We start from the raw sequence: 57,412 nt of genomic DNA on the forward strand, positions 1-57,412 counted from the left end.
GCCGCGATCAGGCGCCAGAACAAGCCGACGATCCAGCCCAGGCCCACCACCGCACCGGTCAGCCCGATGGCCGCCAGTCGGGCATGCACATGGCTCCCCGTCACCCACAAGCCCCAGCTTGTCGCCAGCAGCACCAGCGGCGCGCGCAACTGCGGCGCCTCCAGGGCGCGCACGCCCAGCCATTTGGGGCCGGCCGTGAACAGAAAGCCCGTGAAAAACAGGGGAATGAATCCGAAGGTCATGACCGTCGCATGCACCAGCGAGGGCGATACCGCATAGGAGAGGTTCAGCAGCGCGCTGGCCCGGTCCACCTGCACCAGCGCCCACCAGCCGCCCGTGAACACCAGGACACCCATGGCCAGGAAAAACCCCAGCCGGTGCGGCGCCAACAACAGGTGTCGCCAGCGCCAGGCCGGATCAGGAGCCGGTGCGGCTTTTCCGGGCACTGCCCGCGTGGCAGGACGGATCGGGATCGGCGCCCGCGTGCTCACCCACAGGTCCCGAGGTGCCCGCACTGCGTGCAGTAATCGCAGCCGTCCTTGCGGATCACGGCATGGGCGCCGCATTCACTGCACTTCTTGCCCGCCATCACCGGGGGCGCCAGGCCGGCTGCCGCGCCGGCCGAAGGCTGGACGGCGGCAGCGCCCGCCGCCGCGTGGCTGGCGCGCCGCGCGATGATGTTCTGCACCGCGAAGGCGATGGCCGCGACCTCCGAGTCGTGCCACATCGGCACCCGCGTGCCATCGGCCTTTTCATACGTGCCCAGGCGCACGGGTCCGCGGTCCCACGCCACCTTGCGCATGTCGCCCAGCGCCCGCTCCAGGAAGCCGCCGCGCGCAGCCAGCGAAAGCATCCGCATGCTCGACGTGATCCATTGCTGAGACTCGCCGCTCTGGCCCACCGGCATGAAGAATTCGATCGCACGCTCGACGGTGCCCGAGCCTTCTGCCGCCGGAACCGGCAGGAAGGAGACGATCAGGTACAGCGTCTTGTGTCCCTCCTGCGTCCAGTACTCGACCTTCTCGGCCACCGCCGACAAGGCGCCCTTGGGCCGGCTTTCGATCACCGTGCGCATGGGATCCACCACAACGACCGGCGCCGAGGCCGCATCAGCCTTGGCGCTGCCGGTCTCCAGCACCGCGCCCAGAATGCTGTTGGGCCGGTAGGTGGCCAGTCCCTTGAGCCGCGCCCGCCAGGCTTGCGCGTACAGCCCCTTGAAATCATCGTAAGGGCAGTCCGCCGGCACATTCACCGTCTTGGAGATCGCGGTGTCGATGAAAGGCTGCACCGCCTCCATCATGGCAATGTGGCTGGCGGCGGACATGTCCAGCGCCGAGATGAAGTAGTCGGGCAGCTTGTCCACGTCGCCGCCGAATTCACGGTACAGCCGCCAGGCGTGGTCTTCCACCGCGTATTCGGTGGTGCTACCGTCGGACTCGCGCTTCTTGCGCCGGTACATCCACGAGAACGCGGGCTCGATGCCGTTGGAGGCGTTGTCGGCAAAGGCCAGGCTGACGGTGCCGGTCGGGGCGATCGACAGCAAGTGGCTGTTGCGGATGCCGTGCGCGCGAATCGCCTGCTGCAGGTCGCCGGGCAGGCGGCTGGCGAAGGTGCCGGCGGCCAGGTAGCCTTCGGCCTCGAATTTCGGAAACGCGCCCTTCTCGCGGGCCAGCGCCACCGAGGCGGCGTACGCCGCATCCCGCATGCGCGCCGCGATACGCGCGGCCATCTCCCGGCCGTCGGGCGCGTCGTAGCGCAGGCACAGCATGGCCAGCGCATTGCCCATGCCGGTGAAGCCCACGCCGATGCGTCGCTTTGCCGCGGACTCCTCGCGCTGCTGCTGCAACGGCCAGAACGTGACATCGAGCACGTTGTCGAGTGCGCGTACCTGCAGCGCGACGGAACGCTCGAAAGACTCGAAATCGAACGCCGGCACCCCATCGAAACCAAAGGGATGGCGCACAAAGCGCGTCAGGATGATCGGCCCGAGGTCGCAGCAGCCATAGGGCGGCAACGGTTGTTCGCCGCAGGGATTGGTCGCCGCAATGGCCTCGCAATAACGCAGGTTGTTGTCCAGGTTGATGTGGTCCAGAAACAGGATGCCTGGCTCGGCAAAGTCGTAGGCCGACTTCATCACCGTATCCCACAGTTCCCGCGCGGCCATTGTCTGGTAGACCCATAAGCCGTCCGCACGCTGGAACGCGCCCTGCGCGATCAGGCTGGCGCTGGGGCGCGCACGGTGCACCAATTCCCAGGGCTGGTCGTCCCCAAGCGCCTGCATGAACGTATCGGGCACCCCCACCGACACGTTGAAGTTGTTCCAGCGCCCCGGCGTGCGCTTGGCGGTGATGAAATCCATCACGTCCGGGTGGTCGATGCGCAGCACGCCCATCTGCGCGCCGCGCCGGGACCCGGCGCTCTCCACCGTGGAGCAGGACTGGTCGAACACGTTGATGTAGCTGCACGGCCCCGAAGCCACGGAGGCGGTGGCCTTGACCTCGGCGCCACGCGGGCGAATGCGCGAGAAATCGTAGCCCACGCCGCCCCCACGACGCATGGTTTCGGCCGCCTCGCGCAGGGCTTCGTAGATGCCGGGGTAACCGCCATCGTCCACGCCCTGGATGCAGTCGCCCACGGGCTGCACAAAGCAGTTGATCAGGGTAGCCTGGATATCGGTGCCGGCCGCGCTCATGATGCGGCCCGCGCCGATGGCGCCGGCATGCAGGTTGTCCAGGAACAAGGCCTCGTACTTCGCCCGATCGGCTTCGGACTCGACCGAAGCCAGCGCACGGGCGACGCGCCGATAAACGTCCTCAAAGCCGCTTTCACCGGCTTTGAGGTATTTTTCCTTCAGCACGTCGTGGCTGATGGGCTGGGTCGCGGTGGCGTCCTGGGGACGGCCAAAGCTGTCGCGTTTCATGAAAAGTGCTCCAAAAATGCAGGTGCCCGGCGCTGGCCACCCTGCCAGCGGGCACCGTCGAAATCCAGTGATTCGGTACCCGGGCCGCTTGCGCCAGGTGGTCGGCCCGAAAACCGACAGCATAGTCCTTTGGTGAAGCCCCCGGACATTTGCGACGCGATCTTCTCCATTCTTTGACCTGAGACAAATTTGTCGGCTCGGAGGCTGCCAGTCTTGCAAGACCGCGGCCGCCGACGCCCCGGTTCACAAATCCAGGATCTGCCCATCATGCTCGACATAGGCTTGGTAGGGACCGGTTCCACTGTTGGACGCCTGCGAGGCCGGCACGAAATCACCTCGCTGTGCGTCGAAGACATGAATTTCCCCTTCCTCGATCACGTAATGCCAGCCGTGCAAGGTGAGATGACCGCTTTCGACCTGGCGCCGCACCATCGGGTACTCCATCAGCCTTTCGAGTTGCAACACCACCGCGCGCTGCTCGCTGCGGTAGTGCGCCTCTGGGCTGGACTGCACGGGCAGGATGGCCTCGTCGGCCAGCTTCAGCCAGGCCTTCAGGTTGCGGGCTTCGTCGGGCACGCCTTCGTACGCCGCGCGGATGGCGCCGCAATGGGTGTGGCCACAGACGATGATGCGCTCAACCTTCAGGTTCAGCACCGCAAACTCGACCGCCGCCATGGTGCCGTGCAGGCCATGCGAGCCATCGTACGGGGGCACGAAGGCGCCCACGTTGCGCACGATGAACAACTCCCCCGGGCCAGTGCCGGTGAGCAGGTAGGGAACCAGACGGGAGTCGGAGCAGCCGATGAACAAGGTCTTGGGATGCTGCCCCTGGGCCACCAGATCCTGGAACCGCTGCTGGTGCAGCGGGAAATACTCAGAATGGAACGATCGCAGACGCAGCAGCAGATCGTCCTTTTCGCTGGCCTTGTCAGTCATGGCACCAGAACCGCAAAGACTCCTCCAGCAGCAGCGTATTCACGTCGATCCCCTGCACCCGCGCCTCCCCGATCAGCGAACGCAGCGAGTTCTCCCGCGCCATGGCTTGCCGCTGCACCGCCAGATCGCCCGCGATGGACGCGCGAGCCTGGAGGTAGGGGATCGGTCGGCCCTTGCGCCGACCCAACACCTCGATGATGTGAAAGCCGTGTCCGGTATGGATCAACCTGGGATGCACGCCCATGCCCCACCGCGAGTGGCGCTGGTCGAACAGTTCATTGGCCAGTTCCGGCTCGCAGTCATGCGGACCGATCCATCCCATATCCCCGCCGATCGCCCGCGTAGGACAGGCCGACAGCTCGGCCGCCAGCTCGACAAACCGCTGGGGCGCGACACCGGGGCGCGACAACTCGACCAGTGCACGCTCCGCCTGGACCAGCAAGGCGTGAACATTGACCTCCGGCGCCACCGCGAACAGGATATGCCGCACATGCAAAGCCTGCCCTTGCAGGTAAGCGTGGCTGTTGGCCGTGTAATAGGTCTGGCATTCTTCCTCGGTCGCGGGCGGGAGCGGCTCTGACGGGTCCAGCATCGCAAGCATCACGCGCCGCGCGGCGTCGTCAACCGGTGGCGCAACCGTTCCCGGTGCGTCGGGCAACAGGCCGGCGGCCACCGCCCGCTGACGCAGAATCTCGCCCACCACCCGAGTGGACAGACTAACCGGATCGGCGTAAAGATCCGCATCGGGCAGAAGCACATCATTGACGGTAACTGCGGGGAGTGAAACGGTTGCCGCCGCGCACTGGCAAGCGCCGCTACCACACCCCGTGACCACCGTCGACTGACGCTTCATTCGACCTTCCCCACGTCCTGCCTGTCACAACAACCGGAATTCAACTGAAACGCCCGCCGCCCGTGCGCCTGAGCACTCACTGGACCAGGGGCGTCTCGGCGGCCTCGATATCGACCCCTTCGATGCGGGCTTGTCCCGCCAGCACGCGAAGGTACTGGCGCAACGCGGTCACGTAGGCCGTCTGGCGCAACGCCATGGTCACGGCGCCCCGCACGGGCTCAAAAGGCTGCTCCACGCCGGGATCGCGTTCCAGAACCTCGACCACATGCAGGCCAAAGCGGCTGTGCACGAGCCTGGGCAGCACGCCCACCTCCGCATGGCCGAACAGCTCGCGTGCGAACTCCGGCGCGCACGCCTCGGACGTCAGCCAGCCCAGGTCTCCGCCCGCCGACCCGCTGGGGCAGTTGGACAGGCTGGCCGCCGCTTTGGCAAATGCGTCTTCGGCGGCCTTGGCGTCATGACAGCGCACGTCCAGCAAGGTGGCCTCGGCGCGCTGGCGCAGGGCGCTCACATCCACGCCCTGTGTGACCGCGAACAGGATGTGACGCGCCCGCACCCGCTCACCGGTGCTGTAGAGCGTCCGATGGGCGGCATGGTGCCGCCGACAGGCCTCTTCGGAAGGTTCCGGCACCACCACGCACTTTTCCAGCAGCGCCTCGATCGCCTCGCTGGCCGCTTCGCTCAGCACGCCGTCATCCGACGGCGCATCGGCGCCGTCAAGCAGGCCCTCGGCGATGGCAGCCTGTCGCAACAGCTCGGAGCAGGCGCGCTGGCGAAGCTCTTCGTCACTCAACATGCCATCGTTTGACTGCAAAGCCACGCCATTGACGCGAGCGAAGCCGGTCGGTGTGATCGTCGTATCGGCCATGTTCACTCCTCAGACGCCAGCGCCGGAGCGAGGCTGTGTTTGACCGGCCGGGACGTTCAGGCGCCGGGCACGAACCACCTGGTGCGGACGCACCAGATAGGCTGCTGTGCCAAAGCCGCTCCACACATGCACCAGCCGGGTGAACGGGAAGATCAGGAAGATGCTCATGCCCAGGAACATGTGGGCCTTGAAGATCCAGCCGGCTTCGGCCAGCAGTTCGGGCGCACCGGCGCGGAAGGTCACGATCCGCTGCGACCATTCGGCCAGCTTCATCATCATGCTGCCGTCCAGGTGCTGGGCCGACAGCGGCAGGGTCGCCAGACCCAGGGCCAGTTGCAGCCACAGCAGCACCAGCAGCACGATGTCGCTGGTGCGCGAGTTGATCCGGATGCGGGGGTCGCTCAATCGCCGATGCAGCAGCAGGCTGACGCCGATAAAGCCCAGCACACCGGCCACGCCACCTGCCACCATCGCCCCGAGCTGCTTGGTGCCGGCGCTGACGAAGTGCTCGTACACGAAATGGGGCGTCAACATGCCGACAAAGTGGCCAAAGAACAGAAACAGAACGCCGATGTGAAACAGGTTGCTGCCCCAGCGCAGCTGGCCGGCTCGCAGCAACTGCGAGGAGTCGCTCTTCCAGGTGTACTGGTCGCGATCGAACCGGATCAGGCTGCCCAACAGAAAGACCGTGAGGCAGATATAGGGGTAGTAGCCGAAAAGGAAATTGTCGAGTGCGTTCATGGTGATACTCCTTGCTGTACCGCGGACTTGCCCCCGGCAAGCGCCTTTTCTGTTTTCACGAAATGAATGGGTTGAGACTGACCCGGTTTGGTCTGTCCTTTCGACGAGCAGCCGTCAAAGGCCACCGGCTCCTCCCAGGCGATGTCCAGTTCCTCGTCCGGAACAGTCTTGACCGCCTGCGCGCGCTCGCCGCTGAGTTCCAGCAGCGCACCCAGCACGCTCGCATAGGGACTATGGCGTTGCTGCAGGGCGCTGAAGATCACGCTGAAGATGTGCGCCATCTCGCTGAGGAAGGCGCGTGCCTCTTTCGGTGGCTGCGTTGAAACGAACTCCAGCACCACCGGCAGGTAGTCGGGCATCTCGCCGGGGGCCAGGAAGAGGCCGGCCTTCTCGTAGGTCTGCGCCAGGTCGATCATCGCCGGCCCGCGGTCACGCGAGTCACCGTGGACATGCTCGAACAGGTGCAGCGATGTGGAGCGGCCGCGATCGAAGATCTGCACGTACTCCGCCTCGTTCTCGATCGCGTTGCCGCGCTCCAGCGTCGTCATCAGGACATCGAGTTCCGCCGCCCGGGTGGGCAGCACGGCACCTTCGGCGCGCAGGGCCTGACGCAGGTCCGGCACATGCGCGCGCAACTCGGCGTCCGGGTACGACAACAAGCGTGCCAGAACCCGCAGGCTCAGGGATGCATTGGGGTGTGCCATGGCTCAGACCTCCGCCTTGATCGGGATGGTGCGCCGTTTCGCCCCTCCGAACAGACTCGCCTCGCTGGCGCCGTCCGAACACCCGTTGCCGAAGGAGAAGCCACAGCCACCCCGCAGGTCGAAGGTGTTCTCGGCGTACTCGCGGTGCGTGCTGGGGATCACGAAACGGTCCTCGTAGTTGGCAATCGCCATCACATGGTACATCTCCTCCACATCCGCCTGCTTCATCTGGACCTGGTCCAGCGCAGCAGTGTTGATGCGGCCATCGACATGCTTTTCGCGCTGGTAGGCGCGCATCGCCAGCATGCGTTCCAGCGCGCGCTCCACCGGCTGGGTATCGCCGGCTGTCAGCAGGTTGGCCAGGTATTTCACGGGGATGCGCAGCGACTTGACGTCGGGAATCTCGCCGTTGATGCCCATCTGGCCGGCGTTGGCCGCGGCGCTGATCGGTGACAGCGGCGGCACGTACCAGACCATGGGCAGCGTGCGGTACTCGGGGTGCAACGGCAGCGCCACTTTCCAGTCCACCGCCATCTTGTACACCGGGCTCTTGCGCGCAGCCTCCATCCATTTGTCGGGAATGCCGTCGATGCGGGCCTGCTCGATGACCTTGGGGTCGTTCGGGTCGAGGAAGATGTCCAGCTGTGCCTGATAGAGGTCGCGGTCACGCTCGACGCTGGCGGCTTCCTGGATTCGATCGGCGTCGTAAAGCAGCACGCCGAGGTAGCGGATCCGGCCCACGCAGGTCTCGCTGCACACGGTCGGCTGGCCGGCTTCGATCCGCGGGTAGCAGAAGATGCACTTCTCGGCCTTGCCCGACTTCCAGTTGTAGTAGATCTTCTTGTACGGGCAACCCGACACGCACATGCGCCAGCCGCGGCACTTGTCCTGGTCGATCAGCACAATGCCGTCCTCCTCGCGCTTGTAGATCGAGCCCGACGGACACGACGCCACGCAGGCCGGATTCAGGCAGTGCTCGCACAGCCGTGGCAGGTACATCATGAAGGTGTTCTCGAACTGTCCGTAGATGTCCTTCTGGACATCGTCGAAGTTCTTGTCCTTGCTGCGCTTGGAAAATTCACCGCCCAGGATTTCTTCCCAGTTGGGGCCCCACTCGATCTTCTCCATGCGCTGGCCGGTGATCAGGCTGCGTGGGCGCGCGGTGGGCGCCGCCTTCATCTCGGGCGCCGACTGCAGGTGGTCGTAGTCGAAGGTGAACGGCTCGTAGTAGTCGTCGATCTGCGGCATGTTCGGGTTGGCGAAGATGCGCATGAGCAGCTTCCACTTGGCCCCCTGGCGCGGTTCGATCTTGCCGCTGGCCTTGCGGACCCATCCGCCATTCCACTTGTCCTGGTTCTCCCATTCCTTGGGATAACCGATGCCGGGCTTCGTCTCGACGTTGTTGAACCAGGCGTACTCCATGCCGGGACGACTGGTCCAGACGTTCTTGCAGGTCACCGAGCAGGTGTGGCAGCCGATGCATTTGTCCAGGTTCAGGACCATGCCGATTTGTGCGCGAATTTTCATGTTCTTCTCCTTAGGCGTGGGTGACTGCGGATGTTGCGGATGAACCTTCGTCATCCATCCAGTCGACCTTGGCCATCTTGCGCACCACGACGAACTCGTCGCGGTTGGTGCCGATGGTTCCGTAGTAGTTGAAGCCGTAGCTGAACTGCGCGTAGCCGCCGATCATGTGCGTGGGCTTGAGCACGATGCGTGTCACCGAGTTGTGAATGCCGCCGCGCACGCCCGTGATTTCCGAGCCGGGGGTGTTGATGATCTTCTCCTGCGAGTGGTACATCAGCGTCATGCCCGGGTTGACGCGCTGGCTGACCACCGCACGGGCCGCAATCGCCCCGTTGATGTTGAAGACTTCGATCCAGTCGTTGTCCACAATGCCGGCGGCTTTGGCGTCGGTCTCGCTGAGCCAGACCACGCTGCCGCCCCGGTTCAGGGTCAGCATCATCAGGTTGTCGCTGTAGGTGGAGTGAATGCCCCACTTCTGGTGCGGCGTGATGAAGTTCAGCGCGATTTCCTTGTGGCCGTTGGGCTTGATGCCCTGGATGCCCGCCGTGGTCTTCAGGTCCACCGGCGGACGGTAGCTGCTGAAGCCCTCGCCAAACGCCGTCATCCAGGGGTGGTCCATGTAGAACTGCTGGCGCCCGGTCAGGGTACGCCATGGAATCAGCTCATGCACATTGGTATAGCCGGCGTTGTAGGACACCGTCTCGGACTCGATGCCGCTCCAGGTCGGCGAGCTGATGATCTTGCGCGGCTGCGCCTGGATGTCGCGGAAACGGATCTTCTCGTCCTCGCGGTACAAGGCCAGATGGGTATGGTCGATGCCGGTCTGTTTGCCCAGCGCGCGCCAGGCTTTCACCGCCACGTGGCCGTTGGTCTCCGGCGCAAGCTGCAGCACCACTTCGCAGGCGTCGATGTCGGTGTCGATCTTCGGCATGCCGATGGTGGCGCCCTCGTCCGTCACGAGACCGTTGAGCTCGCCGAGCTGCTTGACCTCGATCTTGGTGTCCCAGGCGATGCCCTTGCCACCGTTGCCCACCTTGTTCATCAGTGGGCCCAGGGCGGTGAAGCGCTTGTAGACATTGGGGTAGTCGCGTTCCACAACGGCCATGTTGGGTGCGGTCTTTCCCGGGATCAGATCGATCTCGCCACGCTTCCAGTCCTGCACGCCGAAGGGCTGGGCCAGTTCGGCCGGTGAGTCGTGCATCAGCGGCGACAGCACCATCTCGCGCTCGACACCCAGATGGCCGACACAGACCTCGCTGAACTTTTTCGCGAAGCCCTTGTAGATGTCCCAGTCGCTGCGTGACTGCCAGGCGGGATCGACGGCCGTCGACAGCGGATGGATGAACGGATGCATATCGCTGGTGTTGAGGTCGTTCTTCTCGTACCAGGTGGCGGTGGGCAGCACGATGTCCGAGTACAGGCAGGTCGTGCTCATACGGAAGTCCAGCGTGACCAGCAGGTCCAGCTTGCCCTCGGGCGCCTTTTCGTGCCAGACGACCTCGGTCGGCTTGGCTTCGTCCTTGCCCATGTCCTTGCCCTGCACGCCGTTGCTGGTTCCCAGCAGATGCTTCAGGAAGTACTCGTGGCCCTTGCCGCTGGAGCCCAGAATGTTGGAGCGCCAGACAAACAGGTTGCGCGGCCAGTTGTCCGGGTGGTCCGGGTCCTCGCAGCTCATCTTGAGCGATCCGTCCTTCAGGCTCTTGACGGTATAGGCCTTCGGGTCCATGCCGGCCGCATCGGCATCACGCACCACCTGCAGCGGATTGGTCTTGAGCTGGGGCGCTGACGGCAGCCAGCCCATGCGCTCGGCGCGCACGTTGTAGTCGATCATGCTGCCGCCATAGGCGGCCTTGTCGGCCAGGGGCGAGAGCACCTCTTCCATGCCCAGCTTCTCGTAGCGCCACTGGTCGGTGTGCGCATAGAAGAAGCTGGTGCTGTTCTGCTGCCGGGGCGGGCGGATCCAGTCCAGCGCGAACGCCAGTGCGGTCCATCCGGTCTGGGGCCGCAGCTTTTCCTGGCCCACGTAGTGCGCCCAGCCGCCACCACTCTGGCCAATGCATCCGCACATCATCAGCATGTTGATGACGCCGCGGTAGTTCATGTCGGCGTGATACCAGTGGTTCATCGCTGCGCCAATGATCACCATGGACTTGCCGTGGGTCTTGTCGGCGTTGTCAGCAAACTGGCGCGCCACGGTGATCAGCTGCTCGCGCGGTGTGCCGGTGATCCGCTCCTGCCACGCGGGTGTGTAGGGGGTGTCGTCGTTGAAGTCCTTCGCGGCCATCTCGCCCGGCAGGCCGCGCGCCACGCCGTAATTGGCCACCTGCAGATCGAACACGGTGGCCACCAGCGCTTCGCGCTTCTCGCCCTCCTTGCCCAGCGAAATGCGCTGCACCGGCACCGTTCGCACCAGCACGTTGTTGCTGGCGTCGCCGGTGGCATTGTTCGGGAAGTGTTCGCTGACGATGCCGCCGAAATAGGGGAAGCCGACCTTGGCCGTTTCCGCGCTTGGGTCCTGCCCCTCCATCACAGAGAGCTTGAGCTTGACGGCGTTGCCGTGGCGGGCCTCCTTGGCTTCGAGATTCCATTGGCCTTCGTCGGCACGCCCGTCCGGACCCCAGCGGAATCCGATCGCGCCGTTGGGCAGGACCACCTTGCCGCTTTCATCCAGGGCCACCGTCTTCCATTCCGGATTGTTGGCAGCGCCCAGCTTGCCATTGAAGTCCGAGGCGCGAACGTAGCGGTCCGGCACCATCACCGTTTCGCCAGAGGGCAACTGCTGTTCTTTCAGCATCACCAGCATGGGCATGTCGGTATAGCGGCGAACGTAGTTGTCGAAGTACGAGCTGCGCGGCTTGCCGCCATCCGGGAAGTAGAACTCCTTCAGGATCACGTGGCCCATGGCCATCGCCACCGCCGCGTCGGTGCCCTGCTTGGGCTTCATCCAGATGTCGGACAGCTTCGCCACCTCGGAGTAGTCCGGCGTGACCGCCACCGTCTTGGCACCCTTGTAGCGGACTTCGGTGAAGAAGTGTGCATCCGGCGTGCGCGTCTGGGGCACGTTGGAGCCCCAGGCAATGATGTAGGTCGAGTTGTACCAGTCGGCCGACTCCGGCACATCGGTCTGCTCGCCCCAGATCTGCGGGCTGGCGGGTGGCAGGTCGCAGTACCAGTCGTAGAAGCTCATGCACACGCCACCGATCAGGCTCAGGTAGCGGCTGCCGGCGGCATAGGAAATCATGGACATCGCGGGGATCGGGGAGAAGCCGACGACGCGATCCGGACCGTATTTCTTGATCGTAAAGACGTTGGCCGCAGCAATCATTTCATTGACTTCGTCCCAGTTCGCGCGCACAAACCCCCCCAGGCCGCGCACGGTCTGGTATTCCTTGCGCTTCGCGTCGGACTGGGCAATCGAGGCCCAGGCCTCCACCGGGCCCATGGCAGCGCGCGCCGCCCGCCACAGCTTGAGCAAGCGACCGCGCACCAGCGGATATTTCACCCGGTTGGCGCTGTACAGGTACCAGCTGTAGCTGGCGCCGCGGGCACAACCGCGCGGCTCGTGGTTGGGCATGTCCCAGCGGGTGCGCGGGTAGTCGGTCTGCTGGGTTTCCCAGGTCACGATGCCGCCCTTGACGTAGATCTTCCACGAGCAGGAACCGGTGCAGTTCACGCCGTGGGTGGAACGCACGATCTTGTCGTGCGCCCAGCGGTTGCGGTAGGCATCCTCCCAGGTGCGGTCTTCACCGGTGGTGACGCCATGGTCGCCCGCGAAGGGCTCCCTGGGACTTGAGAAATAGTTCAGTCGGTCGAGGAAATGACTCATTTGAATCTCCAGAAAACAGCTTGAAAAGCAGTGGGGTGGCGGCCGTCGGGCGACGCGTCAGGGGTTCTTGATTTCGGAACCGGCGCGCAGGTAGAACCACCAGTTCAGCACCAGGCACAGGGCGTAGAAGATGGCGAAACCGTACATGGCCGTCTGGGGCGTGCCCGCCTTGATCTGGGCACCGATCACCACCGGGGCAATGAAGGCGCCGTAGGCGGCCACGGCCGAGGTCCAGCCCAGCACGGGGCCGGTCTGCTGGCGGTCGAAGATCACGCCGATGGTGCGGAAGGTGGAGCCGTTGCCGATGCCGCTGGCGGCGAACAGCAGGACGAAGAGCCACATGAAGGTCGAGAAATACTGCTCCGGCGTGGCCGAGCCATAGGCCTGCATCATCACGTAGCCGACCGCGCCCGAGGCCACCACCATCACGGCAGAGATCACCTGGGTCACGATGGAACCACCGACCTTGTCGGAGATCCAGCCGCCCACCGGACGGATCAGCGCGCCGACGAAGGGGCCGATCCAGGCATAGGTGAGGGCCGAGGGGGCATTGGGATTCTTCAGGGTGTGCTGCATGACGCCTGCCGCATCCGGCACGTGGCTCACGCCGAAGATGACCGTGATGGACAGCGGCAGCGCCATCGAGAAGCCGATGAAGGAGCCGAAGGTCACGATGTACAGCAACGTGAGCGACCAGGTGTGCTTGTTGCTGAAGATCTCGAACTGCTTGGCGATGTTGCCTTTCATCTCGCCGAAGGCGGCCAGCTTCATCACCAGCAGCGTGGCGACGATGATCAGAGGCAGCGCCACCCACATGTTGAGCAGGCCCAGTCCGGTCGGGGCCGGAAGATACAGGTACAGGCCCAGAGCGCCAACCGCGCAGGTGATGCCCCACAGGTAGATGATCTTGGCAAACGCTGCCAGGGTGCCGCCGTAGTTGGGCGACAGGGTCATGAGGTTGTTCATGCCGAACCAGGCGGCCAGAACCAGCGGCGCCAGGATGGCCGCCCAGATGAAGCCGGCGTTCTGGATGTAGGTGGGCGTGCCGGCCACGATCTTGCCGAGAATCCAGCCACTGTCCTTGAGCAGCACCATGGAGCCACCACCCGCCGCGCCGAACACGCCGACCGTCATCACCAGCGGAATCAGCACCTGCATGGTGGTGACGCCGAAATTGCCCAGGCCGGCGTTCAGACCCAGTCCAGTGCCCTGCAGGCGCTTGGGAAAGAAGCTGGAGATGTTGGACATCGAGCAGGCAAAGTTGCCGCCGCCGATGCCCGACAGGAACGCGCAGGCCTGGAACACCCACAGCGGTGTGTTCTTGTCCTGCAGCGCGATGCCGGTCCACACCGCCGGAATGATCAGCAGCGCGGACGTCAGAAAGATGGTGTTGCGCCCACCGGACAGACGGATGAAGAACGAAGCCGGAATCCGCATGGTCGCACCCATCAGGCCGGCGATGGCGGTCAGCGTGAACATGTCGGCGGGCTTGAAGGGGAAGCCCAGGTTCAGCATCTGCACCGTGATGATGCCCCACATGCCCCACACGGCAAAGCCGACGAGCAGGTTGGGAATCGAGATCCACAGGTTGCGGTAGGCCACCGATTTGCCACTGTTGTTCCAGAATTTGTCGTCCTCGGGCCGCCAGTCGGTGATGTCGGCGCGTGAGTAGGTTTGAGTTGTCATGATGGAAATCCTTTTCTTGGTAACCGGTGCGTGGCTTCAGGCGTGACCGGCCGCTCGGGCGCGACCACCCATGACCGATGTGCCGCGCACCTCGGTCCAGTACATCCAGATCAGCGAGACCCAGACCACGCCGTACATCAGCATGAAGGCGCTGGAGCGGATGCCGGTGAGGTCCATCATGGCGCCGAACATGATGGGCAAGACGAATCCGCCCATGCCGCCGGCCAGCCCGACAATGCCGCTGATGGTGCCGATGTTGGTGGGATAGTCATCGCTGATGTATTTGAAGACGCTGGCCTTGCCGAAGGCCCAGGCGATGCCCAGGATGAACATCAGCGCGGTGAACAGATAAACGTTCAGGCCGAGGTGGAAGGTGGTCGGACCATTCACGGTCTGGATCGTGAAGTCGGTCTGCGGGTAGCTCAGCAGGAACAGGCAGATCCAGCTCACCCACAGCACCCACCAGGTCACGCTGTGGGCACCGTACTTGTCGGACAGCACGCCGCCCAAGGCCCGCAGCACGCCGCCGGGCAGGGAGAAGCAGGCCGCAAGCAGGGCTGCCACACGGATGTCCAGGCCGAACTCGCCCACGTAGTACTGCACCATCCACAGCGACATCGCCACATAACCGCCGAAAACGATGCTGTAGTACTGGCAGTACTTGATGACTTTCGGGTCTTTCAGCGCCTTGAGCTGGTCCATGAACTTCACGTTGCTCGGCACCAGGTGCTTGGGATCGCTGGAGCTGAACATCCAGAACAGGATCAGGGTGCCCAGCATGATGGCGGCGTACACCTGCGGCACCATGGTCCAGCCGAAGCCCACCAGCAGCACCGGCGCGATGAACTTGTTGACCGCTGCGCCTGAGTTGCCGGCGCCATAGACACCCATGGCCATGCCCTGGCGGCGCGGGGGGAACCAGCGCGCCACATAGGGCGTGCCCACCGAGAACGAACCGCCCGCCAGACCGACGAACAGGCCGATGGTCAGGAAGTGCCAGTAAGCAGTGGCGTAGCTCATGAGCCAGATGGCCGGCACGGTGATCGCCATCAGGATCGCCATCACGATGCGGCCGCCGTACTTGTCGGTCCAGATGCCCAGCGGCACTCGGATCAGCGAACCGGTGAGCACCGGCACCGCCGTCAGCAGGCCGAACTGGGTGGAGTTCAGGTTGAGCGCCTTCTTGATCGGGATGCCGATCACCCCGAACATCATCCAGACCATGAAGCACACCGTAAAGGCCAGCGTGCTCACGATCAGGACGGACCAGGCCTTTCTTGAGTTGTTCAGTTCGGAACGCATGCTTTTTTCTCCAGAAATTGCATGGACCGACTGTCGGCCTTGCGGCGCCTTCTGAACATCCGCCGATGGAACGCCATGGCGCCGCCAGAAGAACGATGGGGGCCTTGGCCCCCATCGTTCTGAAGAACTACCCGCCCTGGTTTAGCCGGGGTGTTTGATCTGGATCAACCGACGCCGCGCGCGGCAGCGTATACGGCGGCCTGGACCCGTGAGCTCAGGTTGAGCTTGCGCAGGATGTGCTGGACATGGATCTTCACGGTGGTCTCGGCGATGTCGAGGTCGCGCGCAATGACTTTGTTGCTGGCGCCGCGCGAGATCAGCGTCAGGATCTCGCGCTCGCGCGCCGACAGGATTCCGAGCCCATCCCCCGGGACGGAGGCCGCTTCCCCGGCATTCACATTGAACGGCGTCGGCACGGCCTGGGAAGCCGCGCTGCCACGGAAGGCCGCCACCAGCTTGCTGGTCATCTCCGGACTCACCACCGATTCACCCTCCAGCACTTTCAGGATCGAATCGCTGAGGTCTTCGGCATTGATGGTCTTGAGCAGGTAGCCGTCGGCCCCCGCCTTGAGCGCGGCCGACAGATCCTGCTCGTTCTCGCTGACCGTCAGCATCAGAATCTTGACCTCGGGCGCCACCTCCTTGAGCCCGGCAATCGCATCCACACCGCGCACGCCCGGCAGGTGGTTGTCCAGCAGGATCAGGTCGGGCTGCTCACGTGCCACGCAGCGCACGGCCTCGCCCGCATCGGCGGCTTCGTGCAGCACGACGAAACGTTCCTCCTGCGTGAGCAGGGCGACCAGACCGCGACGGAACAGGGGGTGGTCGTCCACGACCATCAATCGAACGGGTTTCATCAGCAGGAAATCTTCAGGATGTCGGAACAGTGGTCGTCATCGCATCGGGCCGGTGCTCGGGGCTGGCCGTCTGGCCGATCGCCACCGGATGCGGCGGCAGGGTCAGCGTCACGGTGGTGCCGGCACCGTGCGCCGAGGTGATTTCGACCTCGCCGCCTATGCGGGCGGCACGCTCGCGCATGATCTTCAGGCCGACATGCGACTCGCCGCGAACCTGGCTGACGTTGAAGCCGGCGCCATTGTCGTGCACCGCGAAGCGCCAACGCTGGCCCTTGCGCACCTCCAGCGACACATGGGAGGCCCCGGCGTGCTTGCGCGCGTTGGACAGGGCTTCCTGCACGACATGCAGCACCTGGACTTGCACGTCCGCCGGCAGCGGCAGTCCGTCGCCATGCACCTCCAGCCGGGCCGGCAGGCCGGTCTGGTGTTCGAATTTCTGCAGGGTCTCCTGCAAGGCCTGCTCGATGTTCTCGGTGTTGGTCCGGGTGCGGAAATGCACCAGCAGTTCACGCACGTCATTGATGCTCTCGCGCACCCCCGCGTCGAGCTCGTCCAGAATGCTGTTCAGCTTTTCCGGCTGCCCGCGCTGCGCCGCACTGCGCAGCAGCTGGACCTGGATCTTCATGAACGCCAAGGACTGGGCGATCGAATCGTGCAGCTCACGCGCCAGCAGCGCGCGCTCCTCGCCCACGGCGGCCTCGCGCTCCAGCGCCTCGGCGCGCAGGCCTTCCAGCGCGCTCGCCAGGTGGCTGGCCAGCGCGTCGAGCAACTCGGTTTCCTCGGTGCTCAGCGTCACCGGCGATCGAAAGAACAGGTCGAACTCCCCCAGCAGGCGGTGCTGCAGCCGGATCGGCACACTCACCAGGCTCTCGAACCCGGCGCGCGCGCAACCGCGCACGGGTTGCGCCTCGTGTGCCAGGATCGGGATCACCCGGGTGCGGGCATCCGCGCGCAGGTTGCCGCAGGCGCAAGCACCGGCCAGCAGGCTGCGCTCCTCTTCCAGCATGTCCTCGGGAAAGCAGTCGGAGGCCAGCATCAGATAGCGCTGGTTGGCGTCGTCGGCCCAGCGCACGGCCACCGCGTCGGCCTTCATCACCGCGCGGACCTTGCGGGCAAAGCCCTGCGTCAGCTCGTCGATGGTGTTGGCCTCGGCCAGGAAGGCGCTGACCTCGTACAGCGCGGCCAGGCGTGCCCGCTGCGACTCGATCCGGTGGGTCTTGGCCTCGACCTGAGCCTCCAGTCCGCCATACAGGGACTGCAGGGTGGCGGCCATGCGGTTGAAGCCGCCGGCCACCTGGCCGAATTCGTCCTGGGCCTCCACCTCGATCCGGGTCGAAAAGTCGCCCGCTTCCACCTGCTGCAGGCCCTGGCGCAGGTGCGCCAGCGGGTTGATCACGTACATGTAGCCGGTGAACAGCATGACCACCGCGCCGATGATGGCCAGCGCCATCATCACGAACTGGAACAGGTTGAGGATGGCGGTCAGGCGCGACAGCTGCTGTTCGATGGACAGCACCAGCGCATCGATGGCCGTGACGAACTCCTCCGCGGTCCGCATCGAGTCGATCGCGCTCATCGCGGGCCCGGCGAGCCACTGCCCGCGCCGGTGGGTCCAGATCCGGTCCACCAAATCGAATTTGGCGTCGACCGTCTCATCCCAGGGCACGAAAAGGGGACGCGAGGCATCGCCGGAGCGCAACAACCGGATGCTGTCGTCGAACTGGCTCACCAAGGCGTTCAGCTCCTGCGCGGGTATGCCGGCCTGAAACGCGCTCGCCAGCCGCCAGGTCTGCATGCGCATGCGCCCGGCCTCGTTGACCGCCGCCGCGCCGCCTTCGAGCTGCCAGGTGACCCACAGGGTCAGGCTGATCGACGCGAGCGCCACCACCAGCAGGCTGGCGCCAATGCGGATCAGCTTGGTGGACAGGGAGGCGGTGCCGAACATGGCGCGAGGTTAACCGGCCTTTGGCGGTGCCGGAAGTGGGCGGACCCTAGGGCCTGTCATCAAATAATTGCTCCGTGATGGAATTGGATGACAGTCCCTATTCCACCGTCACGCTCTTGGCCAGGTTGCGCGGCTTGTCCACGTCGGTGCCGCGCGCGCAGGCGGTGTGGTAGGCCAGCAGCTGCAGTGGCACCACGTGCAGCAGGGGGCTCAGAGCCCCATAGTGCTCCGGCATGCGGATCACGTGCACCCCTTCGCCGCTCTCGATGCGGGTGTCGGCATCGGCCAGCACATACAGCACGCCGCCGCGCGCGCGCACCTCCTGCATGTTGCTCTTGAGCTTTTCCAACAAGGCGTCGTTGGGCGCCACCGTCACCACCGGCATGGCGGCGGTGACCAGCGCCAAAGGCCCGTGCTTGAGCTCGCCGGCCGGGTAGGCCTCGGCGTGGATGTAGGAAATCTCCTTGAGCTTGAGTGCGCCTTCCAGCGCAATCGGGTAGTGCAGGCCCCGGCCCAGGAAGAGCGCGTTTTCCATCGTCGCGAAGTCTTCGGCCCAGCTGATCACCTGCGGCTCCAGCGCCAGCACGGCCGACAGGGCCACCGGCAGATGGCGCATGGCCTTGAGGTGGGCGGCCTCGGCGGCATCGTCCAGGTACCCGCGCACCTGCGCCAGCGCCAGCGTCAACAGGAACAGCCCCGCGAGCTGGGTGGTGAAGGCCTTGGTGGAGGCCACGCCGATCTCGACGCCCGCGCGGGTGATGTAGGCCAGGCTGCATTCGCGCACCATCGCGCTGGTGGCCACGTTGCAGATGGTGAGCGTGTGCGTCATCCCCAGCGATTGCGCGTGGCGCAGCGCGGCGAGGGTGTCGGCCGTCTCGCCGCTCTGGCTGATGGTGACGACCAGCGTCTTCGCATCGGGAACCGATTCGCGGTAGCGGTATTCGCTGGCCACCTCGACCTGGGTCGGCATTTTCGCGATCGCCTCCAGCCAGTACTTGGCGGCGCAGCCGCTGTAGTAGCTGGTTCCGCAGGCCAGGATCAGCACCTTGTCGACGGCCTTGAACACCCGGTACGCGCCGTCCCCGAACAGCTCCGGCACGATGCCCTCGACCCCTTCGAGGGTGTCGGCGATGGCGCGCGGCTGCTCGAAGATTTCCTTCTGCATGTAGTGCCGGTACGGGCCCAGCTCGGCGGCACCGCTGTGGGCCTGCACCGTCTTGACCGGGCGTTCCACCGGCCGGTGAGCCCTGTCCACGATCCAGTAGCGCCCCAATTGCAGGTCCACCACGTCACCTTCGTCCAGATAGACGATCTGGTCGGTCACGCCGGCCAGCGCCATCGCGTCGCTGGCCAGGAAGTTTTCCCCGTGCCCGCTGCCTACGCCCAGGATCAGCGGTGAGCCGGCCCGCGCGCCGACCACGCGGTGCGGCTCGTCCTTGTGGAACACGGCGATGGCGTAAGCGCCATGCAGCTGCTTGACCGCCGACTTGACCGCATCGAACAGATCACCGTCGTACAGGCTGTCCACCAGGTGCGCAATCACCTCGGTGTCGGTCTGGCTGGCAAAGACATAGCCGCGGGCCTGCAGGGCCGCACGCAGCTCCTCGTGGTTCTCGATGATGCCGTTGTGCACCAGCGCCACCCGGCCGGCGCGGGCTGGAGCGTCCGCGCCCGGCCCGTGGCTGAAATGCGGGTGTGCGTTATGCACCGCCGGCGCGCCGTGCGTGGCCCAGCGCGTGTGGGCGATGCCGGTGCCGCCCTGCACGCCGTCGGACGCGACCTGGCTCATCAGCTCGGCCACGCGCGCGGTGCTGCGGGCGCGTTGCAGGCCCGCGCTGGCCGACCCGGGCAGGCTGGCACCGTGCACCGCCACACCGCAGGAGTCGTAACCGCGGTACTCCAGTCGCTGAAGGCCTTGCACCAGAATCGGGACGATGTTGCGCGTGGAAACCGCGCCGACGATGCCGCACATGACACACTCCTTGAAAAACAGGCCGTGGACTGTACGACCTTCATCACGAACAATGTGGTCGTTTTGTGAAATTTATTGAAATATCATTCCACATACCCCTGTTGTTGAATTAATCGTTCAAAATATCTACAACAATGGAATCAATTGACATCGACGAAACCGATCTGCGCCTGCTCGATGCCTTGCAGCGCGACGCCTCGCTCAGCAACCTGGCGCTGGCGGCACAGGTGCACGTGTCGCCGCCCACCTGCCTGCGCCGTGTCAAGCGGTTGCTCGACGCCGGGCTGATCGAGCGCCAGATCGCCATCCTGAGCGCCGACCGCCTGGCGCCCGTGCTGGGCCATGGCCTGAGCGCAGTGGTGGAGGTCTCGCTGGATCGCCAAGGTGCCGAACTGCTCGACGCCTTCGAGCAACGCGTTTCGACCGACGACGCGGTGCAGCAGTGTTACCGTGTCTCGCCCGGGCCGGACTTCGTGCTGATCGTGCACGTGGCCGACATGCCGGCTTACCAAGCGCTGGCGCAGCGCCTGTTCACAGCCGATGCCAACGTGCGCAACGTGAAGGCATTTTTCAGCGTCAAACGCGCCAAATTCGAGCCAAAACTGGTCATTCCCAGCGCCGGACGGCCATAAGGCGCTTCTGAAACAATAGCAACCGGATTCAGCCTTTTTGCTTCACGGGCCGCGCCCAGTGGCTCAGGCTGACCTGCTTGCCGCGCGCCACGCTCAACGCACCCGGCGGCGTGTCCTTGGTGATGGTGGAGCCGCCGCCCACCGTGCCACCGGCACCGATGGTCACGGGCGCCACCAGCACACAGTTGCTGCCGATGTGCACGTCGGCCTCGATCACGGTGCGGTGCTTGTTGGCGCCGTCGTAGTTGGCGGTAATGGAGCCGGCGCCGTAGTTCACCCGTTCACCCACCGTGGCGTCGCCCAGGTAGGCCAGGTGGTTGGCCTTGGCGCCTGCCGCCAGCGTGGAGTTCTTCACCTCGACGAAGTTGCCGATGTGCACCTCACGTCCCAGCACCGCGCCCGGGCGCAGCCGCGCGAAGGGGCCGACCAATGCGCCCTCGCCGACCTGCACGCCCGCCTTTTCGCCATCGATGTGAGTGAAGGGGTGGATCACCGCGCCGGCCGCGATCGTGGCGTTGGCAATGACGCAGTTGGCGCCCACGCGCACACCGTCGCCCAGCAACACGGCGCCCTCGAAGAGGCAATTGACGTCGATGTCCACATCCTGGCCGCACTGCAGCGTGCCGCGCACATCCAGGCGCGCCGGATCGGCCAGCCGCACGCCCTGCTCCATGAGCGCGCGCGCCAGGCGCTTCTGGTGCTCGCGCTCCAGTTCCGCCAGTTGCAGCGGGCTGTTGATGCCGGCCACCTGCAGCGCATCGTCGATGCGGTGCGCCACCACCGGCACGCCATCGGCCACGGCGAACTTGACCACGTCGGTCAGGTAGTACTCGCCCTGGGCGTTGCGGTTGTCCAGCCGCGCCAGCCAGCCTTTGAGCAGGCGCGCCGGCACGGCCATGATGCCGCTGTAGACCTCGTGGATCTGGCGCTCGGCCTCGGTGGCATCCTTCTGCTCGACGATGGCCAGCACCGGTGCAGCATCGCCCGCGCCGGCGATGTCGTCCCCCGCCCAGTCGGCATGACCCCGCACGATGCGGCCATAGCCGGTGGGGTCGGCGAAGTCGATCGTCAGCAGCGCCAGGCGCTGACCGGCACACGCCGCGATCAACGCGCGCAAGGTGTCTGCCGCAATCAGCGGCACATCGCCCGAGAGCACCACCACCACGCCGTCGTCGGGTAGCAGAGGCACCGCCTGTTGCACCGCATGCCCGGTGCCCAGCTGCGGCTCCTGGCGCACGCATTTCATGTCAAAACCGGAGTATCCCAGCGCCAAACGGTCAATCTTTGCTTCAACTTCCGTAGCGCCATGACCGGTGATGACCACGCAGGAACGGGCGTTCAACCCTGCGGCCGTGTCGGTCACGTGCTGCAGCAACGCGCGCCCGGCCAATCGATGCAACACTTTGGGCAGGCGGCTTTTCATGCGCGTGCCTTTGCCGGCGGCCATGATGACGACGTCCAGCGGCGATTGGCGAAATTGGGTTTCAGGGCTTGTCAAGGATGCGGACATGAAGGTTTTTTCCGGGTTTCTGAGGATTATCGGTCTGTGCGTGGCCAGCCTGCTGCTGGCCTCGTGCAGCCTGGTGAAGCTCGGATACGGCCAGCTGCCCGACCTCACCTACTGGTGGATCGACTCCTACATCGACGTCACGGACGCGCAGACGCCACGGCTGCGCCGCGAGCTCGACGAACTGGCGCAATGGCACCGCACCAACGAACTGCCCCGGCTCGCGCTGCTGCTGCAGAAATCACAACAGCTGGCACCCGGCCCGATCAGCCCGGCGCAGGCCTGTGCCCTGTTCGAAGACGGACGCGAGCGCTTCAACGCCGTCACCGCACGCGCCGAGGGCCTGGTGCTGTGGCTGGCGCCCTCGCTGAGTGCGGCCCAGATCGACCACATGGCAGCCAAATATGCCAAGGTCAACAAGGAGTGGGACGACGACTGGCTGCGGGGCACCCCCGCCGACCAGCTCAAGCACCGCGTGAAGAAGGCGACCGAACGCTTCGAGATGCTTTACGGCAGCCTGGACGACGCACAGATCCAGTTGCTGCGCACCGAGCTGGCCGGCGCCAGCTACGACGCCCGCATGCTGCGCAGCGAACGCCTGCGCCGCCAGGAGGACATCCTGCAGACCCTGCGACGCGTGAGCACCGGCAACGCCCCGCCCGAGACCGTGCGCGAGTCGCTCAACGCGCTGCTGATTCGCCTCACGACCCCGCCCGGGCCCGCCGGCAAAGCCTATGCCGAAACCACGCTGCGCGAAAACTGCGCCTTGTTTGCCCACCTGCACAGCAGCACCAGCGCCGTGCAGCGCGCCCGGGCCGTCAAGACGCTGAGAGGCTATGAGGAGGACTTCCGGGCCCTGTCGGCAACCCGTTGACGGCAGGCTCCTAGGGCGCGTGCGCGTCGCGCACCGAGGCTTCCAGCTCGGTGAACGCTTCCTGCACATAGTCGCCCAGCCGATGCAGGTTGGGCAACTCGTCGGTAGCGATCAGGCCGAAATACAGCTGGCCGGCGTAGCTGAACAGGGTGATGTTCAGCAGGTTGCTCGGCGGCAAGGTGCTGATGGGGTGCATTTCTTCCATGCGGGCGCCCCTGAGGTACAGGTGCTCCTTCGGGCCCGGCACGTTGGACACCAGCGTGTTGCCCATCGGCGGCAAGGTGTTGCTGAGCTTGAGCAGCTCGGCCAGCTGTGCGACCAGCCCGGTGATGACGGTGTAGGACTCGATCCCCTCAGGCGCCACGCTGTCGATCATGGTGCGCACGTTGCGCAGCGAGAAGCCGATGTTGCGCAGGCGCACGTAGGGGTCGTCGGTGGGCGGCGACAGCTCCACCTGGATGATGCCGATCTTGTTGCCGGCGGTCTTCTCGCCCTCGCGGCGCAGGTTCACCGGCATCTGGATCGTGATCGGGCGCTTGAGGTCCACGCCCTGGTCCTGCAGGTAGCGGCGCAACGCACCGTCCAGGCAGGTCAGCGCCACATGGTTCAGCGTGGAACGGGTGCGCGCGCGGATGGCATCGACCCGCTCCATCGCCACCGCCGCCGTGGTGAACTGCCGCCCCGGCGTGACCTGCCCGGTCAGCGGCGTGCGCGCGGTGGACACAAAGGGCAAGGCAATCGCATTCTTGGTCAGCCGCACGCTTTCCAGCAGCAGCATCGCCGCCAGGCGGCCCACGCCGAGCACGCGCATCGTGGTGCCGCCCACTTCCTTCCAGAGGCTGTGCATCAGCTCCTGGCTGGCCCGCTTGCGCCGTTCGCCATGGCCGCTGTGCCGTTGCGACCACACCGGCGTCAGTTCGAGCTGGTCCGGCGTCGCCGCCAGACCCTGGGCGGTCCAGCGCGCCATGGTCACGCCATCGGCGTAGGCGTGGTGCACCTTCTGGTACAGGGCAAAGCGGCCGCCCTCCAGGCCGTCGATCACGTGCAGCGCCCACAGCGGGCGCGAGCGGTCCAGCATCGGCACGTGCAGCTTCGCGACGAAGTCGTACAGGGCCTGCCGGTCGTTGCCGCCGCGCGGCAGCCGGTGGTAGAAGATGTGCTGCGCCAGATCGATGGACGCTGCGGGCTCCCAGTGCGGCATCGCCTTCAGCGAAAAGCGGATGACGCGGTTGAAGGGCGCCTTGACGTCGGTGAACGTCAGGTATTCCCGGTAGAGGTTCTTGACAAATCCGGGCCCGGCTTTGGGCGGGGTCTTGCAGATCAGCAGGCCAGCCACGTGCTTGGGGCTGGCCTCGGTCTCGGCAACGAAAAAACCCAGGTCGAGAAGAGACAGCGTGCTCATGATGTTCCCAATAGGGCCAGGAATGACGAGGACATTCTGGCGTTGTGCGTGTCCGCCCTGCTGCGAAGCTCCCCGCATGGCGAAACACGCATCTCCAAACCTGCCTGGGACCCGCTCAGGCCGATTGCAAAGCCCTTACGGCGCAGGCACCACCTCGTAGTATACCCCGCTGGAGCCGAAGTACGGCTTGTACCAGGTCGGCCCGGCCTGGTAGTAGGTGGTGCCATTCACCACCATGCTGCCCGCACCCGGCGGCAGCGAAGCCACCTGCGTGCCCAGCGGCAGGTTGCCCTGCGTCACGTAGGTGGGCTGTTGCACGTACACCGGCGCCGGCTGCGCCACCACGTACGCAGGCTGCGCGCTGCTGGCGATGGCCGCACCCACGGCCATGCCCGCCACCGCGCCGGCCGCGGCGCCGCAGCCGTAGCAGCCGCCCGCGTAGGGCGGGTGATAACCCCCGTAGTACGGCGGGTGGTAGCCCCCCACCGCCACGCCGCCTCCCCAGCCCCCGCGCGCGGCCACCCAGGCCTGCGCGTCAGAGAGCGACACCAGCGAGCCGGCCACCACGGCCAGCCCAAACACAAGCGTTCTGATTTGTTTCATAACCGAGCTCCTTGTCCTTACTTGGCCGCCGCCGGGCCTTGCAGCTTGAATTCGACGCGCGTGGCACCTTTGGGGATCGCGGCCGTGAACGTGGACGCCGGCACGGCGCCGTTGAGCTTCCAGTCCGACAGCTCGACGGTGAACGTGGGCTGGCGCCCGGTGACGCGGTACGACACCACCATCAGCCGGGGGAGCTTGTCCTTGGCGCCGATCCAGACCTCCCAATCCACATCCTTCGATGTGAACGCCAGGTGATCCGTCACGACACCGCCGACCTTCGACTGGCCGACCCAGATCGCGCTGGTGAGGTCTCGCGTCAGCACGGCAAACGGATCGGTCGCGAGCAGGTCGATGAACGGGGTCACCAGGTCGCCACCGGGCTGCGGGCCCCGGGTGAAGGATTCGACCAGGCTGCCGGCGGCCTCGCGCTGGGCATAGACCTTCGGATTCGCCGCCACGACGGTCACGGTCTTGCCGTCGTGAAACAGATCGCTGGGGAACAGGTCACCACGGGCCTGCACCCGCAGCCGGTCGGGCCGCTGCATCACCACGCTGGCCGAGGCCATGAGGTTGACGTACTGCCCCGTCGGCCCGGTCACCGGCAACAGGCCACGGTACTGGAAGCGCAAAGTCTTCGCGCCGGCCAGCGTGTCGCTCATCGCCTGCAGCCGCTTCAGCGCGCGCTCGTCCTTGATCTCGCTGGCAGGTGCTACCGGGGCGGCTGCGGGCTTTTCCTGGGCCAGCGCGACGCCGGCACCGCCCAGCAGTCCGACGGCCACCAGCATGGCCAGGCACGCCCGAAGGGCAGCGGCTTTCCGATTCTTGTTCATTCAGGTCCTCCAACACGGGTTACAAATTGGCCGCAAAGGTCTCAAGCATACGCCCCGCGGCGCCCGGCATGGCCAGGCATCAGCCCGCGTCACGAACCAGCGCCGGCCGATGGCGAGGCCGCTGCCAACGGCCCCCCGATGGCGGCAGCGGGCGTTCCGTCGTAACTGCTGCCCAGCGCCTGTGCCAGGCGCACGCGATTGACCAGCAGGGTGCTGCCCAACCGGATCACGCCGGCCTCGGTCTGCAGCGCGCCCGCCTGAAGCTGGCTGACCCATAGCAGATCCCGCCGCCCCGCCGTGTACTGGACGGTGGCAATGCGCACCGCATCCTGGCGGCTGGCCAGCGACTTCTGCTCCAGCGGCAACTGCGCGGCCAGAAAAGGTTCGGCCGCCAAGGCGTTTTCCACCTCCCAGAACGCCGCCAGCGCCACGGCCCCGTAGCGGGCCACCAGGCGGGCCTGCTGCTCGGTCGCGATCACCACCTGGGCCTGCAAGGCCCCCCCCTCGTACACCGGCACCGACACGCCGACCGCCGCGGTCGCGAGCCAGGGATTCAGGCGCAGCAGGGACAGCACGGTGTCGCTGAATCGCCCGCCCCCCAGCGACAGCCCGAAACTCGGCAACAAGGCGAGTTCAGCCGACTCCTGGTTGCGGAAGGCCGCCACCACCGCCTGCTCGGCGGCCAACACGTCGGGGCGTCGTTCCAGCAAAGCCGCCGGCACCCCGGCCGGGCTCATCGCCTGCACCGTCGGGTAGGTCGTGGCCACCTCGATTTCAGCCGCCGGGTAACGCCCCAGCAGCAATTCCAGGGCACGGCGGGATTCTCCATAGGCCTGGCGCGCGGCCTGCACATCGCCCTGCGCCTGCTCCAGGCGGGCCTGCATATCGACCACGTCCAGGTCAGACACCTTGCCGGCGCGCCGGCGGTCCTGCACCAGGGTGCTCAGCCGGGTGTAGATGTCGACAGCCTGCTCGCACAATGCCAGCAGCTGGCGCGATTCAATCGCCACGTACCAGAGCTTGGCCGTGGTCGCGGCCAGCGACTGCCGTGCCCAGGCGTAGTCGAGCGCGGTGGCCTGGTACCCGGCTTGGGCGGCGGCCTGCTGGGCCCGCAGGCGGCCCCAGACGTCGGCCTCCCAGCCGGCACTCAGAAACACGGCCGTGCTGCCCGTGCTGCCGCGATCCTGGTCATCCAGCGCGCGGGCGTTCAGTCCGATGCCGATCGACGGCAGCAGCTTGGACCCCACCACCACCACGGTCTGCTGGGCGATGGCCACGCGGGCCGCTGCGGCGCGCAGGTCCGGGTTGTGTGCGATGGCCTCGTCCACGATGGCCCGCAGCGCGGGGTCGTTGAACTGGGCCACCCAGCCATTGCCGACCTCGCCGGCGCGGTCACCGGCGCGCCAGGTGCCCGGAATGCGGGTGCCCTGGGGCAGCGCCTGCTTGACAACCGCGGAATGCGTGGGGGGCTCCTTCAGCGCACACCCCGCCACCACGACCGCGCCGGCGACCAGGCTCAGGCGCCAGCCGTGGCGGCGCATCAGCCGGAGAACGGATAAACCCAGTTGAACCATGAGTAGGCACGTAACATGATTTTGCGCAGGGGGACAAACCAGCTTTCCGGATTCGTGTAAATCGCGGCGCGTCCCTGGGTACCGATCGGAAATCGGGCCTGGTCCGGATCATCGAGCCGGATCGCCACCGCGAACTGGCCCTGTGGCCGATCCGTCGGCACATATTGGAAATTGGGCAGCGTGCCGCTGGGCAGCATCTGCCCGGCGCCACTGCCCGGCCAGATCTCCAGCACCTTGCCCCGGAAGATCTGCCCCGGGTAGAGGTCGATTGCCGCCTCGACCGGCTGCCCGGGCTTGACGTACTTGAGGTTTTCCTGGAAGTAATTGGCCAGCAGGTAGCGGTCGGCATCCACGACGAACGAGGCAATCGCGCCGGCCCGGATATCGCCCGCCACCATGCCCGGGCGCACCTGCAGGTTGATCACCCGGCCGTCCTCGGGCGCCACCATCAGCGTGTTGTCCAGGTAGTAGCGCGCCTGGTCCAGCTCCGCCTGCACCGCCGCCACGGACGTGTTCACGCCATTGATGTTGGATGTGTAGTTGAGGGTGGCGCGCGCCGCTTCGGCCTGGGCCTCCTTGATGGCGGCCTCGTCCGCCGCCACCTGGGCCGTCCACTTCTGTGCATCCTCCTGCGGCCCGGCGCCCTTGGCGGCGAGGTCGGCGGAGAGCTTCTGCTGGTACTGCGCATAGGCCAGGTCGGCCCGCAGCTTGACCACCTTCTGCGCATAGATCTGGGTATCAGCCTGCAGCACCAGCACGTTCTGCCTGGCCTTGGCCAGCTGGGCCTCCAGCTGCCGGACTTTGTATTCGTACGGGCGCCGGTCAAACTGGAACAGCGGCTGCCCCTTCTTGACCGGCACGTTGGGCTGCACCAGGACCGCGGTGACCAGCGTCGGCTCCGGCAGACGGGGAATCAGCTGCACCGTGTACTGCACGATCCGCGCCTCGGTCGCCAGCGGCGCCATGAAGCGCAGGCCGATCAGGAAGATGATCAGCAGGTGCACGCCGACGAAGACGCCGATCACCGCCTGGGGAATGCCGAACTTGGCCAGCTTGAGCTTGAAGAAGATCAGCCACATCAGGAAGCAGTAGCCGAACAGCATCAGGAGACCGAGGATCATGGCTTGCCTTCCTCAGCGCCCTGGGCGGGCGCCGTGCCCGAACGCAGGGTCTGAACATCGGCAACCGCTTCCTGCGACGACTCTTTCACCGCCTCGTGCATCGTGGCAGGCAGGCCTCGAAGCCGCGCGATCTCCTTCTCGGTCTCGATGGCTTCCGCACGGGGGAAACGCCGGATGTCGACGATGTCGGTCGGCTTGAAGGCCCAGATCAGCGCCTGCATCCACGGATAGACCGTCGGCAACAAGCCCGCATAGCCGAGGTACTTCACCGCTTCGGCCTCGGGGTGCTTACGGGCGATGGCAATCCGTCCCGGCAGACCGGCCAGAAACAGCCAGGTCATGATCAGCGCCACCACGCAGACCATCAGGGTCAGGAAGGTCAGGTAGTCCCAGATGTCAATCTCGAATCCCAGCAGGGCTTCCATGTCGGGTCCTCCCGCCTCAGCGCTTGCCGTTTTCGAATGGAATCTTGCCGTCCTTTTCGAAGCGCGCCTTGCGCTTGCGGCCGAATGCCCAGATCACGACGCCGATAAAGGCAGCGATGATCAGACCGTGATAGGTCGTCAGTTCCATGGTCATTCACCTTTCTGCTGCATTGCCAACTATGGGTGCCCGGCGCCAGCCCGTTCGATGTCTTCACCTGCCTTCATGCCGAAAACTCACTTCCCTATTCATAGCATTACATCACCATCCGACGCTGGGATGTTGCCGAAAAACCTTCAAACTCCTGTCCCGCGATCGCCCGCTCACTGCTGCGGCGCCGCAAAGACGAGCGCGCTGCAAATTCGCCGCCCAGTTCGATGTGATGTTGGCGTTGCTTTGGAAAGATCAGCCCGGCGGCAGTTTGTAGCTTGGCAAGCAGCCGGAAACGCTCCTTGCCCTTGGCACAGGGATCGAGCCTTTCACTTCGGGAACATGAGCTGCGCCTGCGCGCGAATCTGCCAGTTCGGCCCGTAGTCCGGCTTGACCACGTTGTAGTAGGCCGAAAGCTGCGTGTTCACCGGCAGCCGGCCCAGGTGGAAGATCTTGCCCACGCCGCCGCCCAGCGGCACGGTCCATTGCTGGCCGCTGGCCGCTTTCCAGTTCACCGTGATGATCGGTGCACTGGTCAGGTAGAAGCCGCCGGCAAAGTTGTAGTTGACGAAGGGCTGGATCAACCCGTTGTTGAAGGACCCTCCGGTCTTGTCACTGGTCAGCGACCAGATGTTGTTGACCAGCGCGCCGTACACCCAGGGGTCGCCCTTTTCCATCTTCAGCACCACGAACGAGCCGCCCAGGCCCCAGTTCTTGTTGCCCAGGCCGTTGGTGTCGGTGGGCAACTGAAACACCGGCCCCACGCCCCAGATCAGGCCCTTGGGCACGGCCGGCGACAGGAAGGCGGTCACCACCATGTCGCCGATGCCGTTGGTGCGGTCATCGCCGGGGAACATGGCGGGCTGTGAGACCACCGGCAGGATGGTGCGGGTGATGATGTTCCACTCCGGGGTCACCTCGATCGGGATCACCGGCTGGATGTTCAGGATGTTCTGGTTGCCCTTGAGCGGGCCGGTGTTGAGGTTGGTGTTGTTCTGGAAGGGCACGCTGATCAGGTTGCCGACCGGGTTCTGGGCCAGCTTGGCCAGTTCCTCGGCGCTCATCTCGGCGTGCGAAGCGGTGGCGGCCAGCAGGGCGGCGGCGGCAAAGGCGCTTCGGGTGAAAGACTTCTTCGGATGGTTCATGTCAGGATTCCTCTGGTTTCGGCAAAACAATGCAGCCCGGCGTGCCAAGCGTTCGTTCGTGGTGACTTTCAATATAGCTGAAGGCGGAGGCCTCAGAGGGGCTTCGCCGGACCGATCTGGGGCGCGCGCACGGGCTTGGCCATACCGAAGAAGATGACCACGCCCTGACCACCGCAACGCGTCGAGAGCGCCTCGGACGCACCGGGGTAGCAGCTGTCGATGTCCTGCCAGTTGTTGATGGCCCAGACGTCCCCGGCCGGCCCGACGGCGATGTCGGTCTGCAGTTGCAGGCCGCCGCCGACGTAGCCGCCCGGCGGCGAAATCTGGTCACCGGTCTTGAAGCCGGGCGGGCAGTTTTCGGTGCGCACGCCGCACAGCTGCACGATCGGGCTGGACGCCATCGCGAAGTTGCTGACCCAGACGTTGTCATTGCCGTCGACCACCACGGCCCAAGGGCCCGGCAGGCCGCCGCCCTTGAAGGGCGAGCCCGGCAACTGGGTGCCGTCGGGGCGCAGCACGGTGACGCTGCCGCTGCCGCCCTTTTGCTCGGACATCTGCTTGGTCAGGTAGTCCGAGGCCGAGAGCACCCCCTTGGTCTTCAGGTGGAGGGCCATGTCCACCATGTGCGCCATCCCCAGCAGACCGGGACCGAAGCGGTTGGTGACCCAGACATTGCCCTGGCTGTCGATGTTCAGGCCGCTGTTGTTGGACTTCACCTCGATCTTCTGCGCCTGGCTTGGGTCGCTGGTGGGGAAGCGGATCACGTGGAACGAGCTGTCCGAGACCCAGATGCGGTCCTGCTGGTCGATGGCCAGGTGGAACGGGGCGGTGAACGACTTGCACGGCTCGGCACTGTCGCCCTCGCAGACGATACGGCCCTTGTTCCAGTCACCCTTCGGGAAATGCAGCAGCTGCCGCTTGGACAGGCCCAGCGCCCACATATCGCCGTTGGGCGCGGTGATGATGCCCTGCATCAGGCCCAACCGACCGTCGAAGTTGATGCCGTTGGGCGGGGTGAGTGGTTTGCCGGTCTTGTCGAACACGGTGATCGATTTGCTGCCATAGCTCGACAGCCAGACGTTGCCCTTCAGGTCGATGGCGGCGCCAAAGGTGCCGCCCTGCATGCCGCCGCCGGTGAAGCCGGTGGTGATCGGCGACAGGGGCTTGCCGTTCGGGTCGAACTTGCTGGCGTTGCCCTGCCACAGCGCATCGCTGGCCTGCCATCCGATGGTGAAGTTGTTGCCCACCCAGAGGTTGCCCTCGGCGTCGAACATGGCCTTGCCGCCGGCGCGATAGCCGCCGCCGTCGAACTTCAGCGGCAGCACCCAGGCGCTTGGCGCCACCTGCAGGTAGGGCATGTAGGGCACTTGGCGCATGTTCTTGCCTGCGGGCACGGGGTACAGGACATCCAGGGCTTTGAAGGTGCGCTCGGGCTGGTACCACGGGGCCCGCGCGATGGCCTGCGCCGCCGTCAGCGTGTCGGCGGGCGCCGCCCCAGTGGGGCCTTGCGCGGCGCGGAACACGGTCTGGCAGGCGTCGGGGCGCACCTGGGTCACGCAGGCACCCAGCACGCTGGCCAGCGTGGCGAAATTGCCCATGGTCGGCGTCTGGCCGCTGTTGAGCGGGTCCTGAATCGTGCCGCCCCAGCCGCCGGTGGCCAGGTTGACGAAGCTGGGCACATTGCCGGCGGCGATCTTCAGCTGCAGGGGCTGGGCCTGGATGGCCGTGCCGTTGATGAACTGATTGTGGGTCCAGACCGCGGCGATGGTCGTCATCTCGTTGATCGTGACCGTGGCGGGCGCCTTGCTGCCCAGCACGGTGATCAGCCCGATGGCCGGGTTGTTGCCCGCGGCCTTGTTGGCGGCGGATTGACCGCCCTGGGCCACAAGGTAGAGCGAGGTGCCCTGTCCCGCGCCTGGCACGGTCAAGCTGAAACGTCCCTGGGCGTCGGTGCGCGCCTGCGCCAGCTGCTTCGGTGCCCCGGCGCTGGCGGCCCACAGGGTCACGGTGGACTGGGCCACCGGCTCGCCGGCACCCAGCACCTGACCCTTGAGGCCACCCGCCATGGCCAGTCCACAGGTCACGAGGCTGCCTGCGGCCAAAACGGACAGCAGGCCCGGCCGATACCCCTTGTGTGTATGAATGATCATGATGGAATTCCTCAGAACTTTGCAGTGGCGTACAACATGACGCTGTTGTTGCTCCAGTTCAGGTTGCCGTTGAACCCGGACTTCGTCACGTCGGCGTTGAGCTTGGCGTACATGTAGGACATGCCCACGCCCCAGTTGCGCGTGAACATGTAGTCGGTGCCGAGCTGGAAGACCGTGATGTTGCCGTCAACGCTGCCGACATGGGCCGACATGCCGGCCAGCATGGACGAAACCTTCCAACGCGGCTGGATGTACCAGTCCACAGATGCGCCGACGATGGGCAGCGGCACCGTCGTTGACGACGAGGTGCCAATCGTGACCGGCGCCGCTGCGCCCGGGCGGGTGCCTGCGCCGCTGACGTTGAAGTCGAACCATCCGCCATACAGGCCGACCAGGCCGGCCAGTTCAAGTTCGCTGCTCTTCATGAACGAGTAGCGGTAGTCGGCCACCAAAAACTGGTCCTTGGTTTCGGCACTGACGTTGAATCCGGCCGGGATCACCTGACCGCCGACGGTGATGTCCCTCGTGCTCTGGCGGCTGCCGCTGCGTTTCGCACCAAAGTACAGGGCATCGACCCGGTTGCGTTCGGAGATCCGCCAGGTGCCCGAGGCCTGCAGGCTCGACAGGCTCTTTTGCAACCCCTGGCCTTCCAGATTGATCGGCGTGCCCTGCACCCCGCCGCCATTGACGCTGACGGAGGTGTCGAACTGGTTGACGATACCGCCCAGATTCAGCGTCAGGGTTTCCTCGCCGCCCTTGATGAAATCCTGCGCCAGAACAGGCTGCACAAGTGCCACGATCGAGGCCGCGAGGGCGGTCTGGGTGGCACGCAAAAGGGGGCTCTTCAAAGGCTTTGTCATGGAAAAACTCATCACACTCGTTGAAAAAAGTTCGGACCGCGCGGTGTTTGGGCATTACTTGCGTTGGCGTCGGATGGCCCGCCTCGGGCAGCGAGGTGGAGCGACGTGCTCTGTCCCGTGCCCGGCGCCGACAGGCGGAGCCCAGCGCCTGGCCCTTGAGGCTGCTGGCGGACACGGCCGATGCGCCGCCCTGGCAGGCCATCGGCAACCACGGCCGTCTTTGAAATCGCCCGAAAAGGCATCAGTTCATTCCCGCCGGTGAGGGGCTGTTGAGAAGTTGCTCCATGACCTTGTCGATCGTGAAGCTGCCGGCCTTCTGGCGCGGCGGAAACTCCTTGAAGGTCGCCAGGAAATTCCCGACATAACCCGCCGCCGGCCCGACCATGAAGGCATGGTCGATCACCCAGTCCCAATAGGTGTTCGACGTGATGTCCGCCCGCTCGTAGGGGTCCATGCGCAGGTTGAATATCTTGGGAGCGCGCAGAGCCGTGTAGGGATTGAACCAGACAGCCAGGGTGCCGGGCTGGCGCTGCTCCTTGAAAACAAACTTCCAGTTGTCGTATCGCAGCCCGGTCAGATCGCCATCGTCGGAGAAGTAGAAGAAGGACTCGCGCGGGCCCTTTGGCACCTGGCCGGTCAGGTAGGGCAGGAAGTTGTACCCGTCCAGATGCACCTTGTAGGTCATCTTGCCAACCGGGTAGCCCTTCAACAGTTTGGCCGTCACGTCCGGATCGCCCGCAGCAGCCAACAGGGTCGGCATCCAGTCCATGTGCGACATGATCTCATTGGAGACCGAGCCGGCCTTGATCTTGCCCGGCCAGCGCACCATGGCCGGTACGCGGTAGGCGCCCTCCCAGTTGCTGTTCTTCTCGTTGCGGAACGGCGTCATCGCCGCGTCGGGCCAGGTGTTCATGTGCGGGCCATTGTCGGTGCCGTACATGACGATGGTGTTGTCGGCAATGCCCAGTTCGTCGAGCTTCTTCAGCACGGTGCCGACGTTCTTGTCGTGGTCGATCATCGCATCGTGGTACTCACTTTGCCAGCGTCCCGACTGCTCCAGGCTCTCCGGCTTGACATGGGTGCGGAAGTGCATGTGGGTGAAGTTCACCCACACGAACATCGGCTTTCCCGCCTTGTGCTGCTGCTCGATGAACGCAGCGGAGCGCGCAGCCACATCGTCGTCGATGGTTTCCATGCGCTTCTTGGTCAGCGGGCCAGTGTCGGTGATCCGGCCGTCAGCGAAGCTGTGCAGGACGCCGCGCGGTCCAAAGCGCTTGCGAAACGCCGGGTCCTTGGGGAAGTCGCGGTGTTCGGGTTCCTCCTCGGCGTTCAAGTGGTAGAGGTTGCCGTAGAACTCGTCGAAGCCATGCATCGTCGGCAGCATCTCGTCGCGGTCGCCCAGGTGGTTCTTGCCGAACTGTCCGGTGGCGTAGCCGTGTACCTTGAGCAGTTCAGCGATGGTCGGGTCCTTGGCGCTGAGCCCTTCCGCGGCGCCCGGCATGCCCACCTTGCTCAGGCCGGTGCGGAAGACGCTCTGGCCGGTGATGAAGGCGGAGCGTCCGGCGGTGCAGCTCTGTTCACCGTAGTAATCCGTAAAGATCATGCCTTCATTGGCCACGCGGTCGATATTCGGCGTGCGATAGCCCATCAGACCCCGCGTGTAGGCGCTGATGTTGGATTGCCCGATGTCATCGCCCCAGATGATGACGATGTTGGGTTTTTTCGTGGGCGCCTGGGCCAGCGCCGCCGTGCCGAGCACAGCAGAAGCCACGGCAATCGCCGCGACAAAAAGTTTGCGCAGGTTCATTTCAGACCTCAGTTTGGACGGGTAAGCCTTGTCAGGCGATCAGCAATGGACGGGTGTAACGGAAAAAACGCGGGCCGCCTGCTAGGGGACGGCCCGCGCCTTTCTGGATTGAACGGATCGGTTCATGGCGGCAAACCTGACAGGTGACCCTTACGGGCCGCCCGCACCACCACACCACCGTTGGCGCGCTACGTCCTAGTCTCCACGGGCGCGGGTCCTTGCCATCTGTTGCTTCACCTCGGTGAGCACCTGCGCCAGGCTGTAAGACGCCGGGGATTGCAACGCCGGGAATGGCCCGTAGGACTCCAGTTCCTGCAGCCAGAGTGCCTGGCCTACGGGAATGATGTTCCAGTCGTAGATGTACGCGGTCATTGGCGCACCGATTGCGCCGCCCTGTCCAAGCAGGGTTGAGGGCTGGAAGCCGACCGACCCCTCAAATGGATCCCGCTTGATGTTGTTGACCAAAGGCCAATGGAAGGTATGGACCCCCATCAGGCCACCGGTGTTGGCCTCGGACGCCATCGCGAAGTAGATCTTCCAGTTCTTGTAGCGCACGGCCGACGGTACAGGACCTCCGTAATAGAAGAAGGTGTCGCGTGCCGAGGTTGCCGACTTGCCGGTCAGGTAGTCGAGCTGGTTCACCCCGTTGAGTTTGGTCTTGACGATGCCGGGATACTTGCCCGCCATGATCTGCTCGTTCAGCGCATTGCCCTTGGCGCCACCGGCAATTTCAACAAACGTCGGCATCCAGTCATACGACGCGAAGATGTCGTTCAGGACGGTACCAGGCTTGATCTTGCCCGGCCAGCGGATCAATGCCGGTGCGCGCATGCCGCCTTCCCAGGTGGTGAGCTTTCCACCCTTGAACGGCGTATTGCCGCCATCCGGGTAGGTGATGACCTCGGCGCCGTTGTCGGTGGTGAAGACGATGATGGTGTTGTCGAGTTCGCCCATCGCCTCCAGCTTCTTCATCACCTCGCCAATGTTGTCGTCCATCTGCTTCATGGCGGCTTCATTGGTGCCCCAGTCCTTGCCACCCTTGGTGCCCACCATGTCCATGTACTTCGGCGACAGCATGGTCGTGATGTGCATGCGCGCCGGGTTGTACCAGACGAAGAACGGCTTGTTGGTCTTCTTGGGGTCGTTTCGGTCCAGGAAGTCGATGACCTTGGCCGAGATCTCCTCGTCCACGGTCTCGGACCGTTTCAGCGTCAGTGGCCCCTGGTCGCTGCAGCTCTGGTTCTTCTCGGTGCCATCGGAAGACTTGCACGCGATCACCGGGCGCGGTGGCGTCATGCAGAGCGTCGTCTTCGGATCTACCGCGCCGGGAGGGTCGCTAAGCCCGCGAACCGGCGAGTTCTTGCAGGCCGGAACGATAGCCTGCACGGTCGGCGAACTGTTGATGTCGGGGAAACTCACGCCCTGCATCGCATCCAGATGGTAGAGGTAGCCCCAGAACTCCTGGAAGCCATGCGCCGTCGGCAGCGCGGCCGTATGGTCGCCCAGATGGTTCTTGCCAAACTCTCCGGTCGTATAGCCGAGATCAAGCAGGAACTTGGCCAACGACGGCGTGCCGGGCTGCAGGTACGACGGGCTGCCGGGCAGTTGCGGCGGGATCATGCCGGCGCGCAGCGGCGTCATGCCGGTGAAGAAGGCGGTGCGTCCGGCCGTGCAGCTTTGCTCGGCGTAGTAGGTCATGAACTTCGCACCCTCTTTGCCAATGCGGTCGATGTTGGGCGTCTCACCGACCATCAGCCCCTGGTGGTAGATGCTCGGTTGCATCCAGCCAATGTCGTCACCCATGATGAAAAGGATGTTGGGCCTCTTGGCAGACCCCTGCGCCTGTGCCGGTGCCATCACACCCAGCGCAACGCCGAGCACGGCGACCAGCATCACGAACCATCGTTTCAAGTTCATTTCAACGCTCCTTTAAAAAAATTGAACCAATCCCAGACACGAAGAAATACCGTCATCAGTCGAATGCGAAAATCTTTTTCCAGTCATCCTTCATGCTGATGACCGTCCAGCCCTGTTTCTTCGCCTCGTCGTAGAGCGCCTGCGTGAAGGTACCGACCTTGGTCGCTGGCAGCCCCCGAGCAGGGCCATAGGCATATTCGCGCTTGGCGTCGTCGTGCAGGACCAGCAACGACAAGCTGGCGCCCCCACCGGCCTTGGTGTATTCCAGCATCTGCTGGTCCCCCGTGGAGTTGCCCGCAGCCATGACCGGACGTCGGCCGATCATCAGGTGGATGCCCTCCGGCTTGCCAGCGTCGTTGTCATTCAGCAGCAGCTTCGGCTCCTTGAACAGGTAGGGTTTGCCGTCCTTGGCGTAGCTGAATTTCAAGACGCCGGCGGTGCCGATCACCTGTTCGGGCGGGATGCCATAGACCTTCTCGGAATAGGTACGCACAAAGTCCTGCCCGCCGCCGGTGACGATGTAGGTCTTGAAGCCGTTGGCGCGCAGGTACTTGAGCACTTCCTGCATCGGCAGGTAGGTCAATTCTGTGTAGGGTTTCTTCCAGCGCGGGTCCTTCGCTTCAGCGATCCACTTGGTCACTTCGGCGTTGAACTGATCCACCGACCGGTTCGTGTACGTGGCGGCAAGGACCTTTTCCAGGTCAGGCATTGTCAGCTTCGCCAGGGCCGCGCGATCGCCTTTGAGGATCTCCAGCACCGTCGAGAACGGGGCCGTCTTGGCCAGCGCAGGCTTGGCCTTCACCAGGGCCGGCACCTGCTCCAGCGCATACATCACGAATGAATACACCGGCTGCTCGACCCACAGCGTGCCGTCCTGGTCAAAGGTGGCAATGCGCTCGGCAGGCGGCACGAACTTCGGGCTGCCCTGCGTGGTGGTGTCTTTCACGAAGTTGACGATGGCCTGCTTGGCCGCGCCGTCGTTCCAGGATGGCAGCGGGTCCGTCTGGGCCTGGGCATGCAACGTCAGGCCCAGCGCCAGCAAGGCACTCAGTGCCACGGTGCGGGACAACACACCGACCATCAATGCAACGGGTTTCATTTGAAGTCCTCCTCTGTACACAACCAGCACGCGGGCCAACAAGGTTGCCCTCCAAGTCCAGGCTTTCATGACCCGCCAGAGGCCAGCGCCTGGCTCAAGTAATTTTCCGCCGCGAACGGTCCGGGGCGCTAGGGCGAAGGGGCAATCTGACTTTCCCCAAGGGGCAAACTTGTGCTAAGTCAATGGATTGATCGCACCGCCGTCCCCAGCGCCCGCTCGCTACCGCCGACACCATCGCTATTCGTACGCAAAGACCCGCTTCCAGTCCTTCTTGATGCTGATGACCGTCCAGCCCTTGGCCTTGGCCTCGTCGTACAAGGACTGCGTGAACGTGCCGACCTTGCTCTCCGGGAGTCCGGCCGCCGGCCCATAGGCGAATTCGCGCTGGGCGTCGTCATGCAGCACCAGCATGCCCAGGCGCGCCCCGGCGCCGGCCGTGGTCCATTCGAGCATCTGCTGGTCGCCGTCGGAGTTGCCGAAGGCCGCCTGGGGCCGTTGGCCAATGACCATGTTGATGCCGACCGGCTTGCCCGCCTTGTCGTTGATGAAGAAGACGGCGGGGGCGTTGGTCAGCGTCGGCACGCCGTTGCGCACCGAGTAGTCCACCTTCAGCATGCTGCCGATGACCTGCTCCGGCGGCACGCCATAGACCGCGTCGGCAAAGGCGCGCACGAATTCCTGCCCGCCGCCGGTGACGATGTAGGTGCGGTAGCCATTGGCGCGCAGGTATTTCATGGCCTCGACCATGGGGGCGTACACCAGTTCGGTGTAGGGCCGCTGGAATTTCGGGTGCTTCGCCGTTGCCGCCCAGGCCTTGACCACCTCGCGGAAGGCCTCGATGCTGAGCCCGGCCTGCGACGCGCCGACGATCTTCAACAGGTCACCCTCGGTGAACCGGGCCATGGCGGCGCGGTCGCCCGTGACCACGGCCTTGAAGGGCTCCTCATTGGCCAGCGCGGGCTGCGCCTTGACCACGTCTTTCACCCGGTCCAGCGCGAAGGCCACCTGGGCGTACATCGGCTGCTCGACCCACAGCGTGCCGTCCTGGTCGAAGGTGGCCACGCGCTGCGCGGGCGGCACGAACTGCGGGCTGGCGCTGTCGGTGGTCTTGCGCACGAACTGCACGATGGCGTCCTTGGCAGGGCCCTCGTTCCAGGACGGCAACGGGTCCGGTGCCGGCGCCATCTGGGCGCAGGCGCCCAGCAGGGCCACCGTCAGGGCCAGTGCTGCCCGGCGGCTGATCTGCAGAATTGCGGTAGGGGAACGGTTCATTTCAATGGCTCCAAAGATGTGAGGGTTGCAGCCCCGCGGGACTCAACGAAGATCGGGCCGCCCCGACAAGAAGGCGGCCCGATCCGGTGAGTCGACGCGAACCGCCGGTCAGTTGCCCGTCGGCAGCGGGATGACGATGCCGTCTTTCGCCAGCATCTCGCGGACGTACTGGAACTTCTGGTACTTGGAGATTTCGATCGGCCCGTCGTAGCCCATGCTCTGCAGCTTGCGCGGCGGGTACTTGACGTAGGTCTTCATCAGCTCGGACAGCTCCTGGCCGATGGGCACCATGGTCCAGGTGCGCTCGGTGTAGTTGTTCATGAAGATGTCGTAGCGCTCCTGCGGGTCCTGCCACAGGTCGAAGATCTGCGGCACGGTGGCGACGTATTTTTCCTGGCCTTTCCAGCCCAGGTTGGTGTCGACGGCCAAGCCACCCGTCACCGCGCCGTTGTCGCCACGCAGGTTGAACACCGCCTTGAACTTGCCGAAGCGCACCGCACCGGGCGACAACTCGTTCTCGGTGAAGTAGAACCAGCTCTTGCGCGTCGACTTGCCGGTGCCAAAAAGCACGGGGCTCATGTCGTGGCTGTCAAAGATGATCGGCTGACCTTCGCGATCCTTCTCCGGCAGCTTCACACCGCCCAGGCTGGCGAAGGTGGCCATCAGGTCGAGCCCCCCGACGATGTCATGGTTCTTCGAACCGGCCTTGATCTTGCCAGGCCAGATCGCGATGGCAGGCACGCGGTTACCACCTTCGCGCACGGTGCCCTTGGTGCCGCGGAAGGGCGTGTAGCCTGCGTCCGGATACACGTCCTGCCAGGCGCCGTTGTCAGTGGTGTAGACCACCAGTGTGTCCTTGTCCAGGCCCAGTGCGCGCAACTTGTCCATGATGCGCCCGATGCGAGTGTCCAGTTCCACCACGGAATCGGCGTAGTTGGTCTTGGACAGGGATTTGAGCTTGAACTCCGGCGCCGGAAGATTGGGCTGGTGCACCTTCATGAAGTTGACATTGATGAAGAACGGCTTGCCCGGCGTCTTGGCCGCCTGGTCCAGAAATTCGAGTGCCGCCTTTTCAACGTACCCGTCGAAGAACGGAATGCCGACCACGCCGTCGGGGTAGCTGACGCCATGCAGGGTGACGGGCTTGCCGGGCTCGTTGACGTACTGGCCGTTGATCTTGAAATCTTCCTTCGGTTTCTGGCCCGCTTTGCCGGACATCGATCCCTTGGTCACCTGGTTGAAGAAAGCGCGCAGCTCCGGGTCCATATCCGGGAACCAGGTCGGATCGCCATAGGTGTAGGCGTTGAGGTGGTACAGGCCGACGTACTTCATCTCGTCATAGCCCTGCGCGTTGGGCAACGCATAGTCGGCCTCGCCCAGGTGCCATTTGCCGGTGAAATAGGTCTGGTAGCCGCCCTGCTTGAGCACCGAGGCCAGCGTCCACTCCGCCGCCGGCAGGCCGCCGCCCTGCCCCTGGAAGGCCACAGTGGTCATTCCGCTGCGGTTGGGGATGCGCCCGGTCTGCATGGCCGCACGCCCAGGCGTGCAGCTGGGCTGTGCATAGAACGAAAAGAAGGTCAACCCATCGGCCGCCATCTTGTCGATGCTCGGCGTCGGCATGCCGCGCCCCTCGCCGCCGCCGTAGGGACCGAGGTCGCCATACCCAGTGTCGTCGGAGACGATGAACAGGATATTGGGTTTCTTGGCGGGCACCTGGGCCAGCGCGGTCGACGCCACGCCCAGACCCAGCCCGGCCAAGGCGAGCGACGTGCCCAGCATTCGCATCAGCTTCATTTCATTCCTCCTGAGTTGCAACGATTCATCCGATCCCGCCGGCCTTGGCCTGGCCCCGTGCGACTTGTCGCTCGAAGACGCCAGCCGGCGACTCACGCCCACCCCACCGACCGGATTGCGGCCGGGAAGGGCTCCAATACTTTAGATCATCAGGCGGAAAGCCGCGTGTCGACATCCAGAAAAGGGGCAGCCGCAACTTCCCCAAAGGTCAATCTTGCGCTACATCATCAAAGGCAGTGACTCGGGGAGCGTCACTCAGCCTTCGGACCCGCGGCGCATCCGCTCGGCAAGGATTCCCAGTTCGGCGGCCGAGGTGGCGCCCAGCTTGTCCATGCACTGGGCGCGCAGCGTCTTGATGGTGCGCTCTGAAACCTGGAGGGCTGCGGCGATCTGCTTGTTGAGCTTGCCTGCCACGACCTGCTCCAGCACTTCCTGTTCACGAGGGCTCAGCAGCGCGAAGCGCTCGCGCAACCGGTCCCTATCGTCCCGCTCCCGGCGCAGCCGCTCATCGTGCACAAGCGCCCGCCCGATCGCATCCAACAGGTTCTGGCGCTGTACTGGTTTCTCCAGGAAGTCCACTGCGCCGGCCTTCATGGCACGCACGCTGGTGGGCACATCGGCATGGCCGGTCATGAAGATGATGGGCAAACCAACGCCATGTTCCGGCAGGGCTGCCTGCAGATCAAGCCCGGACGGGCCCGGCATGCGCACGTCGAGCAGCAGGCAACCGGGCCGGTCGGGCACGGGGTACAGCAAGAAATCACCCGCCGACGCATGGGCCTGCGCCTCAAAGCCGGCCGCGGCCAGCAGGCGCAGCAAAGCGGTGCGAAGCGGCTCGTCGTCATCGATGACGTGGATCAGCGGTGGTGCGCGTCTGTCCATCATGTCTGCTCACGTTTCTTTTTTCCGTTGGCCCCGGCTGCCGGCAATTCGACGCGGAAAACGGCGCCCCCGTCAACCCCGTTTTCGGCCGTGACACGTCCACCGTGTGCCTCCACCAGGGTGCGCACGATCGACAGGCCAAGGCCCATGCCCGTGGATTTGGTGCTGAAAAAGGAATCAAACAATCGGGGCATCTGATCGGGCGCAATGCCAGTCCCGCGATCCCGCACCAACAAGGTGACCCGGCCGGCTGTCTTTTCGACCTCCACGCTGACCCTGCGCCGCGGTTCGGGCAACTCGGCCACCGCCTCCAGCGCGTTGAGCACCAAATTGATGAGCACCTGCTGGATCTGGATGCGGTCGCCGACCATGGTCACCGCCGGATTGGGCAGCAGGATTTCAAGCGTTGCACCGCGTCTCCGGGCTTCGGCGCGCAGGATCGACGTCACATCACCCACGGCCTCGTTCAGGTTGAAGCGCTGGTGCTCGACCTGGTGCTTGGCCAGCAGGGCGCGCAGGCGGCGGATGACCTCGCTGGCGCGCAGGTCGTCGCGGCGGATGTCGGCCAGGATCTGGCGAAGCTCGTCGGGCCGCCGCGCGCCCGACGCCAGGATCATCTCGGCGGCCTCGGCGTTGCTCAGGATCGCGCCCAGGGGCTGGTTGATCTCGTGGGCAATCGCGCCGGTCAGTTCGCCCACCACCGCGACGCGGGACGCGTGCACGAGTTCGAACCGCTGCTTTTGCTCGGCCTGAACGGCCAGCTTGCGCCGGCGGCGCTCGACGATGAGCCCGGCGATCAGCCCGGTCTGCAGCAACACCACGCACACCGCGAGGAGCACCTCAAGGCGGTGCGCTTCCCACAGACCGGGCTCTCTGAAATGCACCACTGCAGTGTCGGGGATGGCCCGCTCGTCGATGCCCCAGCGCCGCACCTGGCGCCAGTCCACGTTCAAGACGTTGGGCATGGTTGCAGTTGCAGCTGCGGATGCGGATGCCGCGCCGTGCAGCACCTCATTCACCGTCCTGCCGGCTTGTCGGCCGATGCCCTCGAAGTCAAGCATGTAGCCCCCCACGACGCCAATGCCCACGAAGGTGTTGAATGGCACATAGACCGGGGCTGAAGAGGCCGCCACCAGGGCCTGCGTCGACTCGCGCGGCGTGAAACGCCGACCCTCTCCGTCCTGCCAATAGCCAGGCGTGAAAACGACCGATTCACCGGGCAACTTTTCCAGATGCCTGAGCACTGCCGAGGTGGGCAGACCGGCCAGAAATTCGACCGTCTCCCAGTCTTTTCCAAGGCGCGGCGAGGCGTCCCGCAAGCGGGCCTCCCATGCGCGGTCCTGCGCGGCGGCTCCCGTGACCAGCACCAGGCGGCGTGCCTGCGGATGCCAGCGCCGCGCCTGCTCGATGGTCCGGTCAAAGTCGAACTCGATCGGCGTGCCGACCACGTCGGGGGGCAATTTCGCCAGCGTGCCCAGATTCGCCTTGGGAACACTCATGTGGACAATCGGCGCATCGGGAAATAACGCCGCGCGATGCTCCAGAGCGAAAGCCAGTGCCTCCGCGCCCCCGGCAACAATGACGTCGGGCGGATGAGACCCGTACTTCTGTTGCAGATAGGTGGTCACGGCACTCAAGTAGGCCGGCCCACTGAACCGGGGAATGTCGAGAAACTCGTCGAACACGTTGACCGCGGGTCCGGCCCCCCCTGAAAGCGCCTCGCGCAGGCCTCGGTCGCCTTCGACGTTGGCGGGCAGCAAGCGCCCGTTGGAATAGATCACGAGTACGTTGGCCGCCCTATGGTCGGCCATCGCGGCCAAAGGAGCCAGAGCAAACGCGTGGGCGAGACAGCACAGGCACAGGATGCGCCCCGCCGCCGATCGCAACATCCGCGCGAAGAGCATCAGTTTACTCACCTATTCATAGCACAAAATGACCATTCCACGCTGGGAAATGGCCAAAAATGCTTGAAATCCGCCTTATTTGGCGGTTGAAGCCGCTGCGGAAGCGGGTCGCGCAGGCGCCGATGCCGAAGGAGCCGCAGCGGGTGTGGGCGCAGCCACTGCCGGTGCGGAGGCCGCGGCCGCCGGTGCGCCGGCCACCTCGATCTTCGCCTTGGCCTTCAGGTCGTCGAGCTGCTTCTTCAGGTTCTGCTGCTGAAGTTGCTGGGAAAGGCTCGGCTTGACTTCCTCGAAGGGCGGCGCCTCGACCGGCTTGGCGTCTTCGAGCTGGATGACGTGGTAACCGAACTGGGTCTTCACCGGCTCCAGGGTGATCGCGCCTTTTTCCAGCTTGGTGACGGCTGCGCCGAACTCGGGCACCAGGCGGCTCAGGTCCACCCATCCCAGATCACCGCCGCGCACCTTGGAGCCGGTGTCCTTGGATTTCTCGGCGGCCAGCTTGGCGAAGGCGCCCGCATCCTTCTTCAGTTTGGCGATGATGTCCTTGGCCTCGGACTCCTTCTCGACCAGGATGTGGCGCACCTTGTAATCGGTGCCGGTGATGGTGGCCTTGATGCGCTCGTACTCGGCCTTCATCGCCTCTTCGGTGACCGGATTGTTCTTGATGTAGTCCTGCACGTAGGCGTTGGCCAGGATGGACTGCTTGATCACCTCGAGCTTTTCCGTCACATCGGGCGTCTTGTCCAGGCCCTTCTTGACGGCTTCCTCGGCGATCACCATCTGCATGGTGAGCTGGTCGAGGATGGCCTTTCGGGTGTCCGGGCTGTCGGGCTGGCCCTGCGCGCCGCCCTGCTTGACCAGCATGTCGATGCGGCTCTTGCTGATGGGCGTGCCATTGACGGTGGCCACGGTTTCGCCGGCAGGTGCGGCGGCAGCCGGCGGGGCGGCCTTTTCGTCCTTGGCGGCGTTGCAGGCGGCCAGGGACAGCACGGCGGCGGCGCCAGCAAGCGCGAGGGTGAAACGGATCGAGCTCATGGGAGAGATTCCTTGAAAGGACAAAATGGCAATTGGAACATGAACCCGGCGGGGTTCAGGTTCGCGGATTGCGGTCAGGCATGAAAGAGGCGGGCGGCCCTTTTGAGCCACCCGCCTGGGGAAAGTTCAAGTCCGGGCTCTCGGTCTCGGGCGCCCCACGGCGCACCGTGGCGCCGACCAGCCTCGGCCGCGCTCAGTTCAGCGCATCATCCTTATAGAACTTCTGGCCTGTGGCCGTGATCTGGGCGGCCAGGCCGGTATCGGTGATCTGGTAGACGAAGACGCCCGGTGCCGCGGCGGCCGCTCCGGTGAACATGCCGCCCTGCCCATCGGCGGCAGCCGCCAGCGAGCCCGACGCGCCAAACTCCCAGCCCTGGTTGATGAAGCTCTGCATCGCGCTGACCGTCTCGAAAATAAAGACCAGCCGCGTCTTCGCCACGCCGAAGCCCAGGCCCGCCTGCACGCCGACCATCTTCATGAAGGTCTGGCGGTGGGTGCGGTTGTTGACGACCATGCCTTTGCCCTGCTGGCCGCCCGCAAACAGCAGCTTGATGCCAAAGGTGCTGAACACCGCGTAGCCGGCCGCATGCTCCACGGCGTAGCGCGCTGAGGGCTGGTATTCGTACAGCGTGGACAAGGTATCCTGGGCCGCCTCGCGCACCTGCTGGCGACCCTGCATGATGGCCGACTCATCCTGGGCGTGGGCGCCGAATGACAGTGCCATCAGCGCACAGGCAAACAAGGCATACAGATTTCGCAAGACATTGGGCATTTGGGTTCTCCTTGTTAGGGTCGGCGATCGTCAGGGGAGCCAGACGCCGTTCAGGGCCGGCTGGCGGCCATGATCACGATTTCGACGCGGCGGTTCTTCGCTCGGCCCTCGGCCGTGTCGTTGCTGGCCACCGGGCGTGAATCGCCAAAGCCCTGCGCTGAAATGGTGTTGGCCGGCACGCCCTTGGACACCAGGAAGCGCAGCACGTCCGTGGCACGCGCGGACGACAACTCCCAGTTGGACGGGAAGCGCGCCTTCAGGGCGGGCCCGATCGGCACGTTGTCGGTGAAGCCCTCGACCACGATCTGCTGGCCTTGCAGCTTGCTCAGCGTGGGCGCGATCTTGGCCAGGGCGGCTTCACCCTTGGGGCTCAGCGTCCAGCCGCCTTCAGCGAACAGCACTTCGTTGACCATCGTCACCTTGAGCTGGTTCTGCAACTGCGTGATCTGGGCCTGGTCAGCGCCCAGTTCACCCGCGAGCTTCTGGTTGAGCGCGTCCAGTTGCTGGTTCGAGGTGCTCAGCGTGTTGGCCTTGGCCACTTCGGTGTTGTAGGTCTGCTGCGACACGCAGCCTGCGGCAAGCAGGGCCGCGCACAAAATGGTTGCAACTCGGATTTTCATGATCTTCCCTTCTGAAAAAATAGCGTTGAATCGGATGCCAGCGTCAAGGCGCCTGGACCACCAGGTAATGCACCCCGTTGGCGCCGAACATCGGCTGGAACCAGGTGTTGCCGCTGAGGTAATAGGTCGTGCCGTTCTTGGTCACCGCCATCGATCCAGCGGGCAGCGCCGCGTAGCTGACGCCCATCGCATAGCTGGTCGTCGTGGTGGTCACCGTGGTGACGGTCGCGCCAGGGGGTGGCGCGCTGGCCGCCACCGAGCCGGCGGCATAGCCTGACGAATAGGCGGCGCCCGTGCTGGCGCTGCCGGCGGCCACACCGGCCGCATAGGCGTTGTTGCTGGCGGCAGCCGTGTTGGCCGACGCGATGGCCGCTCCCGCGGCCACACCCACCACGGCACCAGCCGCGGCCGCGCAACCGTAGCAGCCCGTGCTGTAGGCCGGCACGTAGGCTGGCGGGTGGTACACGGGATAGGCCCCATAGCCTGGCGGGTGGTAGGCCGTGGCGCCGTAGTAGGTGGTGTGCTCGGCACCTGCACCATAGGCGCCAGCCGTGCTGCCGCCATACACGTTGGTGTGCTCGGTGCCGCCGTACTCGCTGTGCGCCGTGCTGCCGCCGTAGGTGTTGGTGTGCTCGGTGCCTTCGCCGGCGACGTGCGTGCTGCTGCCACCAAAAGCGTTGGTGTGCGAGGTCTCTCCAAAGCTGTGCGAGGTAAAGCCGCCCGCACGGTTGGCGCTGGCCCAGGCCAGGGCCTGGGTCGCGGGCACAAGGGTCGCCACTGCAACGGCAACAACTGCCAATGCCCTTGACGCGGCGGGTTTGCGGATGGGGGAACGGGTGTGTTTCATCACAGCTCTCCTCAGGGGGTCTTGGTCTGCGCAGCGTTGGCCGGCGCAGCCGCAGCTTTGGGTGCGGCCTTCCTGGCCGCAGGCTTTTTGGCAGGCGCGGGCGCGGCCACAGGCTTGGCAAAGCCCATGGGCTGCGCGCCCTTGGCCTTGGCCGAGGCAAAGGTCTCAGGGGCATGGCTCGGGTTCAGTTGCCAGTTGCTCAGTTGCATGTCGTGGCGCAGCTTGAGCGGGTCGTTGGCAAACATCGCGCGAATGCGCCGCGGCAGCTTGTCATCTGTGCCAACCCACATCTGGATGAACACGTCATTGGTGGCCCAGGCCACGGCCTCGGTGGCCACGCCGCCCACCGCGCCGGACGGGCCGATGTAGAAGGCATGCAGCACCTTGTTGGTAAACGCCTTGTAGGGGTCGGGCAGGAGCAGGTCGGTGAAGGGATAGTAGATCGCCGCCTTGTCGTGCGCCTGCTGGAGCGCCGCTTCCAGGGTCGGCGGTGCGTCGGCGATGGCGACCAGGTTGGCCTCCGGCAGGAAGGCCATCATGGTCTTGCCGTCGTAATAGAACTCGTTGGGCGCACCGGCCCCGGACTGCAGCACACGCAGTTTGTCCGGTCGCTGCATCGCCACGTCGTAGCGCACCGGATAGGCCAGCGGCGGACCCAGCTTGCTGGGGTACTCGATGTCGACGATCGCGGTGAAGCCCATCGATCCGGCCCCCGCCAGTTTGGCGCTGGTGGCCTTGATCAGGTCGATCGCACGCTGCTCGATCAGCAAGGGAACGCGCGCCTTTTTGGCCGGTGCGGCCTTGGCCGGCGGGGCGGGCTTGGAGGCGGGGGCGGTTTGGGCCAGCACGCTGCTGGCCAGCAGCAGGCTGGCAAGCGCTGCGACCGTGCGTTGCAAGGGTTTGAGAGTCATGGGCAGGAACTCCGGGCAAAAGAAGACGGGCCATGCGGCCCCGCTTCGGGTGGGAATGGGGTCAGGGGATCATGCCGCAATCGAACATCTTGTTCGAAATGGGGCCTGCCACCTTGTTCATGAAGGCGGTGCGCAACTGCGGGTCGCTCTTGAGCAGACTGATCACGCGCTGTTCTTCAGCGGATTTGGGCTGCTGCTTCTGCGCCCAGAGCTGCTCACAGGTGGAGCTCTGGTACTTCTGGATCACCTTGTCGGCAACCGCGTTCATCAGCGGGAAGTCGGCCAGCGCTGCGCCGGCAAAGCCGAGCGATGCGACGAGAAGAATGGTCTTGCGAATCATGGAAAGCTCCTTTGAAAACGAAAGCAATGTTGAATCGGTGCGTCAGGTGCTCGGTGAGGAGCCAAACGAGGCAGCACCATCGCAGGCGCTGCCTTGGGCTGACCTCTAGTCCTTCTTGACCATGGCCGCGCGAAGCTTGGCGATCTCGGCCGGCGACAACTGCGGCCGGTCCACCTTGATGGTCAGCTTGTTGAGCTTGGCCGTCAGCGCAAACGGCGGCTTGTAGTCGGCATCGTTCACGCCGGTCAGCGAGTCGGAGCCCACGTCGAAGCTCTCGTCCCACTGCAGGATCATCGGCAGCGTCTTTGGCATCTGCTTGGAGGCCACCACCTTGCCATCGACCTTCAGCGTGCCTGTGCCTGGGCGCCCGATGCCGCTGAAGTCGTTGAAGGCCAGTGTGCCGGCTCCCATGCCGTCGTACTTGAAGTCGAATTCGACGGTATGGCGTCCTGGCGCCAGAGCCTCCGTGCCCTCCCACTTCAGGCGCTCCAGATCGACCAGGTTCCACAGGAACACCGGCTTGCCTTTGAGCAGGTAGAAGCCATAGCCGCCAAAGCGTCCGCCGGAGGTCAGGATCATGCCCTCTGCCCCACCCGCCGGCACTTCGATGTCGGCGCTGATGGTGTACGAGGCATTCAGGATGAAGGGCGAGTCGCCCTGCGGCAGGCCGACCATCGGGTGGGTATAGACAAACTCGGTACGCCCGGCGGTGATGTTCGGGCGCGGCGCCACGATGCGCGCCGCCACCGACGCATCCATCGGGAACACCTGGTACTTCTTCGCCTCGGCGATGAACTTCGCCTTCATCTCCTTGACCTTCTGCGGGTACTTCGCCGCGAGGTCCTGCGTCTGGCTGAAGTCCTTGTTCAGGTTGAACAGCTCAAGCGTCTGATTGTTCAGCGGGTCCGGATTCGCCGGGCCGAAGGCATCCCACGGCGCGCGGTTGACCTTGGTGCTGAGGAACCAGCCATCGTCGTACAGCGCCCACTGGCCCATCATCTCGAAGTACTGGGTCTTGTGGCGCTGCGGCGCCTTGGCGTTCTTCGCGTCGAAGGTGTAGGCAAAGCTTGTGCCTTCGATCGGCGCCTGCTTGATGCCATCCACCGCCAGCGGCGCCTTGATGCCGGCCGCCTCCAGGATGGTTGGCACGACGTCGATGACATGCACGAACTGCTCGCGCAGCGCGCCCTTGTCCTTGATGCGCGCCGGCCAGGACACCACCATGTTCTGGTTCACGCCACCCAACGCCGAGGCGTTCTGCTTGAACCACGAGAAAGGCGTGTCGAAAGCCCAGGACCAGCCGGCCGACATGTGGTTGTAGGTCATCTCCGTACCCCACACGTCGTAGAACTTCATCTGCACGTCCACCGGCACCTGCACGCCGTTGAAGAAGGCCACTTCGTTCGGCGTGCCATTGGGGCCACCTTCGGCGCTGGTGCCGTTGTCGCCGTTGATGTAGATGATGAGGGTGTTGTCGAGCTTGCCCAGCTTTTCGAACTGCTGGATCACGCGCCCGATCTCATAGTCACTGTAGGCGGCATAGGCGGCGAACACCTCGACTTGCTTGATGAACAGTTTCTTCTCGTCGGCGCTGAGCTGGTCCCAGGGCTTGAGCATCTGGCTGGGCCAGGGGCCGAGCTGGGTGTCCTTGGGGATCACGCCCAGCTTCTTCTGGTTCGCGAAGATCTGCTCGCGCAGCTTCTCGTAGCCGCCGTCGAACAGCTTCATTGCGCTGATCTTGTCCACCCATTCCTTGGTGGGATGGTGCGGCGCGTGGGTGGCGCCCGGCGCGTACTTGATGAAGATCGGCTTGGACGGGTCGGTCTGGTGCATGCGCGTCATGTAGTCGATCGCGTCATCCGCCATGCCGGTGATCATGTTCCAGCCCGGCTTGCCCTGGAACGGAAAGATCTGCGTGGTGTTGCGGAACAGGTTGGGCTGCCACTGGTTGGCGTCGCCGCCGACGAAACCGTAGAAATACTCGAAGCCCATGCCGGTGGGCCACTGGTCGAAGGGGCCGACCTGGCTGGCCGCAAAGGCCGGCGTGTTGTGGTTCTTGCCGAACCACGAGGTGGCATAGCCGTTGTCCAGCAACATGCGGCCGATGGTGGCCTTGTCCTTGCCGATGATGCTGTTGTAGCCGGGATAGCCCGTGGACTGTTCGGAGATCACCCCGAAGCCGGCCGAATGGTGGTTGCGCCCGGTGATCAACGCGGCACGCGTGGGCGAGCACAGCGCGGTGGAGAACATGCGGTTGTAGCGCAGGCCTTCGCTGGCAAGGCGGTCCATGGTGGGCGTCGGGATCACGCCGCCGAAGGTGCTGGGCACGCCGAAGCCGGCGTCGTCGGTGATGATCAGCAGCACGTTGGGCGCGTCTTTCGGCGGCACCACACGCGGCGCCCACCAGGGCGTGGACTGCAGGGCCCCTTCCTTGATGACGCCGCCGAACCTCGGGTCGGGCGCGGGCAACTGCTTGTTGCTGACAGTCGACGTGGCGCTGGGGCTGCCGCGCACGCCCGTCGTTTGCTGCTGCGCCAGCGCCAGGCCACTGCCCAGACCCGCCGCAGCGCCGACCAGCCAGCAGGCCAGTGTGCGTAGATGCTTGTTCATGAATGCTTTCCTCCGGTTGACGTCCGAAACAGGGCCTTTGATGAGGTCGAAAGACTGCACCAAGCGCCGCAATTTAGCATTGAATAATGACCCTGATTTGACAGAGTACGCCGCGAAATTGATACTTTCCGACATATCTTGTGCAGGCCTCCCATCTTCGACCATGAACACTCCCTTGGAATCGCTCCTTCGTTTGCCTCAGCAGGGCACCATCCGTGCCGCCCCGCTGGCGACCTTGCCCGGAGTGATGCGGGAACTGGGCGTTGATCTGCAGCCGATCGTCGCCGCGCAGGGGCTTTCCTGGCGGGTTTTCGAGGATCCGGACGAATCGATTGCCTACCGGACACTCTGCGCCTTGCTGGCGGCCTGCGTGCGGGCCAGTGGCTGCCCGCATCTGGGCTTGCTGGTCGGGCGCGGGGGGGGCGTATCAACCCTGGGGGCGCTGGGCTATCTGATCCAGAACACCCCGGATGTTCGCACCGCCCTCGACACGCTCATCAGCCACATGGACGTGCACGACCGCGGCGCGGCCCCGACGCTGGAGCTGCGGGCCCATGTGGCCATGCTGCGCTACGACATCTTTCACGCCGATGCCGAGGGCTCGATTCCCGTGAGCGATGCGGCGATGGCGATCTCCCGCAACATCATGCTCAGCCTGTGCGGGCCGGCCTGGAAACCCATGGAAGTCCATTTCCGGCATGCGCCGCCGGAAGATGTGACGCCCTACCGCCAGCTCTTCCAGGCGCCGGTCGTTTTCAATGCGGAACGCACCGCACTCGTCTTTCGCACCCAGTGGCTCTCCACCGCCGTGCCCGGCGCAGACGGCCAGCTGCGGCGCCACTTTCAGGGTTACGTGGACGCGATGGCGAACCGGCTGGAACGCGGGTTCGAAGGCAAGGTCTACGCGACCGTCCAGCGCCTGCTCGTCAAGGACCGCTGCACCCTGGACGCGCTGGCGCTGCAGCTCGGGCTGCAACCCCGGACCCTGAACCGGCGGCTGCAGGACGCGGGCACCAGCTTCCGCGCCCTGCAAAACCAGGCCCGGCACGACCTGGCGCGGGAAATGTTGCGCGACACCACCAGCGACATCGCCGCTATCGCCGGCCTGCTGGGCTACACCAGTGCCAGCGCCTTCGTGCGCGCGTTCGCCCGGTGGGAGGGCCAGCCGCCCGCCGCCTGGCGCAAGACGGCCAGTACGGCCACTTCAGTGAGTACCCACTCGCCGGGCCACCTGGCGTGACGGGCGTCGCGCCTCACCGGCCGGTCAACCCTGGTCTTCCTCGCGCGGCCTGATCCCTTTTGGCGGTACGCGCCGCAGCTTCAAACCCAATGTGATCCGGCGTTCGCGCAGCAGGCGCAGCTGCTGCTCCTGGAATTCCTGCGCCAAGGTCATCAGCACACCGGTGGACCAGGCAAAGCCCAGCAGCCCGGCACTGGCCGTCATGATCTCCAGCAGCCGCCACTCCTTCGGCAGGTTGAGTGCGCTGCCCACCGTGGTGTATTGCAGGCCGGCGAAATAGACCGCCGTGCTGAAGTTCTTGAAGCAGTCCTTCCAGTGGAAGAATCCGGCCCACATCGTCACTTCCGCGATGTGGACCAGCGTGATCAGCCAACTGCCCAGGATGATGCTGGCCATGCCCAACATGAATGAATCCGGTGCGCCGAAGCGTTCCTTGAAACGATTGCAGATATGCAGCGTCGCGAGCATGCCGAAGCCGTGGATCATCAGGCTGATGGCCATCAGCCCGCTGCCCCATATCACCTCTTCAAGGCGGGTGGTGTAAGGGATGACCTGCAGCGTCAGTGTTTCCATGGGCGGGCAAGGGACGACCGTCAAAGCGATCGCTGGATTCTAGAGACCACACAGACTTTGTCGAGCCTGTCGTCTCTGCAGTCGCCACGAGCCCGCGCCTCAGGCCTGCAGCGCCTTCCACATGTCCATGTCGCGCTCGGCGGTCCAGATGCGCGGGTTCTTGATGCCGGTGGCCTCGTCATAGGCGCGGCTCACGTCGAAGGGCAGGCAGTGTTCGTAGATGAACACATGGCCGAACACCGGGTCCATGGCCTTGCGGGTGTGCGCCATCGCGGCCTTGAGGTCCATGCCGGCGGCGGCGGCCTCCTTGCCGGCCTGGAACAGCGTAGTGACCCAGCGCTTTGTGTAGTCCAGCGCCTTGTTGACATCGGCATTCCCTTTCATGGCTTCGCCGCGGCCCGGCACGATGAATTCGGCATTCAGGGCGCGCAGGGCTTCCAGCGTGGCAGGCCACTCTTGCAGCTGGGCGTCGCCGGTGTAGACGCCCGCTTCGTATTCGACCAGGTCGCCACTGAACAGCACCTTTTCTTCTTCCACCCAGGCGATGGTGTCACCACGGGTATGGCCGTACCCGGGGCTCCAGATCTGGACCACGATGCCGCCGAGGTTGATCGACAGCTTGCCCGGCACTTCACCTTTGGTCGCGTCGCCACCGCCGATGACCATGCTCGGCCAGGTCAGTCCCGGCACGGAGTCCGCGCCGCGGAACAGGCGCGGGAAACGCTCCATCTCGCTTTTCATGTCCTGCGCGCCGCGCTCGCGGATCAGTTCCAGCGTGCCTTGGCTGGCGATGATCTCGGTCGCACCTTCGGCGAAATAGGCGCTGGCGCCCAACACGCGCACCGCGTGGTAGTGCGTGAGCAACACGTACTTGATGGGCTTGTCGCTGACGGTGCGAATCTGCTTGATCAGGTCGCGCGCCATGGCCGGCGTGGCGGTGGCGTCACTGACCATGATGAAGTCGTCGCCGATGATGACGCCGGAGTTGGGGTCGCCCTCGGCGGTGTAGGCCCAGCAGTGGGTGCTGAGTTGCTCGAAGGTGATCTTCTTGTCTTCCAGATCGGCCTGGGATGCAAATGCTTTGGACATGGCGGAAATCTCCTGATGGGTGTCAAATGCGAATGGGCTTGATTTTACCTAATCGTAATGAATTACGTATTGGTAAATCAGCTCAGACACTGTGTGCCGCGAACCCTCATTGAGCAAGAACGCACGAGAACCATCGCATTGGGCCCCTTTCGCCCCTTGCCACACCGGGAAGTCAGGCAGCCAGTCCGCGCTCGAGCATGCCGATCACCTCATCGGCAAAAGCCGCATAGCTCATGGGCCCACCGGGGCGCAGCCAGGTGAAGGTCCAGTTGATCATGCCGAACAGCATCATGGTGATGGCGGTCTGGTTTTGCGGATTCAGTCGCTGGGGGTAGGCGCGGCGCAGGGCGCGCATGACGGCGGACACCACGTCACGCTGGCGGTTCAGGATCAGGTCGCGCTGCGACACGGGCGGATCAAAGCCGAGCGCGGGGTCGGGCTCGGCACTCAGGAACTTGGTGTCGTGCAGCAGGGCCACATGGCGGGTGGCCGAGGTTTCGTACTCTTCCAGAAAACTGCGGATCAGCTCGTGCAAAGCGGCGCGGTCGTCGAGGTTGCGTCGCTGGGCGGTGGCCTCCACCTGGGCGATGAGCAACAGCAGGCGCTGGGTGTAGCGGTCCAGCAGGTCGAACAAGATGGCTTCCTTGCTGCCGTAGTAGTGGTACAGCCGCGCCTTGCTGGTGCCGCTGGCGGCGGCAATGTCGTTCATGCTGGCGGCCGGGTAGCTGCGCTCGGCAAAACACTGTGCGGCAATGTCCAGGATCTCGTCGCGCTTGATCTCATGAAAAGCAGATTTGGGGCGGGCCATGTTCTGGATTATCGTAGCGCCATGGCCACGAGAACCCCATCCGTATCCCGCGATTTCGCCGACTATTGTTGCGAGTTGCTCGCCAGCGCCGGACCCTGCGTGGCCCGGCGCATGTTCGGCGGCTGGGGCATATCCACCGACGGGCTGACGCTGGCCATCATCGCGGACCTCGGCGCGGGCGAACGCCTGTACCTCAAGGCGAGCGAGGAGACACGCGGCCGCTACGAAGCCGCGGGTTGCCTGCGTTTTGTCTACGAGGCCAAGGGGCGGGCCATGAGCATGAACTACTACAGCGCCCCGGAAGAGGCGCTGGAATCACCGGCCTTGATGCAACCCTGGGCGCGGCTGGCGCTCGAATGCGCATTAAAAGCAGGCCTTCCCAGCACCCCGCGGTCGCGGCGCGCTACCCGATCGATAGCAAACTCCAAGCCCGCGGGCAGCAGGCTCAGCAAACCGCCGGCCAGCCGGACCCCGGCGCCCGCCGCCGCGCGCAAGGCCACAACGGCCGCGCCGGCCGCCAGACGCAAGTCCAAGGCCGGTTGAGCCACTGCGGCAGGCCAGGCCGCAGGCGCCACGGACGGCTGCCAGTCGATCGCGGCATCCCATTGGCCATCGCGCAAAACAGGCTCCAGCACCACCCGCTGTCCGGCCGCGATCGACAACCGGGCACCGGCTTGCAGGAACAGATCACCCGCGCGGCGTTCGTGCGGCCCATCCAGTGTGATCCAGACGCAGCCCTGCCCGACCCGCAGCACACCCGGCACCTTGGGGCGCAAAGTGGTGGCCTGGCCGCTGGCCAGCGACCAGAAACCGGCTGGCTTGTGCGGCGTGGGCATCAGGGACTGCAGGGCTTCGGACGGGGTTTGCATGGTGATCTCCGGTTGCGTGTTTCGGGAATCAATGATCGCTTTGCCTTCATTGACAGTCCAATGAAAACGCGTCAACCTATTGATTCCATAGACGCATCAATCAACAATGTTTGGAGAACCCCCGACATGCTGCATTCGCAAACCCATTTGCGGACCCGCCCGATCGGTGCCGGGCACCTGCGTGCCTTCGAGGCGGTGGCGCGTCACCTGAACTTCCGCGCGGCCGGAGAGGAACTGGCGCTGACCCAGTCCGCGGTCAGCCGGCAGATCCAGGGGCTGGAGGAGGAGGTCGGCGTGCCGCTGTTCCTGCGCCACACGCGTGCCGTCGAACTCACCAGTGCCGGTGCCCAGCTGCTGCTGGCGGTGTCTCAGGCGCTGCCGCGCGTGGATGCGGCGGTGCGCCAGATCCGCCAGAGCGCCGGCCGGCGCAGCGTCTCGCTGACGACTTTTGCCTCATTTGCGTCGATGTGGCTGATCCCGCGACTGGAGGCCTTCCAGCGTGACCACCCCGACATCGACATTCGCATCGATGCCTCCGACGCCGCGCTGGACCTGGAGATGGCCGACGTTGACATTGCCCTGCGCTACGGTCCGCCGGCGACCATGCCGACGGGCGCCCTGCGCCTGTTCGGCGAACAGCTCACACCGGTGGCCAGCCCCTGGCTGCTGAAATCGTCCGGCACCGGCGGCCTGTGCCTGCGCCGGCCTGAAGACCTGGCCGGCTATGCACTGATCGAGGCCGGCGACGCCAACCGCACACACCTGGAGTGGCTCACCTGGCGACGCTGGCTGCAGGCGCAGCAGGTACCCAAGCTGGAACCCAAGCGCTGGCTGTATTTCAACTATGCCTACCAGATGGTGCAGGCCGCCCTGACCGGGCAGGGCGTGGTGTTGGCACGGCTGCCCCTGGTGGCCGAGAGCATGGCCAACGGCGATCTGGTGGAAGTGTTGCCGGGTTCGCGCATGGACTCACCGATGGCCTACTGGCTCATCGTCGGCCCACGCAGCGCGGCACGCCCGGAAATCCGCGCTTTCTGTGACTGGCTTCAGCAGCAGGCGCAGACCACGCGCGAAACGATCGGCGAGGCTGCGCCCCCCCCATCGGCAGCGAGCCCGGATTGAATCCGCCGGCTCGGTGCGCCGGGTTCAGAGCAGGGCGCCGGGCTTCTCGCCACGCTCGTACACCACATGGGCACGCCCGACGATCAGCTGATCGAGCTTTCCGACCTGCGCAATGTCACGGTTGGTGTAGGGCAGCTTGTGCAGGATGTAGCGCATGGCGTTCAGGCGCGCGCGCTTCTTGCAATCGCTCTTGATCACGGTCCAGGGCGAATCGGCGGTGTCGGTCTCGAAGAACATCGCTTCCTTGGCCCGGGTGTAGTCCTCCCACTTGTCCAGCGAGGCCAGGTCGATGGGGCTGAGCTTCCAGTGCTTGAGCGGGTGGCCTTCGCGTTCCTTGAAGCGGCGGCGCTGCTCCTTGCGGCTGACGCTGAACCAGAACTTGATCAGGTGCACGCCGCTACGCACCAGGTGGCGCTCAAACTCCGGCGCCTGGCGCATGAACTCGGCATATTCGGCATCGCTGCAGAAGCCCATGACCCGCTCCACGCCGGCACGG

The 57,412-nt window shown here is 65.0% G+C and carries 48 protein-coding genes and 1 pseudogene (1 of these 49 cut by a window edge); 5 read left to right on the plus strand and 44 right to left on the minus strand.

All coding sequences use genetic code 11. The features are described 5' to 3' along the window. From ACMUOY_RS04835 to glmS, 14 genes are all read right to left on the minus strand, one after another. Positions 1-392 (minus strand): NnrS family protein (locus tag ACMUOY_RS04835; RefSeq protein ID WP_413891564.1); only part of this gene is annotated, 392 nt, incomplete at its 3' end. Between the two features lie 95 nt (positions 393-487). Beyond that, positions 488-2,920 carry an adenosylcobalamin-dependent ribonucleoside-diphosphate reductase gene (locus tag ACMUOY_RS04840; RefSeq protein ID WP_413891565.1) on the minus strand — a complete coding sequence of 811 codons (2,433 nt, stop codon included), beginning with the start codon at positions 2,918-2,920 and terminating at the stop codon, positions 488-490. A 243-nt stretch (positions 2,921-3,163) separates the two neighbouring features. After that, positions 3,164-3,856 (minus strand): carbonic anhydrase, encoded by a 693-nt coding sequence (locus ACMUOY_RS04845; protein WP_413891566.1) that lies wholly within the window; start codon positions 3,854-3,856, stop codon positions 3,164-3,166. Next, complete coding sequence (locus ACMUOY_RS04850; RefSeq protein ID WP_413891567.1) at positions 3,849-4,709, minus strand: peptidylprolyl isomerase; 861 nt, start codon at positions 4,707-4,709, stop codon at positions 3,849-3,851. Before ACMUOY_RS04850 ends, ACMUOY_RS04845 begins: the two co-directional genes overlap by 8 nt. A gap of 76 nt (positions 4,710-4,785) precedes the next feature. Beyond that, positions 4,786-5,577: a peptidylprolyl isomerase gene (locus ACMUOY_RS04855; protein ID WP_413891568.1), complete on the minus strand. Its 792-nt coding sequence runs from the start codon at positions 5,575-5,577 to the stop codon at positions 4,786-4,788. Positions 5,578-5,586: 9 nt separating this feature from the next. Continuing rightward, positions 5,587-6,318: a respiratory nitrate reductase subunit gamma gene (gene narI, locus ACMUOY_RS04860; protein ID WP_413891569.1), complete on the minus strand. Its 732-nt coding sequence runs from the start codon at positions 6,316-6,318 to the stop codon at positions 5,587-5,589. Next, positions 6,315-7,022, minus strand: a complete 708-nt coding sequence (gene narJ, locus ACMUOY_RS04865) for a nitrate reductase molybdenum cofactor assembly chaperone (RefSeq protein ID WP_413891570.1) — start codon at positions 7,020-7,022, stop codon at positions 6,315-6,317. The genes narI and narJ overlap by 4 nt, the downstream gene beginning before the upstream one ends. Before the next feature lie 3 nt (positions 7,023-7,025). Beyond that, positions 7,026-8,549 carry a nitrate reductase subunit beta gene (gene narH / locus ACMUOY_RS04870; RefSeq protein ID WP_413891571.1) on the minus strand — a complete coding sequence of 508 codons (1,524 nt, stop codon included), beginning with the start codon at positions 8,547-8,549 and terminating at the stop codon, positions 7,026-7,028. A gap of 10 nt (positions 8,550-8,559) precedes the next feature. Further along, on the minus strand, positions 8,560-12,375 hold the full coding sequence (locus tag ACMUOY_RS04875) for a nitrate reductase subunit alpha (RefSeq protein WP_413891572.1): 3,816 nt from the start codon (positions 12,373-12,375) through the stop codon (positions 8,560-8,562). Positions 12,376-12,432: 57 nt separating this feature from the next. Beyond that, the gene (locus tag ACMUOY_RS04880) at positions 12,433-14,061 is read right to left on the minus strand and encodes an antiporter (RefSeq protein WP_413891573.1); all 1,629 of its coding nucleotides are present in this window, start codon (positions 14,059-14,061) and stop codon (positions 12,433-12,435) included. A 36-nt stretch (positions 14,062-14,097) separates the two neighbouring features. After that, positions 14,098-15,363: an MFS transporter gene (locus ACMUOY_RS04885; protein ID WP_413891574.1), complete on the minus strand. Its 1,266-nt coding sequence runs from the start codon at positions 15,361-15,363 to the stop codon at positions 14,098-14,100. Positions 15,364-15,527: 164 nt separating this feature from the next. Beyond that, entirely contained in the window at positions 15,528-16,220 is a 693-nt protein-coding gene (locus ACMUOY_RS04890) for a response regulator (RefSeq protein ID WP_413891575.1), read from the minus strand. Positions 16,221-16,233: 13 nt separating this feature from the next. Further along, on the minus strand, positions 16,234-18,165 hold the full coding sequence (locus tag ACMUOY_RS04895; RefSeq protein ID WP_413891576.1) for a type IV pili methyl-accepting chemotaxis transducer N-terminal domain-containing protein: 1,932 nt from the start codon (positions 18,163-18,165) through the stop codon (positions 16,234-16,236). Between the two features lie 97 nt (positions 18,166-18,262). Further along, positions 18,263-20,137 (minus strand): glutamine--fructose-6-phosphate aminotransferase, encoded by a 1,875-nt coding sequence (gene glmS / locus ACMUOY_RS04900; protein ID WP_413891577.1) that lies wholly within the window; start codon positions 20,135-20,137, stop codon positions 18,263-18,265. Positions 20,138-20,271: 134 nt separating this feature from the next. Here glmS and ACMUOY_RS04905 point away from each other — a divergent pair, with 134 nt between their 5' ends. Further along, entirely contained in the window at positions 20,272-20,769 is a 498-nt protein-coding gene (locus ACMUOY_RS04905; RefSeq protein WP_413891578.1) for an Lrp/AsnC family transcriptional regulator, read from the plus strand. A gap of 28 nt (positions 20,770-20,797) precedes the next feature. Here the strand turns inward: ACMUOY_RS04905 and glmU are convergent, their stop codons facing one another. Continuing rightward, positions 20,798-22,279, minus strand: coding sequence for a bifunctional UDP-N-acetylglucosamine diphosphorylase/glucosamine-1-phosphate N-acetyltransferase GlmU (gene glmU / locus ACMUOY_RS04910; protein ID WP_413891579.1), 1,482 nt, complete (start codon positions 22,277-22,279; stop codon positions 20,798-20,800). On the opposite strand from glmU, the gene ACMUOY_RS04915 reads away from it, so the two are divergent. Beyond that, a complete protein-coding gene (locus ACMUOY_RS04915; protein WP_413891580.1) occupies positions 22,278-23,150 on the plus strand; it encodes a DUF6279 family lipoprotein in 873 nt (290 codons plus the stop codon). The genes glmU and ACMUOY_RS04915 overlap by 2 nt on opposite strands. A 10-nt stretch (positions 23,151-23,160) precedes the next feature. On the opposite strand, the gene ACMUOY_RS04920 is transcribed toward ACMUOY_RS04915, so the two are convergent. The 24 genes from ACMUOY_RS04920 to ACMUOY_RS05035 form a co-directional block, all read right to left on the minus strand. Next, positions 23,161-24,552 carry a wax ester/triacylglycerol synthase family O-acyltransferase gene (locus tag ACMUOY_RS04920; protein WP_413891581.1) on the minus strand — a complete coding sequence of 464 codons (1,392 nt, stop codon included), beginning with the start codon at positions 24,550-24,552 and terminating at the stop codon, positions 23,161-23,163. Between the two features lie 135 nt (positions 24,553-24,687). Beyond that, positions 24,688-25,155 carry a DUF6515 family protein gene (locus ACMUOY_RS04925; RefSeq protein WP_413891582.1) on the minus strand — a complete coding sequence of 156 codons (468 nt, stop codon included), beginning with the start codon at positions 25,153-25,155 and terminating at the stop codon, positions 24,688-24,690. Between the two features lie 17 nt (positions 25,156-25,172). Beyond that, a complete protein-coding gene (locus ACMUOY_RS04930; protein ID WP_413891583.1) occupies positions 25,173-25,985 on the minus strand; it encodes a DUF2092 domain-containing protein in 813 nt (270 codons plus the stop codon). 89 nt (positions 25,986-26,074) lie between these two features. Further along, entirely contained in the window at positions 26,075-27,559 is a 1,485-nt protein-coding gene (locus tag ACMUOY_RS04935; protein ID WP_413891584.1) for an efflux transporter outer membrane subunit, read from the minus strand. Further along, positions 27,526-28,680 carry an HlyD family secretion protein gene (locus ACMUOY_RS04940; RefSeq protein ID WP_413891585.1) on the minus strand — a complete coding sequence of 385 codons (1,155 nt, stop codon included), beginning with the start codon at positions 28,678-28,680 and terminating at the stop codon, positions 27,526-27,528. Before ACMUOY_RS04940 ends, ACMUOY_RS04935 begins: the two co-directional genes overlap by 34 nt. Continuing rightward, the gene (locus ACMUOY_RS04945) at positions 28,677-29,105 is read right to left on the minus strand and encodes a DUF3302 domain-containing protein (protein ID WP_413891586.1); all 429 of its coding nucleotides are present in this window, start codon (positions 29,103-29,105) and stop codon (positions 28,677-28,679) included. The genes ACMUOY_RS04940 and ACMUOY_RS04945 overlap by 4 nt, the downstream gene beginning before the upstream one ends. Before the next feature lie 16 nt (positions 29,106-29,121). After that, positions 29,122-29,259 (minus strand): cbb3-type cytochrome oxidase subunit 3, encoded by a 138-nt coding sequence (locus tag ACMUOY_RS04950; protein ID WP_413891587.1) that lies wholly within the window; start codon positions 29,257-29,259, stop codon positions 29,122-29,124. A 323-nt stretch (positions 29,260-29,582) separates the two neighbouring features. Further along, positions 29,583-30,398, minus strand: a complete 816-nt coding sequence (locus ACMUOY_RS04955) for a transporter (protein ID WP_413891588.1) — start codon at positions 30,396-30,398, stop codon at positions 29,583-29,585. Positions 30,399-30,490: 92 nt separating this feature from the next. Beyond that, positions 30,491-32,548 carry a hypothetical protein gene (locus tag ACMUOY_RS04960; RefSeq protein ID WP_413891589.1) on the minus strand — a complete coding sequence of 686 codons (2,058 nt, stop codon included), beginning with the start codon at positions 32,546-32,548 and terminating at the stop codon, positions 30,491-30,493. Between the two features lie 11 nt (positions 32,549-32,559). Continuing rightward, positions 32,560-33,408: a hypothetical protein gene (locus tag ACMUOY_RS04965; protein ID WP_413891590.1), complete on the minus strand. Its 849-nt coding sequence runs from the start codon at positions 33,406-33,408 to the stop codon at positions 32,560-32,562. Between the two features lie 241 nt (positions 33,409-33,649). Next, positions 33,650-35,215: an arylsulfatase gene (locus ACMUOY_RS04970; protein WP_413891591.1), complete on the minus strand. Its 1,566-nt coding sequence runs from the start codon at positions 35,213-35,215 to the stop codon at positions 33,650-33,652. Between the two features lie 195 nt (positions 35,216-35,410). Further along, on the minus strand, positions 35,411-37,132 hold the full coding sequence (locus ACMUOY_RS04975) for an arylsulfatase (protein WP_413891592.1): 1,722 nt from the start codon (positions 37,130-37,132) through the stop codon (positions 35,411-35,413). A 55-nt stretch (positions 37,133-37,187) separates the two neighbouring features. Beyond that, positions 37,188-38,231, minus strand: a complete 1,044-nt coding sequence (locus tag ACMUOY_RS04980) for an HAD family hydrolase (protein WP_413891593.1) — start codon at positions 38,229-38,231, stop codon at positions 37,188-37,190. Positions 38,232-38,468: 237 nt separating this feature from the next. Then, positions 38,469-39,503, minus strand: coding sequence for an HAD family hydrolase (locus tag ACMUOY_RS04985; protein WP_413891594.1), 1,035 nt, complete (start codon positions 39,501-39,503; stop codon positions 38,469-38,471). Between the two features lie 108 nt (positions 39,504-39,611). Then, positions 39,612-41,297, minus strand: a complete 1,686-nt coding sequence (locus tag ACMUOY_RS04990) for an arylsulfatase (protein WP_413891595.1) — start codon at positions 41,295-41,297, stop codon at positions 39,612-39,614. A 255-nt stretch (positions 41,298-41,552) separates the two neighbouring features. Then, a complete protein-coding gene (locus tag ACMUOY_RS04995) occupies positions 41,553-42,182 on the minus strand; it encodes a response regulator transcription factor (protein WP_413891596.1) in 630 nt (209 codons plus the stop codon). Further along, on the minus strand, positions 42,179-44,083 hold the full coding sequence (locus ACMUOY_RS05000; RefSeq protein WP_413891597.1) for an ATP-binding protein: 1,905 nt from the start codon (positions 44,081-44,083) through the stop codon (positions 42,179-42,181). The genes ACMUOY_RS04995 and ACMUOY_RS05000 overlap by 4 nt, the downstream gene beginning before the upstream one ends. A gap of 75 nt (positions 44,084-44,158) precedes the next feature. Beyond that, complete coding sequence (locus ACMUOY_RS05005; protein ID WP_413891598.1) at positions 44,159-45,115, minus strand: peptidyl-prolyl cis-trans isomerase; 957 nt, start codon at positions 45,113-45,115, stop codon at positions 44,159-44,161. Positions 45,116-45,308: 193 nt separating this feature from the next. Then, a complete protein-coding gene (locus ACMUOY_RS05010) occupies positions 45,309-45,887 on the minus strand; it encodes a YSC84-related protein (RefSeq protein ID WP_413891599.1) in 579 nt (192 codons plus the stop codon). A 50-nt stretch (positions 45,888-45,937) separates the two neighbouring features. After that, the gene (locus tag ACMUOY_RS05015) at positions 45,938-46,507 is read right to left on the minus strand and encodes a flagellar motor protein MotB (protein WP_413891600.1); all 570 of its coding nucleotides are present in this window, start codon (positions 46,505-46,507) and stop codon (positions 45,938-45,940) included. A gap of 43 nt (positions 46,508-46,550) precedes the next feature. Next, positions 46,551-47,354 (minus strand): hypothetical protein, encoded by an 804-nt coding sequence (locus tag ACMUOY_RS05020; protein ID WP_413891601.1) that lies wholly within the window; start codon positions 47,352-47,354, stop codon positions 46,551-46,553. A gap of 11 nt (positions 47,355-47,365) precedes the next feature. After that, the gene (locus ACMUOY_RS05025) at positions 47,366-48,265 is read right to left on the minus strand and encodes a DUF2092 domain-containing protein (RefSeq protein ID WP_413891602.1); all 900 of its coding nucleotides are present in this window, start codon (positions 48,263-48,265) and stop codon (positions 47,366-47,368) included. Positions 48,266-48,326: 61 nt separating this feature from the next. Continuing rightward, complete coding sequence (locus ACMUOY_RS05030; RefSeq protein ID WP_413891603.1) at positions 48,327-48,605, minus strand: hypothetical protein; 279 nt, start codon at positions 48,603-48,605, stop codon at positions 48,327-48,329. Between the two features lie 105 nt (positions 48,606-48,710). Next, positions 48,711-51,215, minus strand: coding sequence for an arylsulfatase (locus tag ACMUOY_RS05035; RefSeq protein ID WP_413891604.1), 2,505 nt, complete (start codon positions 51,213-51,215; stop codon positions 48,711-48,713). A 163-nt stretch (positions 51,216-51,378) separates the two neighbouring features. Between ACMUOY_RS05035 and ACMUOY_RS05040 the strand changes: the two genes are divergently transcribed. After that, positions 51,379-52,455: an AraC family transcriptional regulator gene (locus ACMUOY_RS05040; RefSeq protein ID WP_413891605.1), complete on the plus strand. Its 1,077-nt coding sequence runs from the start codon at positions 51,379-51,381 to the stop codon at positions 52,453-52,455. 24 nt (positions 52,456-52,479) lie between these two features. Here ACMUOY_RS05040 and ACMUOY_RS05045 read toward each other — a convergent pair whose 3' ends face one another. From ACMUOY_RS05045 to ACMUOY_RS05055, 3 genes are all read right to left on the minus strand, one after another. Further along, entirely contained in the window at positions 52,480-53,028 is a 549-nt protein-coding gene (locus ACMUOY_RS05045; RefSeq protein ID WP_413891606.1) for an ion channel, read from the minus strand. 99 nt (positions 53,029-53,127) lie between these two features. Next, positions 53,128-54,117 carry an MBL fold metallo-hydrolase gene (locus tag ACMUOY_RS05050; protein WP_413891607.1) on the minus strand — a complete coding sequence of 330 codons (990 nt, stop codon included), beginning with the start codon at positions 54,115-54,117 and terminating at the stop codon, positions 53,128-53,130. 172 nt (positions 54,118-54,289) lie between these two features. Continuing rightward, positions 54,290-54,925, minus strand: coding sequence for a TetR/AcrR family transcriptional regulator (locus ACMUOY_RS05055; RefSeq protein WP_413891608.1), 636 nt, complete (start codon positions 54,923-54,925; stop codon positions 54,290-54,292). A 111-nt stretch (positions 54,926-55,036) separates the two neighbouring features. Between ACMUOY_RS05055 and ACMUOY_RS05060 the strand changes: the two genes are divergently transcribed. Beyond that, on the plus strand, positions 55,037-55,468 hold the full coding sequence (locus ACMUOY_RS05060) for a TfoX/Sxy family protein (protein WP_413891683.1): 432 nt from the start codon (positions 55,037-55,039) through the stop codon (positions 55,466-55,468). Between the two features lie 92 nt (positions 55,469-55,560). On the opposite strand, the pseudogene ACMUOY_RS05065 reads toward ACMUOY_RS05060, so the two are convergent. Then, a pseudogene (locus ACMUOY_RS05065) lies at positions 55,561-55,794 on the minus strand (DUF2917 domain-containing protein); the annotation flags it as partial. A 126-nt stretch (positions 55,795-55,920) separates the two neighbouring features. Here ACMUOY_RS05065 and ACMUOY_RS05070 point away from each other — a divergent pair. Next, positions 55,921-56,916: a LysR substrate-binding domain-containing protein gene (locus tag ACMUOY_RS05070; protein WP_413891609.1), complete on the plus strand. Its 996-nt coding sequence runs from the start codon at positions 55,921-55,923 to the stop codon at positions 56,914-56,916. 24 nt (positions 56,917-56,940) lie between these two features. Here ACMUOY_RS05070 and ppk2 read toward each other — a convergent pair whose 3' ends face one another. Beyond that, positions 56,941-57,412, minus strand: partial view of a polyphosphate kinase 2 gene (ppk2, locus tag ACMUOY_RS05075; RefSeq protein WP_413891610.1) — the 3' portion only. Its footprint extends 704 nt past the window's final position; the window shows 472 of its 1,176 coding nt (coding positions 705-1,176); its start codon lies off the right edge, out of view; the stop codon is at positions 56,941-56,943.

Origin of the sequence: Candidatus Skiveiella danica (genome assembly GCF_022705245.1) — a bacterium.
In the GTDB taxonomy this organism is placed as follows: Bacteria; Pseudomonadota; Gammaproteobacteria; order Burkholderiales; family Burkholderiaceae_C; genus Skiveiella; species Skiveiella danica.

Bases quoted from the DNA above. Each gene is read 5' to 3' on its own strand.
- ACMUOY_RS04840 (WP_413891565.1), bottom strand. From the start codon at position 2,920: ATGAAACGCGACAGCTTTGGCCGTCCCCAGGACGCCACCGCGACCCAG.
- ACMUOY_RS04845 (WP_413891566.1), bottom strand. From the start codon at position 3,856: ATGACTGACAAGGCCAGCGAAAAGGACGATCTGCTGCTGCGTCTGCGA.
- ACMUOY_RS04850 (WP_413891567.1), bottom strand. From the start codon at position 4,709: ATGAAGCGTCAGTCGACGGTGGTCACGGGGTGTGGTAGCGGCGCTTGC.
- ACMUOY_RS04855 (WP_413891568.1), bottom strand. From the start codon at position 5,577: ATGGCCGATACGACGATCACACCGACCGGCTTCGCTCGCGTCAATGGC.
- narI (WP_413891569.1), bottom strand. From the start codon at position 6,318: ATGAACGCACTCGACAATTTCCTTTTCGGCTACTACCCCTATATCTGC.
- narJ (WP_413891570.1), bottom strand. From the start codon at position 7,022: ATGGCACACCCCAATGCATCCCTGAGCCTGCGGGTTCTGGCACGCTTG.
- narH (WP_413891571.1), bottom strand. From the start codon at position 8,549: ATGAAAATTCGCGCACAAATCGGCATGGTCCTGAACCTGGACAAATGC.
- ACMUOY_RS04875 (WP_413891572.1), bottom strand. From the start codon at position 12,375: ATGAGTCATTTCCTCGACCGACTGAACTATTTCTCAAGTCCCAGGGAG.
- ACMUOY_RS04880 (WP_413891573.1), bottom strand. From the start codon at position 14,061: ATGACAACTCAAACCTACTCACGCGCCGACATCACCGACTGGCGGCCC.
- ACMUOY_RS04885 (WP_413891574.1), bottom strand. From the start codon at position 15,363: ATGCGTTCCGAACTGAACAACTCAAGAAAGGCCTGGTCCGTCCTGATC.
- ACMUOY_RS04890 (WP_413891575.1), bottom strand. From the start codon at position 16,220: ATGAAACCCGTTCGATTGATGGTCGTGGACGACCACCCCCTGTTCCGT.
- ACMUOY_RS04895 (WP_413891576.1), bottom strand. From the start codon at position 18,165: ATGTTCGGCACCGCCTCCCTGTCCACCAAGCTGATCCGCATTGGCGCC.
- glmS (WP_413891577.1), bottom strand. From the start codon at position 20,137: ATGTGCGGCATCGTCGGCGCGGTTTCCACGCGCAACATCGTCCCGATT.
- ACMUOY_RS04905 (WP_413891578.1), top strand. From the start codon at position 20,272: ATGGAATCAATTGACATCGACGAAACCGATCTGCGCCTGCTCGATGCC.
- ACMUOY_RS04915 (WP_413891580.1), top strand. From the start codon at position 22,278: ATGAAGGTTTTTTCCGGGTTTCTGAGGATTATCGGTCTGTGCGTGGCC.
- glmU (WP_413891579.1), bottom strand. From the start codon at position 22,279: ATGTCCGCATCCTTGACAAGCCCTGAAACCCAATTTCGCCAATCGCCG.
- ACMUOY_RS04920 (WP_413891581.1), bottom strand. From the start codon at position 24,552: ATGAGCACGCTGTCTCTTCTCGACCTGGGTTTTTTCGTTGCCGAGACC.
- ACMUOY_RS04925 (WP_413891582.1), bottom strand. From the start codon at position 25,155: ATGAAACAAATCAGAACGCTTGTGTTTGGGCTGGCCGTGGTGGCCGGC.
- ACMUOY_RS04930 (WP_413891583.1), bottom strand. From the start codon at position 25,985: ATGAACAAGAATCGGAAAGCCGCTGCCCTTCGGGCGTGCCTGGCCATG.
- ACMUOY_RS04935 (WP_413891584.1), bottom strand. From the start codon at position 27,559: ATGGTTCAACTGGGTTTATCCGTTCTCCGGCTGATGCGCCGCCACGGC.
- ACMUOY_RS04940 (WP_413891585.1), bottom strand. From the start codon at position 28,680: ATGATCCTCGGTCTCCTGATGCTGTTCGGCTACTGCTTCCTGATGTGG.
- ACMUOY_RS04945 (WP_413891586.1), bottom strand. From the start codon at position 29,105: ATGGAAGCCCTGCTGGGATTCGAGATTGACATCTGGGACTACCTGACC.
- ACMUOY_RS04950 (WP_413891587.1), bottom strand. From the start codon at position 29,259: ATGACCATGGAACTGACGACCTATCACGGTCTGATCATCGCTGCCTTT.
- ACMUOY_RS04955 (WP_413891588.1), bottom strand. From the start codon at position 30,398: ATGAACCATCCGAAGAAGTCTTTCACCCGAAGCGCCTTTGCCGCCGCC.
- ACMUOY_RS04960 (WP_413891589.1), bottom strand. From the start codon at position 32,548: ATGATCATTCATACACACAAGGGGTATCGGCCGGGCCTGCTGTCCGTT.
- ACMUOY_RS04965 (WP_413891590.1), bottom strand. From the start codon at position 33,408: ATGACAAAGCCTTTGAAGAGCCCCCTTTTGCGTGCCACCCAGACCGCC.
- ACMUOY_RS04970 (WP_413891591.1), bottom strand. From the start codon at position 35,215: ATGAACCTGCGCAAACTTTTTGTCGCGGCGATTGCCGTGGCTTCTGCT.
- ACMUOY_RS04975 (WP_413891592.1), bottom strand. From the start codon at position 37,132: ATGAACTTGAAACGATGGTTCGTGATGCTGGTCGCCGTGCTCGGCGTT.
- ACMUOY_RS04980 (WP_413891593.1), bottom strand. From the start codon at position 38,231: ATGAAACCCGTTGCATTGATGGTCGGTGTGTTGTCCCGCACCGTGGCA.
- ACMUOY_RS04985 (WP_413891594.1), bottom strand. From the start codon at position 39,503: ATGAACCGTTCCCCTACCGCAATTCTGCAGATCAGCCGCCGGGCAGCA.
- ACMUOY_RS04990 (WP_413891595.1), bottom strand. From the start codon at position 41,297: ATGAAGCTGATGCGAATGCTGGGCACGTCGCTCGCCTTGGCCGGGCTG.
- ACMUOY_RS04995 (WP_413891596.1), bottom strand. From the start codon at position 42,182: ATGATGGACAGACGCGCACCACCGCTGATCCACGTCATCGATGACGAC.
- ACMUOY_RS05000 (WP_413891597.1), bottom strand. From the start codon at position 44,083: ATGCTCTTCGCGCGGATGTTGCGATCGGCGGCGGGGCGCATCCTGTGC.
- ACMUOY_RS05005 (WP_413891598.1), bottom strand. From the start codon at position 45,115: ATGAGCTCGATCCGTTTCACCCTCGCGCTTGCTGGCGCCGCCGCCGTG.
- ACMUOY_RS05010 (WP_413891599.1), bottom strand. From the start codon at position 45,887: ATGCCCAATGTCTTGCGAAATCTGTATGCCTTGTTTGCCTGTGCGCTG.
- ACMUOY_RS05015 (WP_413891600.1), bottom strand. From the start codon at position 46,507: ATGAAAATCCGAGTTGCAACCATTTTGTGCGCGGCCCTGCTTGCCGCA.
- ACMUOY_RS05020 (WP_413891601.1), bottom strand. From the start codon at position 47,354: ATGAAACACACCCGTTCCCCCATCCGCAAACCCGCCGCGTCAAGGGCA.
- ACMUOY_RS05025 (WP_413891602.1), bottom strand. From the start codon at position 48,265: ATGACTCTCAAACCCTTGCAACGCACGGTCGCAGCGCTTGCCAGCCTG.
- ACMUOY_RS05030 (WP_413891603.1), bottom strand. From the start codon at position 48,605: ATGATTCGCAAGACCATTCTTCTCGTCGCATCGCTCGGCTTTGCCGGC.
- ACMUOY_RS05035 (WP_413891604.1), bottom strand. From the start codon at position 51,215: ATGAACAAGCATCTACGCACACTGGCCTGCTGGCTGGTCGGCGCTGCG.
- ACMUOY_RS05040 (WP_413891605.1), top strand. From the start codon at position 51,379: ATGAACACTCCCTTGGAATCGCTCCTTCGTTTGCCTCAGCAGGGCACC.
- ACMUOY_RS05045 (WP_413891606.1), bottom strand. From the start codon at position 53,028: ATGGAAACACTGACGCTGCAGGTCATCCCTTACACCACCCGCCTTGAA.
- ACMUOY_RS05050 (WP_413891607.1), bottom strand. From the start codon at position 54,117: ATGTCCAAAGCATTTGCATCCCAGGCCGATCTGGAAGACAAGAAGATC.
- ACMUOY_RS05055 (WP_413891608.1), bottom strand. From the start codon at position 54,925: ATGGCCCGCCCCAAATCTGCTTTTCATGAGATCAAGCGCGACGAGATC.
- ACMUOY_RS05060 (WP_413891683.1), top strand. From the start codon at position 55,037: ATGTTCGGCGGCTGGGGCATATCCACCGACGGGCTGACGCTGGCCATC.
- ACMUOY_RS05070 (WP_413891609.1), top strand. From the start codon at position 55,921: ATGCTGCATTCGCAAACCCATTTGCGGACCCGCCCGATCGGTGCCGGG.